This window comes from Gordoniibacillus kamchatkensis (genome assembly GCF_000829455.1).
In the GTDB taxonomy this organism is placed as follows: domain Bacteria; phylum Bacillota; class Bacilli; order Paenibacillales; family NBRC-103111; genus Gordoniibacillus; species Gordoniibacillus kamchatkensis.
The window spans coordinates 1-45,126 of record NZ_JXAK01000057.1 but is presented as its reverse complement, the minus strand read 5'-3'; the positions used below and the strand labels follow the sequence as shown (position 1 = coordinate 45,126).

Here is a 45,126-nt window from a genome sequence, read left to right as displayed (position 1 = left end):
CAACCTGTCGTTCTCCAGCTCTCGAAGATGCTGCGCCAGCATTTTCTGGGTGACCTCGGGTATCAGCTTTTCCAGCTCGCTGAACCTCTTGGCGGATTCCAATAAATGCCATATGATCAAAGGCTTCCATTTCCCGCCTACTACTTGAATCACCGTCTCGATAGGGCATTTCCTTTCCTCCCCGGCCTCCGCGCGGACAAACATGACATCCCTCCTTGCCCATACTTACTTTTAAGTGAGTACCCTACATGAAAGTGGGTTCTTAACAAGATTTTAGAGCGATGCTAAGCTTGAGTCAATCCACAGACGAAAATTTGGAGAACCATTTGGAGGGGAAAAGGACGATGAAAATCATTGTTTTCGGAGCAACGGGAAATACGGGAAGAAGAGTGCTGGCGCAAGGGGTTAAGATGGGACACGACATGACCGCATTTGTGCGAAATCCCGAGAAGCTTGATGAACAGCAAGGCGAGCATGCCGCACGGCATGTGAAGGTGGTCGCGCGGGACATCATGGACCCGGCAAGCGTCCGCGAGGCGCTCTCGCATCAAGACGCCGCTATTATTGCAGCCGGCCATGCGGGCCAGGGAGAAGAGTTCGTTCGTATCGTCGATAACATTGTAAGCCAATGTGAACTCCAACCCAGTTTCTCTGGGCGGGTATGGGTAATGGGAGGCGCCGGCCTGCTGGATATTCCATATACCGATCTTATCGGAAATAATTTGCCCGGCTTCCCGCCCATGTTTAAAACTCACAACCGGAATCTCGAACGTCTGCAGCAGACTCAGCTCGATTGGTCCATGATGTGCCCGGGAACGATGGTTGATTCGATAGAGCATCCGGCTCCGGTTCGTCTGCATGTGACAACGGAAACTTTGCCCGTGTCCATTCCGGAGACGATAAAGGAATTTTCCGAGGCCGATATAGCCGGTTACTTGTTCAGCCGGTTTCAAGAGCTAAATGTCGCTTATGAGGATGTGGCGAATTGTATGCTGAACCATATCGGGCTCGCAGGGCCGTTTCAAAGAAAAAGGGTCGGTCTCGCCTATCGAAGCGATATCTCGGAGAGCTGAGGAGGAAGAAGGAGATGATCGGTTTGTTTGGATTGCTGCTCGTTTTGCATATTTTGGCTACGATTGCCGTAATCGGTCCCGCTTTCGTGGTGCCCGTCATCCGAAGATCCGCCAGAACCTTCGGCCAACTGCGCTTTGCTTTCAGTATAACGACCAAGCTTGCCATTCTGCCTAAAATTGGCGGAGCCGTACTTATTGTTACCGGGATTTGGCTCATGATCATAACCAAGATGGGGCTATCCCAAATGTGGCTTAATCTATCCATCCTTTTATCGCTGCTGATGATCGTGACGATCGGCGGGTTGATCGAACCGCGTATGAAAAAGATCATGCAGATCGTATCTGAAAGTCAAGGCCAAGAGGATGAAGTTCCTGCCGAGTTCGCACGGGCGATGAAAAAGATCGCGCCGCTCGAGTCGGCGGCACAGCTGCTGATGCTTGCCATAACCGTGCTTATGGTCGTTAAGCCATTTTAAAGAAGCCATCAAGCCTTTCGACAACAGGTCACATCTCACCGCATGATGCGCTTGCCGCAAGCAAAATAACGCCAAGCCCGGCAAGGGGCTTGGCGTTATTGGGTAACGCGTCATCTCACGATCGTCAGGATGTCGTCCACTTCTTTGCGCGGCAAGCGGCCCGGGTGCTCGGCCGGGTAACCCAGCGCAATGACCATGTTGATCTGGCATTCCGGCGGAATGCTCAAATACTCGCGCAGCTGCTCGGAAGCGAGCAGCACGGGGCCGGTCATCGGGCACGTCGCCAGCCCTTTGGCGTGGGCGGCGAGCATCAGGTTTTGCGAGGCGAGGCATGAGCTTTTGATGCCTTCCTCGTCCCATACGGAATCCGGCACAAACCCGATCGGTCGAAAATTTTGTCGCGGAATTTCGACGCATACGGCGTCGCCAAACAGATGATGAGCGCCGGCGCGTCGGAGAAGGCGGTGGCGTACGGGCCGAACGATTTGACCAGCAGCCGGCCTTCGCGGCCTTTGCCTTCCGCCTCCGCTTTCTCGGCTATGCGGTGCAGCTGCTCCCAGGTCATCGCTTCGATCGCCTTGATTTTCTCCTTATTCATGACTGCGATAAATTGCCATGTTTGCGAATTCGTATCGCTCGGCGCATACCGCGCGCAATCGATCAGCTCGCGCACGTCTCCGCGGACACTTCCTGCTCGGTGAAGCTGCGGATGCTGCGGCGCTCCAGCATAATCGTCTTAAACTGCTCATACTGCATAAAATGCGTTCCCTGCTTTCCGTAAGTAATGAGTTGGTGTTAAGACCATATGCCAAGTATACCCGATCCTTTACTCCAACACCACCGTATCTCCCTCATTCAGACCGCCGGCGACCTCGGTTTTGTCCGCCGTCTCCACGCCGGCCGTGATCGGCCGCTTTTCCGCAGCGCCGGACGAGCCGAGCACCATGACGTACGCCTGATCCTTGTCATGCTGCACGGCGAAGGTAGGCACCGCCAGCACGCCCTGCTTGCGCTCGGTCTCAATCGTTCCGGTCAGGCTGAGGCCTGCGATCAGCTTCTCGTTCGGCTCGAGCGCGATGACGACTTCGAATTGGGCTGCGCCGCTCGCCGCCCCGTCCGTCCCCGGCTTCGCGAACTTGGAGACGCGCTCGATCGCGCCTTTCAGCTTGACGCCTTGCAGCGCATCGACCTTGACGTCGACCGGCATGCCGGGCCGAATCCGGAACACGTCGTATTCGCCGACGGTCGTGACCAGCTGCAGCTTCGTCAGATCGACGATTTTGCCGAGCTTGTCGCCCTCTTTGACGCGCTGCGGCTCCTTCGTATCGCTAAACAGAAAAATGCCCGAGTCCGGCGCCGCATAGTTCGCCTGCGCCAGCTTGGCCCGCTTCGCCTCAAGCTGCATATCGGCGGCAACGCCGCTTACCTCGCTCAGCTCCGTCTGCAGCTCGCGGCTTTGCTGCGCCGCGTAGCGCTGCTTCGCCCCCGCTTCGCTGACGGCCCCGTCGGCTTCGCCGCCCGCCGACGCCTGGAAGCGCGCCAGCGACGCTTCCAGCTCCCGCTTGCGTTTGCCGGCCTCCAGCTGCGCAATGTCCGCGCCCAGCTCGGCGCCGTCGAGCTCGAACAGCACGTCGCCCTTGCTCACTTGCGAGCCGTCGCCGATGCGCCATTTTTTGACGTTGGCTTCGAACGGAGCCGATATCCACGTTTCCTTCACGTAAGACGATTTGCCTTTAATTTCGATCGTACCGACGATATCTTCGCGGGTAACCGGAAATTTCAGCTGCATCCCTGCGGCCGCACCCGGTCCCGCCGTACCCGGACTCCGCTTGCCCGGCTTGCCTTGCGCGTATAGAAACGCTGATACGCCTACGATCGCTGCGGAAGCTATCGCAAACAACGCCAATGTTTTCATTTTCATCAATGCTATAATCTCCTATTCGCGTTTGATGGCGGTCAGCGCATCGGTACGCGACGCCTTGATCGCCGGATAAATGCCGGAGAGCACCCCGGTCAGCACGGCAAAGAACAAGCCGACAGGCAAAATCCAGAGCGAAATGAACAAAATTTCCGGATCGCTGCCGGGCGGTCCTTTGCTGAACCGGGTCACGATGCCGTTGATGCCCCACACGACCCAATACGAGAGCAGAATGCCGCACGCCCCGCCGATGACGCCAAGCAGGGCGGATTCGACGATAAAAAGGTTCCGGATCTGCCGTAAATTCGCTCCCAGCACCTTCATGATCCCGATTTGCCGGCGCCGCTGGTACGTCGACATCGTCATCGCGACGACGATCGAAATCGAAGCGACGAACAGGATGAACAGCCCGGCCCCGCCGAAAATGAGCCGGACGATGACGAACTCCTGGTTCATCCGGTCTTTCTGGTGCAAATTGTTTTGCGTGTTCAGCCGCAGCTTGCGGAGGAGCGCATCCACTTCCGCGACGTGCTCGGTGCTGTCCACCTTCACGACGACGCGGTTCGGGCGGTCGACGGACGGGAGCGCGGCGCTGCGGCCCGCTTCCGCCGCTTTGCGCTGCTCGAGCAGCCGCTCCGCAAGAGCGAAGGACATATACACCTGCTTGTTGTTCCATGTCATATAGTCCGGCGTTCCGTCCGGGCGCTTCAGCACGCCGCCGACGCGGACGGGGAATTCAGCCGTGCCGCTGGCGCCGGAACCGTCGGCGGCGGCACCGCCAGCAGCTTTGCCGCCGCCGGCCGCACCGATTCCGCCCGGACCGCCGCCGATTTTCAGCACGATCGTTTTGCGGTATACCGGGTACGGCAGATTGTCCATTTGCTGGATACGGTCCCGCACGGCGGGATCCCCGGCGTTTTGCCGCAGCTGCTGCTCGCGCACCTTTAACGCTTTCGCATCGAATATGCCGAGCGCCGCCCCGTAGCCGAGCACGACCGAGCCGCCGCCATCGCCCGTGCCGCCTTGCGCGAACGCGTTGCCGAAGGCCGGCAGCGCCTCGAGGTCGGTAGCTACGATCTGGACGCGGCCCTCTTTGTCGCCGTCGACGGTGAATGCCGCGTCGCCGAGCTCGAGGAAGCTGGCCACTGCTTTGACGTGCGGCAGCTTGCGGATCAGCTCGATTTTGGCCTTGGTGATGCCGTCCCCGGCGCCTGGAGCTGAGTTGCTGCGCGCCGTCTCGCCCCCGCTTGCCCCGGGAGCGCTGCCGCCGTCCATAATCGTAATTTCGTCCGTCTTCAAATAATAGCCCATTTGCTTTTCGCTGTAGTGGCTATCGATTCGCCGAAGGCGAGGGCGACGATGATCGACGCCGAGCCGATGGCGATCCCCATCGCGCACAGCGCGGTCACGACTTTGCGCCGCCGCAGCTGGTCCCAGCCGAGCTTGCCGTAATCGCTCAGCTTCATTCCTTTTCACCTGCCGTGCGGGGACGGCATCTTCCACGAGCCGCCCGTCGCGCAGCTGAATGACGCGCTGCGTCCGGCGCGCGACTTCCAGCTCGTGGGTGACGATGACGAACGTAATTCCGAGCGAACGGTTCAGATCGGTGAGCAGATCGATAATTTCCTGCTCCGTCTTCGTATCGAGGTTGCCGGTCGGCTCGTCCGCAAACACGATCGCCGGATGCGTCACGAGCGAGCGCGCGATCGAGACGCGCTGCTGCTGGCCGCCGGACAGCTGCGACGGGAACAGCTCCGTTTTGCCGCCGAGCCCGACTTGTCCAAGCAGCTGCATCGCTATGCCGCTGCGCTCTTTGCGGCCGATCGACTGAAACACGAGCGGCAGCTCGACATTTTCGCGGACGGTCAAGTGGGGGATGAGCTCGTACGATTGAAAAATAAAGCCGATATGCGTGCGGCGAAATTCGGCCAGACGGTTTTCCGACATCGTCTCGATCGCCTGACCATCGATCCGGATTTGTCCGGACGTCGGCTTCATGAGGCCGGCCATCAGGTTGAGCAGCGTCGATTTGCCGGAACCGGAGCTGCCGAGCAGTGCCACCATCTCGCCCCTTTGCACGGTGAAATCGATGTTTTGAAGCACTGGCGTCGTTTCGGCGCCATTTTTGAAGCTGTGGTGCAAATTATGTATGGTAAGCACGCGACCCCTCCCGATACAAGCGCATAACAAATCAGGCTAAGCGGTAAAGCTTGCCTGATTTGTTAACGATGCAGCTGCTCGTTTAGTTGCACGCCAGGTTCTTAAGTTTTTCTTAATTGCGAGGAGACGGCACCGGTTCGCCTCGCTCCTCTTTCATATGCATCAGGTAGAAGCCGAATGCGGCGATTAGCGCGAGCACTGCCGCGATCCGGTACAGCCATTCGCCGCCGAGGTGCTGAAACACCCAACCGCCGATGACGCCGCTGAGCAGACCGGCCAGCGACGACCACATGACGGCGAAAATGGCTTGCCCCGACGAACGGTATTCATCGGGCACCGCCTGCTGAAAATAGCGTAAGGCCGTGAACAGAAAAATGCCGAAGCTGACGCTGTGCAGCGCTTGAACGGCCACGACCCAAGCCGGATCGGCAATAAAGCTCAGCAGCGCGAAGCGCAGCACATAAAAGGCGGAGGCAATCGTAAGCAGCGCCAGCTCCTTAAATTTGTGCCCGAATTTGCTGAGCAGGAAAAAAACGGGGATTTCGCTCACCGCCGAAGTCGTCCACGCATAGCCAACGATGGCGTCGGAGGCGTGCAGCTGGCGCATATATAGCGCGAGGAAGCCGTCGTTCATCCGGTGCGCGATCGACAAGACGAGCAGCAGCGACAAAAAGCGCACAAATTTCGGAGCGCGGACGATTTGCACCATCGGCCCGAGTTCGAGCGGCTTGAAGCTTCCTCTGCGGCGGGCGTCGTGCAGCGCCAGCGCGATCAGCAGCGAGCAGGCGGCCGAAGCGTACACGAGGTACGGGGTGAAGCCGTGGCCGGCGCGGGCCAGAATGAGTCCGAAGCCTAGCGAGGCGGCGGCGAAGCCGATCGATCCGAACACGCGGAACGAGGCGTAGCTTTTGCCGGTTTTCGCCGCGAGCAGCAGCAGCTGGCTGTCGTTGATGGAAGACATCGGCTGCTGGAAAAAGAAGAAGAAGGCCATGCACAAATAGAGCAGCGCAAAGGAATGCGTATGGAAGGCGACCGGAGCCAAAGCCAGCTGGCCGAGCAGCAGCAGGAGCAGCACTTTGCGGGTCGTACCCCATTTGTCGCTCAGGTAGCCCCAAAGCAAGTTCGATACGAGGCCGATCATCGGTCCGATCGAGTACAGCATGCCGATTTGCACTTTGGAATAGCCGACCGCGTCGAAGTAGAGCGGAAAGCAAGAGGCGACAATGGCCATCATCGTATACATGGAGAACGTAAAACTTTTGGCCAGCGTTTGCTGGGCGCCGCTCGGCACGATGCATCACTCTTTTCGCGCGGTGAATTGCTAGGTTGATTTATAAAATACTAGTATAGCAGATTTACCGTCAGAGCGTGCAGGGAGTTTCGTCCGCCAGTAAACGCATTGCGGCCGGCGCGGGAAGATCGTTTTTTACCTTCTAACCTGATTTCTGACCGTTGTTCTGACAACGCCGATATCCGAAGCGTTAATCGCAATCGGGTTGCCTCCTTGCCCGGTCCTGGCCGAAGCGGTTTGTCTGACTTCGACGCTGATTCTTTTTGTTTTCATGCCTGTCCGTTTCTGCACTGCCATCTTCCTCACCTCCTTTCCATCCAAACAGGTTACCGGCGCGTCGTTTTTTTCGCAATTTTCACATTGACGGCGTTGCTGGCCAGCGCATTGCCTTGGCGAGTATGGGCAACGGCGGATTGAAAAATTTGCAAGACGAGATAGTGGTTTTTGCCGACACGATATTTATAGCTTTTCACACGAGTATGAATCATAGAACAACCCCACCCTTCTTCAATCTATGAAACTGAATCTACTAGCAGTTTGTTCTGATAGAGACGGGCGTCGCGGCGAATGATCCGGTACTTCGAAAATGAGGCTTCAATGCAGGAAGGATTGAGCTCACGGACTAACATACACACTGGAAACAGGGGAGGCTAACGTGGTACAGTATTGGGTAAGCAATAGATCCGGAAGGGTGGGCAGAAGCGAATGAAGTACGCATTCGTGCCTGACGTGCGGCTCGGGATTCCGCTGCCGGTGCTTGAAGTCGACTGGGAGGACCTCAGCGCTGCGGAGCAGGCGGACATTTTGCTGCAGTGGGAACATATCCGAGGCCGTATTCCGAACCGCATTTTTGAACTGGAACGGGTCATTATCGACAAGCAAAGCCGGCTCGACCGGGAGGACGATTTTCCGGCGTCATGCAGGCTGAACAGCGAAATTGCGGAGCTGGCCAGTACGATCAACGACTTGCATTTATGGTTCCGCGTCAATCAGGAGATGGAGCAGAAGCTTCATCGCTGAGGAGGGATCAACCGATGCTCTTGAACGATATACGGCATAAGCTGCTCGCGCACACACCCTCGCTCGCTCCCACGGAGATTTGGGACCGGGAGCTGGAGCGGCACATAGCCCGGCTCACCGTGCTTCCCGCCGCATCTTCCGGCAAACAGGGCGAACTGGCGGGATTGGCGCTGAAGGCCGGGCTGCATTTGTGGAACGGCAGCCTCGATGCGTCGCACCGTTTGTCGCAAGACGTGGAGACGCCGCTCGGCAGCTACTGGCACGGCATTATGCACCGTATGGAAGGCGACTACAGCAACGCGAACTATTGGTTTGCGCGTGCCGGAAGGCAGCCGATTCACGAGGCGCTTCAGGCGGCGGCCGCAGCGGCGCTTGCCCGGCGGGAGTCCGAGTGGCGGCATATGGAACAGATCGGGCTGCGCAGCAAGCTGGAGGCGATCCGCTGCGCTCCCGTATGGACGCCGGCTACGTTCACGGCCGCAGTCGAGCTGTGCGTGCGGAGCGGTCAATCGGCGGCACGGCCGGTGCTTGAGGAGATTCAGGCGGAGGAGCTGCGGCTGCTGGCGGATTACAGCTATGAACAAGGCGGAGGGTTGACCCTTGGCACGAGTTAGCAGCCCGGCGGATGTTCCGCACGGACCGATTCGGCTCATGAGCCGAGTGTACAAATATGTGCTGCCGGAAGTGCGCAGCCAGCTGCAAGGCTGGCGCGAGAAAGCCGGGCAGATCCCGGACCCGGAGCTGAGGAGGCAAGCGCTGGCCAGCATTGCCTCCAAGCAGTTTCACTGCGAGGGCGGAGCGGTGTATGCCGCCGCCAACTTGCCGCAGCGGCACATTCTCATTCCGCTCATCGTCGCTTTCCAGACGATCAGCGACTATCTCGACAATTTATGCGATCGGAGCACGTCGCTCGATCCGGAAGATTTTCGCCGGCTCCATCAATCGATGCTCGACGCTGTCAATCCGGAGGCGTCGCTGAACGATTACTACGAGTTCCGGTCGGAGCGGGAGGACGGCGATTACTTGCCCGAGCTCGTCAAAACGTGCCAGTCGTGCATTCTGCTCCTGCCGTCGTACGAACGGGTCAAAGCCCCGGTGGAGCGGCTCGTCACGCTGTATTGCGAGCTCCAGGTGTACAAGCATATTCGCCACGACCTGCGCGAGAGCGAGCTCGCGGCCTGGTGGAACCGCCATGCGGCCGCTTATCCGCAGCTGCAATGGAACGAATTTGCTGCGGCTACCGGCTCGACGCTCGGCGTCTTTATGCTGTTTTTGGCGGCGACGGACCCGAACTTGACGGACCGCACGGTGGCGAACATCGTGGCGGCATACTTTCCGTATGTGTGCGGGCTGCACATTTTGCTCGATTATTTGATCGATCAGGAAGAGGACCATGCCGGCGGCGATTTGAACTTTTGCTCGTATTACTGCGATTTGGAGCAGACGGTTCAGCGCATAGCGGGTATCGTGCAGGAGGCGCGCCGCAAAATTTTGCTCTTGGAACATGCGCCGTTTCATCGTATGATAATTGAAGGTTTGCTCGCGCTCTATTTGTCGGACCCGAAGGTGCGCTCGCAGCGCGAAGTGCGCAACGTGTCGCGGCAGCTGATGAAGAACAGCCCGATGACCCGGTTGTTTTTCTGGATGAACAGCGTCTGGATTCGTCGGACGTCTTAAATATATACAGAGCCAGCACAGTTCAGGAGGGAAATTCATCATGACAGCAGTAAAATCGATTGCCGTGCTTACGAGCGGCGGCGACTCGCAAGGTATGAATGCGGCGGTGCGCGCGGTCGTGCGCAGCGCATTGTTTCACGGACTCGAGGTTTATGCGGTGCAGCGGGGCTATTACGGCCTCATCCATGACGATATTCGGCAAATGGATTTGCGCAGCGTGGGCGACATTATTCAGCGCGGCGGCACCATATTGCAGACGGCCCGCTGCAAGGAGTTTTTGACGGAGGAAGGCCGCCAGGTGGCGGTTGAAAATTTGCGCCGGCGCGGCATCGACGGGCTCGTCGTCATCGGCGGCGACGGTTCGTACCAAGGCGCCAACAAGCTGAGCCAGCTCGGCATCAAAACGATGGGGCTGCCGGGAACGATCGACAACGACATTCCGTTCACCGATTTCACCATCGGCTTCGATACGGCCGTTTCCATCGTCGTCGACGCCATTAACAAGCTGCGCGATACGATGACGTCGCATGAGCGGTCGTCGGTCGTCGAGGTAATGGGCCGCCACTGCGGCGATATCGCCCTGTACGCCGGCCTCGCGAGCGGCGCGGAAGCGATTCTCGTGCCGGAAGTGCCGTTCAGCATCGACGATATCGCGGACCGGATGAAGGAGAACTTCCAGCACGGCAAACGGCACAGCATCATTATCGTCGCGGAGGGAGTCGGCCGCGGCGAGGACATCGCCTGCCAGATCACCGAGCGCAACGGCATCGAGCCGCGCGTTACCGTGCTCGGCCACATTCAGCGCGGCGGCACGCCGACGCACAACGACCGCATTCTCGCCTCGCGCCTCGGCGATTTCGCCGTACGCCAGCTCATGGCCGGCGACTCCGGCAAAGCGTGCGGCATCATTAACGGCGAATTGGTGGCGACGCCGATCGATCAAGTCGTCGCGACGAAAAAGACGTTCAACAAGGACTTGTACGATCTTGCGCTGCGTCTCTCCCAGTAGTATAATAAGCGATAATTTTATACAGTTGATTATGTCGATGACAAGCATCCAACTTTGAGGCGCTTTCGACCGGAGTCCACCTGATTGACGGACTCTCTAAGTAAGCCGGACCCGACCCGTTACCGCTCGGACCAAGAGGAGGAACGAAGCGCCTGCGCCGGTTTGCAGGCATTAGCGCAGCGTTCCTCAAGTTGGGTGGCACCGCGGGCAGAACGCTCCTCGTCCCAATCGGACAGGAGCGTTCTTTGTATTTTAAGGGAAAGGTTCGGTGAAGGTTCATGCTGGAAATGAAGTGGATTCGCGAAAATGCCGGCGAGCTGCGGCGCATGGCCGAGCTCAAAGGCATCAATTCCGAAGTGGAGCGGCTGCTGGCCGTAGACAAAGCGCGCCGCGAGCTGCGGCTGCAGGTGGAGGGCGCGCGGGCGCGGCGCAATGCGCTCGCGCAGCAGGTTGCGGCGCTGAAGCGGGGCGGCTTGGCGGAGGCGCAGCCGGTGCCACGGCCGGAGCGGGAGGAAGCGCAGCCGATACTGGAGGGGCAGCGGAGGCAGGAAGAAGAGCGGCAGTCGGGCACGGCTGCGCAGTGCCGGGATCCGGAGACACAGCATAGTGCGGCGGCACGGTTGCAGGCTCGGGTACAGCTGCTGCAGGAAGAGGGGCGCTCGCTTGCCGCGGCGGCGGAAGCGGCCGAGGCGGAGCTGCGCCGCGCCGAGGCAGAGTACGAGCAGCTCATGCTGCTGATGCCGAATCGGTATGCTGCGGATACGCCGATCGGCACATCGGACGCGCATAACGTGGAGCTGCGCCGGATCGGGGAACCGCCGGCATTCGAATTTGCGGCGCTCGACCATATGGAGCTGGCAGAGAAGCTGGGGCTCGTCGACGTAGGCCGGGGCGTTAAGGTGGCGGGCTCGAGAAGCTACGTATTGACCGGGAACGGCGTTTATTTGCACCGTGCGGTGCAGCAGCTGGCGCTCGACCTGCTTGCGGCGCGCGGTTTCACGCCGATGGAAGTGCCGGTCCTGGCGCGCGAGGAAGCGCTTGTCGGCACAGGCTTTTTCCCGCTCGGGCGGGAGCAGACGTATCGGCTTCCGGACGACGGGCAGTGGCTCGTCGGAACGGCGGAGGTGCCGCTTGTTTCGTACTATGCCGGGGAAATTGTGGAGCTAAGCGATCCGATTCTTCTCGCCGGCGTGTCAAGCTGTTTCCGCCGCGAGGCGGGATCGGCGGGGCGCGATGTGCGCGGCTTGTACCGGGTGCATCAGTTCGCCAAGGTCGAGCAGGTCGTGCTGTGCCGGGCTGATCTCGATGAAGCGGAAGCTTGGCTGGAGCGCATTACCGGCTATGCGGAGGAACTGCTCGCGCTGCTCGAGCTGCCGTACCGGGTCGTGCGCGTCTGTACCGGCGACCTCGGCTTCAAAAATTACAAGCAATACGACATCGAGACATGGATGCCAAGCCGCGGCGGTTACGGCGAGACGCATTCGTCGTCGCTGCTGCTCGACTTCCAGACCCGCCGCTCGAACATCCGTTACCGCGATGAGGACGGCAGCCTGAAGTACGCCTACACGCTAAACAACACGGCGGCAGCGTCGCCGCGCATCCTCATCCCGCTGCTGGAGGTGCATCAGCGCGAGGATGGAAGCGTGCATGTGCCGCCGGCTCTGCGCCCGTACATGCGCGGCTTGAGCGAGCTGCGGGCATAGGAGGCGGGATGATGCTCCGGGCTTATGTGCGGATCCGGCACGCAAGCCCGGGGCATTTTCGATTGATGGGGGGAGGGGACAATAAATTGAGGGGTACTTGAGTGCGGCAGGAGATTTGCAGAGGCTGGCGGGTAATCGAGCGTAGGAGGAGGTAGCATTGGCTGGTGGGTACTCGAGCGCAACAGGAGATTACAGTGGCTGGCGGGTACTCTAGCGTAGGAGGAGATTGCAGTGGCCGCCGGTTGCTCAAGCCTAAGGTGTGACAGCAGTTGGACAGGCTGCTCCTGAGCATATCTATGTTTGGCCATTGGAAAACGTACAATGTTTTGTCCGTGTCGCTTGCTGCAAAGTTCCCGCATTGTAAAACGTCCAATCAAATCGCCTGGATTGCCCTCGGAGAGGCGTTTCATGGGAGAATCTGTTGGACGAAATCCAATGGAAGGCTGATAAAGCTTAGTTTATGACCCAAAACATTGTATGAAATCCAGTGAATCTAGAAACAGTACATTCACTCTGCTCCCCCCAGCAAACAGCGACATTAAAACTACTACTTCTATACCGGAAATGCCGCTGCACTCACAGCACCCAACATGCCATCCTGCAGCAGTCGATGCGCTACCGCCCCTCAGCAGCGGCAGCACCATCCCCACTAAAGCCCCAGCAAATCTAAACACCGCTCTTTCAGCCTCCGCCAACAAGTTGCATCGCTAACGAAACGCATCCTTCCATTCCGTTACAACAACGTTTCCCACGACGTTTCTATTACCTCGTAATAGTGAATGTCGCCGCCCCGATCAATCGGTCGGAGCCACCCTTTGTCCGTTAAGCTTCGAAGCCACTTGCGAGCGGTGCGGAAATCCACTTGCATATAGTCGATGATATCTTTAGGCCGAATCCATCTCCCCAAGCTCCAGGCGAATCGAAGCACTTCTTTCTCCACCAACTCAGCATTGCGTACGGAAGGCGTGCGCATCGTATAAGGACTCATAACCAATTGCAGCAGCATGCGGCACACTTCCGGCCGATTCTGGACATCGTCGAAGGCGAAATGAAGCATTTTCCAACCCATGCCAGTTAGAAACGTATCGCGGTTCAAGGCATAGCTGAATTTCTCTCTGTCCATATCCTTCACGTGGCTTTGAAAACCGTCGATTTCCAGACCGAATCGGCCGAAAGGAGGGAGAAACGCAAAGTCGAGAAACTGCGACTTGCGGTTCCAGTCATACACTTCATATTCCGGATGCAAATTGGCCAAAGAGCCGAACAAGGGCCACCAGACACGTTCCAGAAATAGCTTCTCCGCGTAAATGTGTCCCCTTAGTAGCCGCCCCTTTCTTTCTCCGGACCTGCTAGCCAGGTGACTGTCGATAAACGCATTGTGCGCCGCTTCAAACGCTCCCATCATCAACCTCTCCCCAAAAAATAAATAAAGAACGCCCTCCGGCCACATGGCAAAAGGACGTTCTTCGTCTTGTCGTCATGGTAACATTTCGTGCGGCTAGATGTCCACAACAATCGTTCTGCATCGCCGCGGCAAATCGGCGGTCTAACCTTGCGGCTCGCCTAGCACTAAGCGGCACATTCAGCATCCCACACGCCGCAAAATTACTTAATTGATACGCCGGAAATCGACTATCGGGCGTTGTCCAACCCTGCTAAGCTACCGGCAAACTCATCCGTTCGCCTGCCAAGCTGTCTCAGCCGCTTCCAGAGCCGCCAATATTTCCGCCGTCGGCCGGTTGCCCTTGCGGGCGTAGGCGATGTTGCCGTCTTTGCCGATGACGAACACGATGCGCTGCTGGCCGAGGAACGAGAGCAGCTGCAGGCCTACGCCATATTGCTGCCGGATCGCTTCATCCCGGTCGGACACGAGCGGGAAGTCGTACAGATGCTTGCCCGCAAACCGCCGGTGCTCCTCCAGCGTCCCGGGGTTCACGCCAACTACGAGCGCATCGTACTTCGCATACTGCTGCTTGGAATCGCGGACAGCGCACAGCTGCTTCGTGCAAATCGGCGTCTCGTCCTTCGGATAAAAAATGAGCACGACCGGCCGTTTGCCGACAGCATCGGCGAGACGGACCGTTCCAGCCGTGCTCTCGGCCTCGAACAGAGGCGCTTTGGCTCCAATAGGCAGCATCTTCGGTTCCTCCTTTTTCCATAGGGCGGTTGTAATCTTATTGCAACTTCTGCTATGCTGACTAATATTCTATCAAAGATAAAAGGAGAGCGGGACTATGGAAAAACGCAAATTCGGCAGCACCGACATGGAAGTAAGCATTCTCGGCTTCGGCGGGGCGGAAATCGGCTACGAGGGCGCCGATGCGGCAACGGTGGAGCGGCTGCTCGGCAGCGCGCTCGACGCCGGGCTGAACGTGATCGATACGGCGGAATGCTACCGGAACTCGGAAGAACTGATCGGGCAAGCGGTATCTCACCGGCGCCAAGAGTTTTACCTGTTTACCAAATGCGGCCATGCCAGCGGCTTCGACGCCCCCGACTGGGACCCGGTCATGCTAGCGCAGCAAATCGACCGCAGTCTCAAACGCCTGAAGACGGACTACGTGGATCTCGTCCAGCTGCATAGCTGCTCGGAGGAGCTGCTGCGGCGCGGCGAAGTGATCGAAGTGCTGCAAAAAGCCCGGGACGCCGGCAAAACGCGCTACATCGGCTACAGCGGCGACGCCGGAGACGCGCTGTACGCGGTGCAATGCGGTGCGTTCGATACGCTCCAGACGTCGCTCAATATCGCCGACCAGCAGGCAATCGACCTGACGGTGCCGGAAGCGCGCAAGCGGGGGATGGGCGTCATCGCCAAGCGGCCGATCGCGAACGCGGCGTGGAAGACGGGACAGAAGCCGGTGGACAGCTACCATCATACGTACTGGGAACGTCTGCAGCAGCTCGATTACCCCGAGCTCAAAGGCAGCCTGGACGAAACGATCGGCACGGCGCTGCGCTTTACGCTGTCCACGCCCGGAGTCCATACCGCCATCGTCGGCACGAAAAATCCCGGCCGCTGGCAGCAAAACGCCGACCTGCTGAAGGCAGGACCGTTGCCGCAGAGCGTATATGACGCGATCCGCGCGCGGTTCCGGGACGTCTCGAAAGGACAGTGGGCAGGCCAGCGCTAAGCGGCTCCATAACAGCCCAAATAGAAAGCCGCCTCTCCCGAAGCTCGGATCCGAGCGGGGAGGGGCGGCTTTTGCTTGCTGCGTCGAAAAGTATATGCTGCGCCTATTCTCGGCTGATTCGTCTACGGTAAACGCGCCAGTCCGTATGGACGCCGCAAGTGTATATCCTTAATTGTAATTGACGCCCGGCGTGTACGAGTTGCCTGCATTCCAAAGCAGGAATTCGTCGATGCCGTTGTCTTTCAACGCGCGAATTTGTTCTTCGACGGCGTGAGCATCGTATTTAATATGTCCCGGCACCCACGTTGCGGTGAAATCCTGGATCCACGGGCGCACGACCGGCTTCAGCTGCGTGCCGAGCGGGTCGAGCTTCTTCTTCGTATCGACCATCGCGCCGTTGATCGTCACGTACGGAGCGGCGTCGGGCACCTTGGAGCCGAACCAGCCGGTCGTATAATGGCTCGGATACACCATCGGGCAAATGACGTCGACGTTTTCGGATATTTTCTGAAAATCTTGCCCGATCCCTTCGGCGGCAGGCACGCTGGCAGCATAGCCGAAAATGTCCACCGAGACGCGCACGCCAAGCGGCGACAGCTGCTCGCGGGCGTATTTGACGAACTCCGCCACCGCGTCGATGCGGGACCGGTCGTCCTTCGTATATTTCATAATGTCGGCGCGCTTCTCGAAGCCTTCCGGGAAGCGTACGTAGTCGAACTGGATCTCTTTAAAACCGGCTTTGGCCGCTTCCTTCGCGACGTTGACGTTGTATTCCCACACTTCCTTGCTGTACGGGTTGACGAAGCTGTCCTTGTTCCCGTTGCTCCACAGCGAGCCGTCCGGATTGACAAAGGACAAGTCCGGGCGCTTCTTCGCCAGCACGGTATCCTTGAACACGACGATGCGCGCGATCGGGTAAATTTTATGTTCGTTTAACGTGTCGATGACCTTTTTGACGTCCATAAATTTTTGCTGCGAGCCCATTTTCTCGATGTCGGGATTGCCGGTTTCGAACGTCACCCAGCCGCTGTCGTCCTTGACGTCAATAACCATCGCGTTGAGCTCGGTATCGTCCATCAGCTTGACGAGCGAGTCGAACCGTCCGCCGCCGGCGCTGTAAGCGGTCGAATAAATGCCCTTCACCTTCGGCGCGTCCTTTTGCGGATCTTGCTTGTTCGTCGGCGTTAAATAATCGATCTTGAAGCCGTCCGCGGAGCCGTTCGAAGCGACGGCCGTTTGCGGCTGCACTACCGGCGGCTTTTGCGCGTCGATCGACGCCTGCACCACTTTCTCGAACGTGACATCCGAGTTTGCGGAGGTTACACTCCCCCATACCAACATAAGCGAAGCCAGCAGCACATCCATACTCTCTTACTCTCCCATTCTAGCAGTCTACATTCTATTATATGTAAAACAGTCCAACACGCACATAGGTAATTTGTAGGACGGTGCCGCTCCATGTCGAATGTGCCGCCGGCGTTCAAAGCAGACTGCATTCCATACATTATATTTCGCGGAAAAACGGCCATGACACAAAGAAACCCACCTCATGCCGTAAGGTGGGTTTCTTCACTAGCCGGTTCCGCTACGGTAAACGCGCTCGTCCTGAAGGACGGAGTAAGCCGTTTATTTTTGGGCCATGGCCATTATGCAACTAATGCTTCTGTTCCGAAGGCTGCTGCGCGTTTTGCCGCGGTTCCGCTTGTGCCGCGGTCGCTTGCGCCGGTTCCGCCGGGTTAATTTCCTTGCGCGGCTCGGGAGCGGCTTGAAGCTCGTCCTGCGTGCCGTGATTGCCGGTCGTAGCCTCTTTGAACTCGCGGAACATTTTACCGAAGCCTCTGCCGAGCTCCGGCAGCTTGTTCGGCCCGAACAGCAGCAGCGCGACGACCGCGACGAGAATAATATGCCAAGGGGACAGTCCGCCCATAAGACACCTCCAGTTATGTTGCTTCCATTGTACCACTGGCGCTGCGTTTAACGTAACCCTCAATTATTACAAAAGAATAACATTTTCCCGGGCAAAATAAAAGAAGACGCCTATCTCATTGGAGATAGGCGTCGCGGTTATGCTCCGAAATGCTGAATTGCACAATTTCCATCACATCTTCCGCCTCGAGCGCATCGAGTCCGTCCATGAGGACGATGTCGGAATCGAGCTCTTGCTTTTTCAGAAAAGGGACCAGCTCGGGCGACAATTTCATTACGATCCTGGACAACTTCACCGTTTCCACAAGCATCATCCTTTCCCATTCGTTGTCGAGACGAGAAAAAAGATCGATACGTGAAGCGCTTGACGATAGCCAAGTCGTTATGAAATTACATAATCAGTATATCATATTTTCAAAGCCGTTGTATGTACAGATTTTGTCTTGCATTCCTAGTCATCCCGAGCCGCTACTGTTTCGGCCGCCGGAACTCGCCCCACACCGCCACCGTCTCCACGATGTTGACGAACGCTTTCGAGTCCACGGCTCTTATTATTTTTTTCAGCTCGGCGAGTTCGTAGCGGGTCGTCACCGTCATGAGCATGTCGTGCTGGCTTTGCGTGAAGGCGCCTTCCGTCTTGATGACCGTGCAGCCGCGCGGAATGTGAAGCAGCCGTTCGGCCATTTCCGCCCGCTTCTTGGTGACGATGAACGCCGTCACTTTAATGTGCCGGATATGGATCGTGTCGACGACTTTGCTGCTGATGAATATGGCCAGCATCGAATAGAGCGCAAGGTCCCAGTTGCTTTTGAAATAGCCGAGCAGGACGATGACGATGCCGTTGAAGGCGAACAGCACGCTGCCGAGCGGAAAATCGCGCGTCCGCGTCAGAACCGAACCGACGATATCGAAGCCGCCGGTAGAGCCGCCGATGCGCAGCGTGATGCCGGCGCCGATTCCGACAAGCACGCCCCCGAACACAGAGCCGAGAATCGCATCTTTGACCGCCATGACGGTCGGCACCCATTGCATAAATATAAACGTGAGAAGAACCGATATGACGCTATAAAGAATGAATCGTTTGCCCATCGCGACGAGGCCCCAGATCATGATCGGCATGTTGAGGAGCAAATACATGAGCGAAATGTTCCAGCCGGTAAAATAGCCGACAATCATGGCGACGCCGGAAATGCCGCCGCTCAGCAGCTGGTGGGGAATAAGAAAAAGATTGAATCCGGCGGCGACGAGTAGGGCGCCGATTACGATCACCGCAACGTCGAACGCTCTTTTCAAGCCTATCACCTCTAAACAGTAGTATGCGGTTCACTGCCAGTATAATTCATCTGGCGGAAACTGCAAAGAAAAATAAACCTTTGGTCAATAGGCCTGCGCAAAATGGCAAAAAGCCTCTTGCATGCCCCGTCGGAGGCGGGACGCAAAAGGCTTTTTGCCGGAACATTATTTTCGTTTGCTGAACGAGCCCGAGCGCGTGCTCGTTTGCGGCTTGCTCGTGCTGAAGCCGGAGCCGGCGCCGTTCGAAACTTTTGGCACCGAGCCGTCGTTTTTGCGCACGCTGTCCGTACCGTTTTTGCCGGTGCTGAAGCTGCCGGAGCGCTGCGTCGTAGCCGGCGCTTGCTGCTTCGTATCGGAGCCGGCCGAGCGCGGATCGGTGCCGAAGCTTCCGCCGCCCGGTGGGACGCTCGTATATCCGCGGTATCCGGGATACGCCGGAGCCCGATTGAACCAGCCGCCGCCGAACAGCGATTGCAGCACGGTTGCCGTCAAATATCCTTGCAGGAACGACGAATCGTAATGCTCGCGCGCGTAGGCGATCGAGTCGATCTCGACGAGCGTATTCGCCGCGTTTTGCGGATCTTTTTGCAAATTGATAATTTTATCGTCGTAGACGAGGAACATCTGGTCCGTCGATTGCTTCGACGTCTCGCGCGGGTGTTCTTCGGCCGCAAGCTCTTTAGCTACGGTCGGAACGTCTTTGCCCTCGGCGCTATACACTTTGACCATCTGGCTGCCTTGCCCTTCGGCTTTGACGAGCGGATTACGGTCTTTCACATAGGCGCCCGCATCTGCGCAGCGGCGAGGAGAGCTATGGCCAACACGACGGCGACCCATGCCGTCCACCGCTTCATGTCCGTTCACCCGCTTTCTGCTTGTGATGTCAACGTCCGCTGGACGTCATAAATTTGATGTCGGCGGGAGGAATTTTTTCGCCTTCCATCGCGACGAATTTACCGTCTTGCCACTGCAAGAAGAAGTAGCGGTTCTCCGCTCCGAGATAACGCCAAAATAATACATCGTCCCCCGTTCGGAAATCGGTATTTCCTTCCGTCCGGGTCACGTCGCTGCGATGATGCTCGAGATTGTAAGACGTTTCGCCGTCGACGTCGAGCTGCGTCGGCACGTTGTTCGGGTCGTCGAGCGCCCCTTCCAGGAACGAGCACAGGAAGCACTCGTTCACTCGCCCCTTCTCCACGATGAGGCAGCGGATCTCTTTGCCGCTCCGGATATAGTAAGCAAAGCGGTGGGGCGCATAGCCGCGGTCGAAATAAGTCACTTTGCCGGAAATGACATACTGTTCGAGGTCGACCTCTACGATGTCGCCGGGCCGGGAATGCTCGAACGGGTCGAGCTGCGGCGCGGCCGGCGGCTCGGGACGATTGCTGCGGACAATATCGCCAATGCGTTTGAATATCGACATAACGGAATTTCGCTCCTCATCCTTCAGCGGTACGTTGCAATTATCAAGTAATACGTACGAAGGGAGCGAAGGTTTCGGACTTTTTTTAACTTCAGCGCGCTGTTGGCAAAGGATAACACGCCTGTGCTATAATAAACAAGATGTTCTTAAGTTCGGCTAATGCGAATGAATGGTCATGCGGATCAGCTTGGAATTCCTGAGGCGCAGCTATGGAATTCTAATGGCGCAGCTATGGAATACTGGAGCCATGAGGTGTCGACCTTAAGGATAAATACAGACAGAGGGGCAAAATACAGCCCCCTTTCACAAAGGAGATTGGATGGAGTTGAAAACATTTCAGGAATTCGGTCTGGAGCCGAAAGTGTTGCGGGCCATTACGGAGATGGGCTTTGAAGAGTCTACCCCGATTCAGGAAAAAACGATCCCGCTCGCCTTGGAGGGACGCGACCTGATCGGCCAAGCGCAGACGGGGACGGGGAAAACGGCCGCCTTCGGCGTGCCGCTCGTCAACAAGATCGATGTGAATGAAGACCGGATCGTAGCGCTCGTCATGTGTCCGACGCGCGAGCTGGCGATTCAAGTCGCAGAGGAGATCGGCAAGCTCGGCAGATTCAAAGGGATACGTTCCTTGCCGATTTATGGCGGACAAGATATCGTGAAGCAAATCCGCGCTCTGAAGAAGAAGCCGCAAATTATTATCGGCACGCCGGGCCGCTTGCTGGACCACATTAACCGCAAGACGATCAAGCTCGACGACGTGCAGACGGTCGTGCTCGACGAAGCGGACGAAATGCTGGACATGGGCTTCATGGACGATATTCAGTCGATTCTCGGACTCGTTCCGCAAAACCGCCATACGATGCTGTTCTCGGCAACGATGCCGCCGAACATCCAGAAGCTGGCGAACCAGTTCCTGACGAACCCGGAGCACGTGTCGGTCATTCCGAAGCAAGTGAGCGCACCGCTCATCGAGCAAGCCTACATCGAAGTGCACGAAAAGCAGAAGTTCGAAGCGCTGTCCCGCTTGATCGATATTGAAGCGCCGGAGCTGGCGATCGTGTTCGGCCGGACGAAGCGCCGCGTCGACGAGCTGACCGAAGCGCTGCAGAAGCGCGGCTATTCCGCCGAAGGGCTGCACGGCGACTTGTCGCAAAACCAGCGCGACAACGTGATGCGCAAGTTCCGCGACGGCACGATCGACGTTCTCGTCGCTACCGACGTTGCCGCCCGCGGATTGGACGTATCGGGCGTGACCCACGTCGTCAACTTCGACTTGCCGCAAGATCCGGAAAGCTATGTGCACCGGATCGGCCGTACGGGCCGGGCCGGCAAAGAAGGCACAGCGTGGACGTTCGTGACGCCGCGCGAAATCGACCACCTGCATTTTATCGAGAAGGTAACGCGCCATAGAATTCCGAAAAAGCCTTTGCCGAGCTTGGCCGAAGCGCTGGAAGGCAAGCAGAAGGTGACGGCGGAGCGCATTATCGACGTCATGGACAAAGAGATGCAAAACGAATTCAAAGGGATGGCGATTCAGCTTCTCGAGCAATACGACTCCGTCAATTTGCTGGCGGCGGCGCTCAAACTGCTGACCGGCGAGAAGAAGGAAGTCGAGATCGAGCTGACGCCGGAAGATCCGATCCGCGCCAAAAAGCGCCGTCCCGATATTCGCAACTCGGGCCGCAAAGTCGAAGGGCGCTACGGCTCCGGTTGGGGCGACCGTCGCCGCGACGGCGGTTACGGCGGCCGGGGCGGCGACCGTTATCCGCGCCGCGACGGCGACAATCGCGGCGGCTACTCGCGCGGCCGGGACGGGGGCCGCGACGGTGGTGGCCGTGACCGCGACCGCGATCGCGACCGCGCGCCGCGGAGCAACGAGGAAACGTTCGTATAAGCATTGCAACAAAAAAAGACGAGGCCCCGACACTGGCGGGCCTCGTCTTTTTTTGAAGCTCTGGGTCGGACATCTCAGTAGAACATAATTGTGCGGCTGATGATCACAAGCAGAATGAACAAAACGAGAATGGCGCTTGCTGACGTCAAGCCGTAACCGGCAACATGGGACATTAGCGGTCAACCTCCCATAAATTTATAGTATAGCCGCCCTCAGGCAATTTCATTTTATGTCGGGAAAGGACGATGTACGAGGGCGACTACCTACAATCCGGAAAATAGGCTATAATGGGTACAGCCAAGCCAGCGACAAGGGAGGACACTTGTTTTGGAAATGAAAGGGTTGATGGGCGGGTTTTACCGCATCTCCGAATGGATCATGCGCCTGTCCGTAACGAATTTGCTTTGGATTGTATGCTCGATTCCGTTTTTTTATTTGCTGCTTGTCGGCGTCATCAGCGGCGTCGAAGTGTTTCAGCAATCGCTTATTCTGATGGCGATTGTCGCACCGTTTACGCTGTTTCCGGCTACCGCGGCGCTGTTTACGGTTGCTCGCAAGTGGGTGACCGGCGAAGGCGACGTGCCGATGTTCAAAACATTTTTCCGCGGATACAAGGAAAATTATGTGCAAAGCATGGTCGGCGGCATTTTGTACGCCGTGATCGGCGTCATTTTGTTCGTGAATTACCGTTTCTATTTGACGCAAGCCGGCTCGCTCAAGCTGTTATCCGTGCTGTTCATTACGTTTGCCGTGATCTTGATTGCGTCTTTGTTCAACTTCTTCTCGATCATCGTGCACCTGCACATGAAAACGCTGCAAATTGTCAAAAACGCGCTGCTCATTACGATCGGCAATCCGATCGCTTCCGTATCGCTGGTCGTTTGCAACGGCATTATCGTTTGGGTTAGCACCGCCAAGTTTACGTTCCTTATTCCGTTCTTTATGGGCAGTCTGATGGCGGCGTTCTCGTTCTGGATTTTTCATCGCTCGTTCTCCCGGCTGCAGCAAAAGCAGCAAGAGCTGGCGGAGAAGGAGCAAGCCAAGCTGGAGGAAGACGCGGAAGCCGCCGAAGACAGCTCAGCCGCCCCGGAGGATGGAAAAAGGGAATAGAGCTTCCGGAAAATGGACACTATAGGTGAAAGAAAGGCACGGCGCCCAAGCTTCTCCGAGTTTACTTTCCCGCCGCTGCCGGATATAATAAGGTTACAAATCCTGCGATGTTCGTTTCGGTTTTATCGTGTTTGAAACCTTTGATTATGTTTCCAGGGAGTTCTACATTGCAGCGCGGCTGTCATGCCCTCGAAAAGGGACTTCAAAAGCGCTGCTGCGGACACCCACCTGCTATGCAGGTTTCGAAACATAAAGACCGGACGGCATAGGCGGGTTTTATTTTTTTACTTACAATCGGGGAGAGCCCCGATTTTTTTATTTTTGTTTCGTACATGCTAAAGTCAGCGGGCGTTTTGGCGTCGCTGTTGACTTCGGCGTGTACTTTTTTTACGATGAGGTCGGGAGAAAAAATATGGAAGCAGGGAGAGGCGCACATGAAACTGTTTATCGATACCGCAAACGTGGAAGAAATCCGCAAAGCGCATGAACTCGGCGTTATTGCCGGGGTTACGACGAATCCTTCGCTTATTGCGAAAGAAGGGCGCGATTTTTTCGAAACCGTTAAGGAAATCAGTGCGATCGTCGGCGATTTGCCGATCAGCGCCGAAGTGATTTCGCTGGACGCCGACGAAATGGTGGAGCAAGGCAAAAAGCTGGCTTCGCTCGGCCCGGGCATCGTCATTAAAGTGCCGATGACCGCCGATGGACTGAAGGCGACCAAGCGGTTTACCGAGATGGGCATCAAGACGAACGTTACGCTCATTTTCAGCTCGCCGCAGGCGCTGCTCGCGGCGCGGGCGGGAGCGACGTACGTGTCGCCGTTCATCGGGCGGCTCGACGACATCAATATGATCGGCATGAATCTGATCGAGGAGATCGTGCAAATTTTCCGCATGCACGACATCAAGTCCGAAATCATATCGGCGAGCGTGCGCCACTCAACCCACGTCATCGAAGCGGCGAAGCTCGGTGCGGATATCGCCACGGTGCCGTACAAGGTGATCGAGTCGATGATGAAGCACCCGCTAACCGACGCCGGCATTCAGCGCTTTCTCGCCGATTGGGAGGGCGCCGGGCAGAAGACGTTTTAACCTTAACGGCACGGCAAGCTTGAAAAAGAACCCGACAGACGGCATCGCGCCGAATGTCGGGTTCTTTTTGCGGCTGGAAAAGCGTCGGCTTACGCAATGGTCCATGCTATGTTGAAATGGACCAGATGGCAGATTATCTGCCAATTTGTAGGATTGGCGTGCAGGCTGGCCGGTGGAGCGGCGGGAAGGGTGGCTGGTGGATCGGCGGGCGGGTTTGCCGGTGAACAGGCGGGACGAGCAGTTTAAAGAACCGGTTCGTTATGCAGCGTCTTTGGGGACGCTATTAGGCGCCGATTTGACGGAATGAACGTACAAGGACCGATTGTTCTCAATATAGAGACGAAAATTCGCATGAAAAGCCCTTCGAGGCGCTGACGGCCGGTTAATCCATTTTGGCCCAAATTCAGCGTCCGTCGAGTCTCTTTTTAGCGACTATGGACTTTATTCCGCCATTCGGAGCTGTCTGATAGCTTTATACTTACCTGATTTCACAGCAGTGAACGCGGACGCCAGAAAGGACAGCGTAAGCTTCCACTTCAGTGAACGCGGACGCCAGAAAGGACGACGTAAGCTTCCACTGCAATGAACGCGGACGCCAGAAAGGACGACGTAAGAGTCCACCGCAGTGAACGCGGACGCCAGAAGGGACGACGTAAGCTTCCAACTGCAGTGAATGCAGGCGTCGTAAGCCGCCTATCCCTGCAACTCCGCTTACTGCCCTTGCTGCGCCAGCCCGCTCAGCGTATGCATCGCGGTTTGCAGCGCCGGATACAGGCTGCGGTACGTCTCGTAGTACGGCTCGTACGCGGCACTGTTCGCGGCGATCGGTTCCTCGCGGGTGACGACCCGAATCCAGGCCTCGCACAGCTCGGGAATGGAACGGCCGCTTGCGCCGGAGGCAGCCATCACGGCGGCGCCGTAAGCCGGGCCGTCCGTCGAGTTGACGGTCACGACCGGAATGCCGAATACGTCGGCAATCAGCTGCCGCCAGAACGGGCTGCGAGCGCCGCCGCCGTTCAGGCGAAGCTCGCTGACCGCGACGCCGGAAGCGCGAATGAGCTCGAGCGAATCGCGGAGCCCGAAGGTGATGCCTTCGATGACGGCTCTGGTCAAGTGCGCTTTCGTATGGCGCAGATTGAGGCCGATAAAGCCGCCTCGCGCCTCCGGGTCGGGATGCGGCGTCCGCTCTCCGGTCAAATAAGGCAAAAACAGCAAGCCTTCGCTGCCGAGCGGAGCGGCCGCGGCGGCCGAGGTGAGCAAGTCGTAAACGTCCCGTCCTTCCGCTGCGGCACGGGCCAGCTCTTCGTGGGCAAAATGGTTGCGCCACCATTGGAAGGAGCCGCCGGCGGCGAGCATGACGCCCATCCGGTGCCATTTGCCCGGCACGCCGTGGCAAAACGAATGGAGACGGTACGCGGCGTCGGCCGTATAGGCGTCGTCGTGGACGAAGACGACGCCCGACGTGCCGAGCGCGACGGAGGCGATGCCGCGGCGCACGACGCCGACGCCGACGGCGCCGCACGCTTGGTCGCCGCCTCCGGCGACAACCGGCGTGCCCGCGGCGAGGCCGGTGGCCGCTGCCGCTTTGGCAGTAATGCGGCCGGCTATGTCGCTGCTTTCATGCAGCGGCGGCAGCCACGAAAGCGGGATGCCGAGCAGCTCCGTCACCTCCTTCGACCAGCGCCTGCTTTCGACGTCGAGCAGCAGCGTGCCGCTGGCATCGGCTACGTCCATGCCGAGCTCGCCTGTCAATTGCAGTCTGACGTAGTCTTTAGGCAGCAGCAGATGGCGGACTCGAGCGTAATGGTGCGGTTCTTCGTCGCGCAGCCACAGCACCTTCGGCGCAGTAAATCCCGTCAGTGCGCGGTTGCCGGTCAATCGGCCGAGCCGGTCCGGGCCGATGACGCGCTCGATTTCCGCCGTCTGCGTGCCGGTGCGCTGATCGCACCAAAGCAGCGCGGGCCTGATGACCTGCAGCGCTTCGTCGAGAAACACCGAGCCGTGCATTTGGCCGGACAGGCCGACTGCGGCGATGTGTTCGCCGCTCAGCCCGGTTTTGGCCAGCAGCGCCGCGATACAGGCGGCCGAGCTATTCCACCACTGTTCGGGATGCTGCTCGGCCCAGCCCGGGTGCGGCTGCAGCAGCGGGTATTCGGCGCTGTGGCTACCTTTGACGGCGCCTTGCTCATCCACTACAATACATTTGACTGCAGATGTGCCGATATCGATGCCTACATAATGCTTCATGATTGGGCACGCTCCATTCGCTCTTTACTTTGTTTATTAAATATACAAAGATGATAATATACTTATTCCATAAGCATCGGCAAATTCCTTCCCGAACGGAGCTCGAACATGAAAAAGAACCGATGACCGGCGACAGCTCGCTGCTGAAAACGTTGAACAAATCTACGCTGCTGCGGCTCATCCGGCGACACGCGCCAATTTCGCGCGCCGATCTCGCAAAAAGGACGCATTTGACCCGGGCGACCGTCTCGGCGCTTGTAGAGGAGCTTATCGGCCAGCGGCTCGTGGCCGAAACCGGCATCGGCGCTTCCAGCGGCGGACGCAAGCCGGTGCTGCTGCAAATCGATGCCGAAGCGGGTTACGTGATCGGCCTCGATGTGCGCCGCAACGACTTGCTGGCCATTGTTGCCGACTTGCGCGGCAACGCCTTGCGCGAGCTGAGCCGCAAGCTGGACGCCCCGTCCGACCCGGAGCGGACGCTGTCGCAGCTCATCGCGCTCATGCGCGAGCTGCGCTCCGAGCTGCCGGACAGCCCGCTTGGCGTCGTCGGCGTCGGCGTCGGTATCGCCGGCCTCGTCGAACAGCCGAGCGGCCGCATTTTGTTCGTTCCGGCGCACGATTGGCGTCTGCTCGACTGGCGAGAGCGGCTTGCCGAGGCGCTGGGGGTGCCTGTCATCGTCGAGAACGAGGCGAACCTGGCGGCGTTGGCCGAGCATGACGTCGGCGCGGCGCAGCACGCTACCGAGCTGCTGTATGTCAGCGTCAGCGCCGGAATCGGTGCCGGTTATATCGTCGGAGGCGAGCTGTATCGCGGCGCCGGGGGCTATGCCGGCGAGGTGGGGCATACGACGATCGAGCTGAACGGCCGCCCCTGTTCGTGCGGCAACCGCGGCTGCTGGGAAACTTACGCCTCGGAGCAAGCTCTTGCCGAAGCGCTGGGCCTGGCTTACGACCCTCCGCTCGGGAGCGCCATAGCAGAGCGCGCTGCGAGCGGAGAAGCGTCGGCGCTTGCGGCTTTGGAGCGAACGGGCGTTTATCTCGGCATCGGCATCGGCAACATGATTCATACTCTCAACCCGCAAATGATCGTCGTCGGAGGCGCCATTTCCCGTTACCGCGACTGGCTGCTGCCGAAAATGGAAGCAACGATCCGGGCGCGGTTCCCGTACATTCCGGCGTTCGAGGTGCCGATCCGCTTTTCCGAGCTCGGCGAGACGGCGACAGCGCAAGGGGCGATCGCCTACGTGCTGCGCGAGCTGTTGGAGAAGCCGGGTGCATCGGCATCGGCCGCGGCGACCGGCGTATAAATCGTCATCACTGCAGGCGAAGCTAGAGCTTGAAAGTGCCGGCGGCAATGGCAACGAAGACAGGTTTGCTATTGCCCGGCCGGTCGCCGCGCTGCGAAGCAACAGCCTTGCATAATGAAAGTTTCCCCAGGGAAAAAGTATTGTGCAAAAATAATTTTGTTCCTCATGCACACAATTGTTGATGAAGTGCATATCGTAGTGTTATAATAGGGATAGAAAATGGTTCACGGCCGTTTAGTTACGTCAAAAAGTTGCCCTAGAGCAACACTATTGGACAAAAGAAAAGCTTGATACGTTTTAATTCCGCTTAAGAAAGAAGGGTGTGCGATGGAAGCAGCTGTTCAAGAACAAAAAGCCGCCGCGGGGCATGGCCCGGCATGGAGGCAAAATGCGGGAACGCTGAGCTTGCCGGAAGTGAACGGCTCGCTCGCGGTGCCGAAGAAAGGCAGCTTCCTGCGGAAGCTGCTCGCCTTCTTCGGTCCCGGCTATCTCGTCGCCGTCGGTTATATGGATCCCGGCAACTGGGCGACGGATTTGGCCGGCGGCTCTCAATTCGGTTATACGCTCTTATCCGTCATTCTCATTTCCAACTTGATGGCGATTTTGCTGCAGGCTTTGTCCAGCCGGCTCGGCATCGCAACGGGCCGTGATTTGGCGCAGGCGTGCCGCGATCATTACAGCAAGCCGGTGGCATTCGGGTTATGGATCATTTGCGAGCTGGCCATCGCCGCCTGCGATTTGGCCGAGGTGATCGGCTCGGCGATCGCGCTCAATTTGCTGTTCGGCTTGCCCATTACGTGGGGCATACTGCTCACGGCGTTCGACGTCCTGCTTATTTTGATGCTGCAGAAAAAAGGCTTCCGCTACATGGAAGCGTTCGTGATCAGTCTCATTACCGTCATCGGCGTCTGCTTCGCCATCGAGCTGATGATGTCGAAGCCGGAAATCGGGGCGGTCATGAAAGGCTTCGTGCCGTCGGCGCAAATCGTCACGAATCCGTCGATGCTGTACATCGCGCTAGGCATTCTCGGCGCGACGGTCATGCCGCACAACCTATACCTGCATTCTTCGATCGTGCAGACGCGGAACTATGAGCGCACATTGGAAGGAAAGCGCGCGGCGATCCGGTTTGCGACTATCGACTCTACGGTAGCGCTCATGATGGCCTTGTTCATTAACGCCGCCATCCTTATTTTGGCCGCTTCGGCGTTCCATACGCTCGGCCAGGAGGTCGGCGAAATCCAGGAAGCTTACCGCCTGCTCGGGACGACGCTGGGCACTGCCGGCGCCGGCATTTTGTTCGGCGTCGCGCTGCTCGCCTCCGGCCAAAACTCTACGCTGACAGGGACACTGGCCGGGCAAATCGTGATGGAAGGCTTCCTCAACATCCGCATGAAGCCGTGGCTGCGGCGCATGATTACGCGTCTCATCGCCATCGTGCCGGCCGTCGTCGTCTCGATCGTTTACGGGGAGAAGGGCACGACGAATCTGCTTATTCTCAGCCAAGTCATTTTGTCGCTGCAGCTGTCGTTCGCCGTCATCCCGCTCGTGAAATTCAGCTCCGACCGCCGTAAAATGGGAGAGCTCGTGGCGCCGCGCTGGATGGCAATTCTCGCCTGGATCGTCGCCGTGCTGATCGCGGTCTTGAACGCCTACTTGCTCTACTCCACCGTCAGCGATCTGCTGTAACGAAACGGAGCGCATGTTCCCCCTTTTGCTTGGGCACAAACAATGGTAATATTAAGAATAGTGCGTTAGATAGAGCGTGCTGCAAGTTCGCTAAGGGGGAAAAGCTTTTGCTCAAACGAACGCTTATCGGCATTGTGCGCAGCTCGAATCGACCGGTGAAAAAGCGCGAGACCCGGCGCTCAAAACGCGGCACTACAATTTGCCGAAAGAGAAGCTGTGGGACGAAACGATCACGCTGCTGAAAAAATTGCCCGGCTACAAGCTTCTGCACGAGGTAAAGAACGTCGGGGAAATCGTCGTCGAGAAACGGACGCTTTTCGGCCGTACCCAAGACGTAACCTTAACGTTGTTCGGCATCAATCCGATGCACAGCGCAATCGATGTGTACTCCGCGTCGCGCGGTTCGCTCGGCGATTTGGGCTCCAATTATAGAACCATTCTCGATATATACGGGGCGCTGGACAAAAAACTGGCCGCTCATAAAATCAGCAATTAAAAAAAACAGCGAGATTGATCTCGCTGTTTTTCTATCGCTCCATCAGAAAGTATAAGTTGTGCCTACACCTGGGCTGATTCCGCTACTAGGCGTTAAGCTGGAGTTGTAACGGTGAGCAGCGTGCAGGGCGTCTCACAGCCCAGCTTAACGCCGGTAAACGCGCGCGTCCCGAAGGACGGCGTAAGCCGTTTATCCTTGATATGCCGTTTACAGCAGCGCCTTTACAGCGGCGACTGCGGCTTCGTAGTTCGGGTGCTCGGTCATTTCCTTCAAATACTCGACATATGTAATTTTGTTATTGGCGTCGACTACGAAGATGGAGCGCATATCGAGCTGAAGCTCTTTGATCAGCACGCCGTATGCTTGGCCGAACGATTTCGTTTTGTAGTCGGACAGCGTGATGACTTTATCGATGCCTGCGGCGCCGCACCAGCGGGCTTGCGCGAACGGCAAATCGACGGAGATCGTCAGCACGACGACGTTATCGCCGAGCTTGGCTGCTTCTTCGTTGAAGCGGCGGGTTTGTGCGTCGCAAACGCCCGTGTCGAGAGACGGGACGACGGAGATGAGCTTCACTTTGCCGGCGTAATCGCCGAGCGAAACTTCAGTCATCAGGTCTTTGTTTACTTTGAAGTCCGGCGCTGCGTCACCAACTTTCAGTTCCGGGCCTACGAGCGTGATCGGATTGCCTTTCAGTGTGGCAACGCCTGTGCGTTCTTGTGCCATGGGAAAATCCTCCTTTAGATAACTATGGATTCGTGGTAAACCCTCCCCTCATTATAATCGCCCGCCTATTCCGTTGTCCAATCGGACAGAAAGGGCAATCTAATAAAAAAGTATCACGTGGAGGCCGCCGTGGAACTGCGACAACTGCAATATTTCGTGAAAGTGGCGCGCAAACAGCATATGACGCAAGCAGCCGAGGAGCTGCGGGTGGCGCAGTCGGCCGTCTCGCGGCAAATAAAGCTTCTGGAGGAAGAGCTCGGCGTCAACCTGTTCGTCCAGAAGGGGCGAAATCTTCACCTCACGAGCGTCGGCCACTTGTTTTTAAGCCGGACGGAACGCATATTGACGGATCTCGAGCGGGCGGTGAGCGAAATTCACGAATTTCTCGATCCGGAGGCGGGGGAAATTCGCATCGGCTTCCCGCACAGCGTCGTGCTGCATTTACTGCCGACGGCGGTAGCGGCGTTCCGCAAAGACCATCCGAACGTCAAGTTCAAGCTCCGGCAAGGGACTTACAACAGTCTGATCCGCGACGTGACGAAGGGCGAAATCGACCTTGCGTTCATTTCGCCGTTCCCGGAAAAGCACGAGCACGTCGCCGGCGATCTGCTGCTTACCGAAGAGCTGTACGCGATTTTGCCGCCGCATCACATATTGTCGGAATATCAATCAATCCGGCTTGAACAGCTGAAGGACGAGCTGTTCGTCATGTTCAGCGAGGAGTATTCGCTGCGCACCATCGTTCTGGAAGCTTGCCGACGCGCCGGATTCACGCCGCGCATCGGCTTTGAAGGCGAAGAGACGGACGCGATCCGCGGCCTTGTCGCTGCGGGCATGGGCGTCAGCCTGCTGCCGGAAATGGCGCTGGCCGACAACGGATTGATGCAGCCGACGAAAGTGCGCGTCACCGAGCCGCGCGTCACCCGCACCGTCGGGCTCATTCAGCGCGCCGGCGAGAGGCTTCCACCCGTCGCCGAGGTGTTCCGCCGCTTCCTTATCGAGTTCGTGCAAGGCGAGCTCAAACCATAGCCGAATAGTATGCAAAAAGGTTCCCTCGCCCAAGCGTGCGAGGGAACCTTTTTGCTTTAACGATTAATCGTCGTTGCGTTGATTGAAGATCATGATGTACTTCAGCAGCTGCAGCACGGAGATGAGCGCTGCGGCGACGTAGGTGAGCGCCGCTGCGTTAAGCACTTTGGCGACGCCGCGCTCCTCGTCGGAGGCGATGAACCCGTATTGGGCCATCAGCTTGCGGGCCCGGGAGCTCGCGTTGAATTCGACCGGCAGCGTGACGATCTGGAACGCGACCGCCCCGGCGAAAAACAAAATGCCGAGCAGCAGCAAGATCGGCAGCTGCTGGAAGATGAAGCCCGCCAGCAGCAAGAGCGGCGCTACGCCGGAGGCGAAATTGACCGCCGGGAACATGGCGTGGCGAAGGGCCAGCATCGGATAATGCGCTTTATGTTGAATAGCGTGGCCGACTTCGTGGCAAGCGACGGAAATCGCCGAAATCGAGCTGTCGTAGTATACGGGCTCGGACAGGCGCACCGTCCGGCTGGTCGGATCGTAATGGTCCGTCAGCGTCCCCTCCACCGGTTCTACTGCGACGTCGTACAGTCCGTTCGCATCCAGCATGCGGCGGGCCGCTTCGGCACCGGTCATATGGGAACGAGCTTGTACTTGCGCCCATGTGCCGAACGTGCCGCGCACGCGGAAAGACGCCCACATCGACACTGCGAAAGCGATCAGGATCAAAAAATCCATCGGGTGAAAAAACATGCGGTTCGGTTCCTCCTTAGCTTTGGCTGTTTCCCAGAAGCAGCAGGAGCGCCTCAATGCAGGCGGCGGTGGCGGGCGTCAACATTTTCAGCAGCTTTTTGTGCTGGTTCGGTCTCATCCGTTCGAGCATCGGACCGAGTTCCTTCGCTTCTTTCTGCAGCTGCTCCAGATGCAGATGAAGCGATGTCAGTTTATCTGTCACGCGCTCGCTGTGGCTGACGCGGCCCCACTCCCGCAGAGAGCTCTTGATTTCTTCCAGGGAGTATTTTTCCCGTTTCATGCTTTCAATACGTTTGAGCCGCAGCAAAGTTTCATCCGAATATAGACGGTAATTCGTGTCGGAGCGCTTCTCGGGCCCGATGAGTCCAAGCTTCGTATAGTAGTCGATCGTGCGCGAGCTGACGCCGGCCAGATGGGCAAGCTCTCCGATTTTATAAAGCTTCTTGTCTCCCATTGCCATCCCTCACTTCGCCAGAATTCGTTATTTTCATGATACTTGATTGCAAAGCGTACAGTCAAACGTTGCGCTTTGCCATTGCCGCCTAATTGCGGTTGAAAAAGGAGGGGAAGACCCTTATGTCAGGTTTTCATTATGAAACAGCGAAGGATTGCTTTGCATGGACAGGGGAATCCGAATTTCGCGAGATTCATGTTAGGTTATATTTCGTATTTTCATGAAAAAGTGGAGGAAAGTGTATTGTCAAAACGGAATATCCCCTATATAATGACACTAAGAATTTCACAATGTGTTATAAAATATTACATTAGACAAGGGAAGTGGTACTATGGTTAAGAAAGTTCTGCTTGCGGTTGGTGCTCTACTGCTGCTCATGCCGGCGGCTTTGGCGTTCGCTGACGATCCGAAGCCGCCGGAACCGGGACAGCTTCAGGCGGCGGTCGATGCCGTATGGGTCATGTTAGCGGCAATACTGGTCATTTTCATGCAAGCCGGTTTCGCCTTGCTGGAAGCAGGTTCGACGCGGATGAAAAATGCGGGCCACGTCGCCGGCAAAACGATTTTGACGTTCGGCATTTGCGCGCTGGCGTTCTGGGCGCTCGGCTTCGGCCTTGCCTTCGGCAACGGCAATCCGTTTTTCGGTACGACCGGGTTCGTGCTCACCGGGCTTGAAGACCAGGCAAAGGCGGCGTTCAGCTCGCTTGCCGGCTCCGACGTTCCGATCAGCATCAAGTTTTTGTTCCAGCTCGCGTTCGCCGGCGTCTCGCTTGCGATTGCGTGGGGCGGCTTCGCGGAACGCGGCAAGCTGCCGGTGTACTTCATTTTCGGCGTTCTGTTCACGGTGCTCATTTATCCGATCGTAGCTCACTGGGTATGGGGCGGCGGCTGGCTGGCACAGATCGGGATGCAGGATTTCGCCGGTTCGACGGTCGTTCACCTGCAGGGCGCTACCGCGGCTCTCGTCGCCACGCTGCTGCTGAAGCCGCGTATCGGCAAGTTCAACAAAGACGGCACGCCGAACCTCATACCCGGCCACAACCAGGTGCTGTCCGTACTCGGCGTCATCATTTTGTGGATCGGCTGGTTCGGGTTCAACCCCGGTTCTACGCTTAGCGCAATGAACGACGGCTTCTTCGGCTACATCGCGCTCACGACGAATATGGCTGCAGCGGCAGGCGGCGTGGCAGCCATGATCGTATCGTGGATGTACTTCGGCAAGGCGGATATTCCGAGCATGCTGAACGGCGTATTGGCGGCGCTCGTCGCCATTACGGCAGCTTGCGCGTTCGTCGAGCCTTGGGCCGCCATCGTTATCGGCGCGCTGGCCGGCATCATCACCTTCTTTACGGCGCAATGGTTTGAGAAATGGGGGCTCGACGATCCGGTTTATGCTTTCTCGGTACACGGCATCGCCGGCATTTGGGGAACGCTGTCCACAGGATTTTTCGCTACTTCGGAATTGGCCACAAGAGCCGGCGGCGGTACGCCGGTCGGCGGTGCGGGCCTGTTTTACGGCGGCGGCTTTCATCAGCTTGGCGTGCAAGCGCTCGGCGTCGCAGGCGCTTTCGTGTTCGTCTTCGTCTTGTCCTTTATCATTCTTGGCATTTTGAAGGCGACGATCGGCCTGCGGGTTACGGAAGAAGAGGAAATCGTCGGTCTCGACTTGTCCGAGCACGGCTCCTACGGCTATCCGGAACAAATGAAGAAGCTGCAAGGGCAAAGCAACGTGACGGCATAACGGTCGAGCGGCTACAATGGGGTAAAAGCAAAAACAGACGTGCGAAGGAGATGCATCATGGTACACCTCTCATGGGACCAGGTTCAGGAGCAAATCTCGCAGGCGAACGATTTGCCGTCGCTGCGGGCGATCCGGGAGCAGGCTCACGAGACGTACCGTGATCCGCTCCTTTTCGCCGATTTTATGGATTATCACGTCGGATTGAACCGGCTGCACGACGCGCTCATTCGCCGCACCGTGCAGCTCGCGGAGGCAGCTGCGGCGCAGCGCGGGCTTGCGGCGCCGCAGCCAGGCTATGCGTTCGTGCTGTACGGCAGCGGTGGACGCAGCGAGCAAACGCTGTGGAGCGACCAGGATAACGGGCTCGTCTATGACAATCCGAGCTGCGAGGAGGAAGCCGAGCACGCCGCTCGTTATTTCGAGCAGCTTGCCGGCGACATTCACGCTGGTCTGGAGCACCTCGGGTACGCTCCGTGCACGGGGCAGGTGCTGGCCGGAAATGCGCTGTGGAGGAAACCTTTGGCCGAGTACGCACGCATGGTGGAGAGCTGGATGGAGGAGCCGGTGTGGGAGAACATCCGCTACTTGCTCATTTTTTCGGACATTCGCTGCGTCTATGGCGATGAATCGCTTGTCGAGCGGCTCCGGCAGACACAACTCAATTTCGTCAAAAGCCATCCGGACGTGCTGCAGGCGATGCTTCGCAACACGCTCCATCATAAAGTGCAGTTGAACGTGTTCGGAGGGCTGATCACCGAACGGTACGGCGAAGATGCCGGCGGTATCGATATTAAATATGGCGTCTACATTCCGCTCGTTAACGGCATCCGGCTGCTTGCCGAATTGGCCGGAATCGGCGCCGCGTCGACGCTCGAAAGACTGGATGGACTCGAGCGCGCAGGGGCGATCGCGGCGCCGTTTGCCGGCGAATTGCGGCAGGCGATGAAGACGGTTTTGAAGCTGCGCGCCATGACGCCGTATCAAATGGAGGGGGAGCTGTATACGACCAGGGGCAAGCTGCAGCCCGAAGCGCTGACCAGGCAGGTGAGGCAGGAGCTGAAATTTTGCTTGCGCCTGGGGCGCAAATTGCAGCGCTATGTAACGCATGCTGTGAAGGGTGAACGACAATGAAACCTATGCATCCTGCAGGCCGCATGTGGCGGCTATACAAAATGGGAGGCATCACCCCGGCGCTCACTTCGATGTTCGATCCGCAAAGCGCCCAGCAAATGGCTTTTATCCGGCAAATGATGAAGGAGCAGCGCAAAGAGGCGCTGCACGACATTCCGCTGCAGGACATGGAAGCCGTCGTATTCGATTTGGAAACGACCGGCTTTGCCCCGTACAACGGGGACGAAATCATTTCGTTCGGAGGCGTTGCGACGGTCGGCGGCGAGATGGCACCGGAGAGTACGTTTTACAGCCTGGTCAATCCGAAGCGCGACATTCCGCCGCATATTTCGGAGCTGACGGGCATTACGAACGGGCAGGCTGGCGGGGCGCCGGAGCTGATGGACGTGCTGCAGCGTTTTTTGTCGTTCGTGCAGCAAAAGGCGCTGATTGCGCACGGCGCTGCGCACGACAAAGGCTTCCTCAATGCGGCTCTGTGGAAAACGTCCCGCGTCAGCTTGAACCACCGCGTCCTGGATACGATGATGATCGCCAAGTGGCTGCTGCCGCGGCGGCGCCATTACGACCTCGATACGCTGCTGCACGAATTCGGGATACCGGTTACGCAGCGCCATCATGCGCTTGAGGACGCGCTTATGACCGCCCGTCTGTGGACGGAGCTCATGGCCGAAATCAAGGCACGGCACATTGACACGCTAGGCGATTTGTATGAGCAACTGAGCCGTCATCACTAGGGACTAGGGAAGACCTTGCGTCACGCAAGGTCTTCTTTGCGCTGCCACGGGAGGGGGATCCGCTGCTTCGGTGTTATCCGACAGCAATTGCACAAGCGATTATGCGGTGGGGGAGCGAGGGGGGGGCTAGTGCAATTGCCTTCAAAGCAACTGGGGAAGCGGATTTGCGGGAGGATGCCTCTGTAGTTGCTCGTAAGGTAATTGCACAAGCGATTATCCGGTGGGGGAGCGAGGAGGGGGCTAGTCCAATTGCCTTTAGAGCAACTGCGGAAACGGACTTGCGGAATGAGGCCACTGCAGTTGATTGTAAAGCAATTGCAGAAGCGATTTTGCAGCAAGGGAACGCTGACACGCCATTGAATGCCTCAAGGCAATCCCATCACCAACACCGTATCATGCCGCTAACTAGACGGTCTCGCTGTTATCGTTGCCCCTGCCAACAAAAACGCACCAATCCGAGCGATGCGCGGGATCGGTGCGTTTTGCGGTTCCACCAACGTTATTTCTCACGACAGCATCATGCTCCCAATCCTGCCCCGCCATCCGGGGGCCTGACCGGCAGCAGCTTGGGCGCTAAAGTTCCGTCGCTTTGGCGAGCCAGACGGTAAACGGCGAGAGTCGGATGATCCGCATCTTGCAGCGATACGATCCAATAGCTTGGAAGCGAGTACCAGGAAGTTTGCAAATCTGCCGCGGACGGGATAGGCGCAGTGCGCGGGTGGCTATGAAAAATGCCGAGCAGCCGTTGGTACGGCTGCGAAGCAAGGAGCTTCGCCAGCTCGCTGCGGTTCATCTCGAAATGCCGTTCCGGCGACCCGGAATCGTTGCGTATGGGGATGAAGTCGTCCGCGATCAGCTCGTCCGTCTCCCGAATATAATCACCTGTCACGAACCCGCACGCTTCCAGCGGATATACGGACAGGCAATAATCGGAAAGGCGCTGCCTCAATTCTCTGCACATAGTGACCGGCATGGCCTGGCCGCCCCCTTTCGGCTTTCATTATAAAGGAGGCGTCAGGCGGATTCCAGCTTGCCTTTCGGCTTGATCAGGAAAAACACAAGCGCGAGCGCGATGACAGCCAGCGCGGTGACGACGATGAAGACGATCTCGTTCGATATTTTCATCAAATAGCCGAACAGCGGCGGTCCGAGCGCTACGCCGATGTACCGCAAGCTGTTGTAAATCGACGTAATCATGCCCCGCTGCTCTTTTTGCACGGAACCGGTGATCATCGTGTTGAGGCACGGCAAAATGAGGCCCGTCCCGATTGCGCCGATCGTCAGCAAGCCGATAAACAAATACAAGCTGGCGTAGAAAAAAATGCACAATGCGAGCGTCACGGACAGCAGCACAAAGCCGATATTGATGAGCCAGCGGATCAGCGTGCCGTTTTTCTTGATGAGCGCCCCCGTCGTATAAGAAGTGACGACCATGGCCAGAAGCGGAATCGCCAGCACGAGACCTTTGACGACGCCGTCAATGCTGTAAGGCGCTTCCTCCAGCGTATCCGACAAGTAAAACAAGACGCCAAACAAGTTGAACAGCGCCAGCGAGCCGGAAAAAAACGCCGGAATGAGCCAGCGCCCTTTCTTTTTGAGGATGGTCCCGATGTCCGCCATATATTTGCCGATTTGCGGCGGCTCCTTCGTCTTCTTCGGCTCCTTGATAATAAACATGACGCATAGCAGCGAAAGCAAGCAAAATACCGGAAACGCAAAAAAGGCGCAAACCAGACGATAAGAGCGAACAAGGAGCCGATGATCGGGCTGATCACTTTGCCGAAGCCGTTCGAGGCCTCGGTAATGCCGAGCACTTTGCTTTCCGTTCCGCCGTTATATAAATCGCCGACGAGCGCCATCGCGATCGACGACGTACCGGCAGCGCCGACGCCTTGCAGGGCTCTGCTGATAATGATGATTGTGTACGAATGCCAAATCGCGCCGAAGCCCGCCAGCACGCCCGCGGCGCCGTAAATGATAAGCGCCGGAATCATGACGGCTTTCCGCGAGTAACGGTCCGATAAAAAGCCGGCGAGAGGAATGAGAATTCCAGCCGTCAGCGAAAAGAGGGTAATGACGAGCGAGCTTTGGAAGCGGGTGATGCCCAGCTCGGTTTTCATTTGCGGCAAGATCGGGACCAGCATGGAATTGCCGAGCACGAGCACCATCGGGACGGAGGCGATGGCGACATACATCCAGAACCCGGTCTTGCCCTTGCTGTTGTCTTTGCTTTTGCCGCCGCCTTGTCGTTTGCGGGAAGGCGATGCGCTTTTCTCATGGTCACTCACGATGTCGCTGTCGAACCAAATCTGCAGCTTTCTCGATTTCGTTTTCTCCATAACGCTCTCCTTCTCTCAGCGAGTCTTTTGTTACTTTGTCCGAACGGGGATGGCGGCATTCCCTGCTCTTGCCGAGAGATGTTGGAATTTTGCGCGGATTGGAGATAATATGGAGAGAAGGAGTGAATCGAGAGTGAAGAGAAATGCCGCTGTACTCGCCGTGCTGGCGATTTTGATCGGATTCGCCATTTACCAAAATATAGCCGGCGCCCGGAAAGAGCCGGTGACCGCAGGGGAACAAGCTTCCAAAGCCAACTATTCCGCTCCGGCTTTCGCGCTCTCCGCCCTAGACGGCAACACGTATCAGGTCGGCGGCGCCCGCGACAAGCCGCTCGTGCTGAATTTCTGGGCGACGTGGTGTCCGCCTTGCAAACAGGAAGCGCCGGATTTGGCCGACCTGTACGACCGGTACAAAGACAGGGTCGATTTTTACGGGATCAATTTGACGCAAAGCGACAAGCTCGCCGACGTGCGCCAATTCGTAAGCGACTATCGCTTGACGTTCCCGATTTTGCTCGATAAAGACGGCGCAGTGGCGGACAAGTACAAATTCGTCTTCATCCCGACGAGCTATTTGATCGACCGGACCGGAACCGTGCGCGAAGTCGTCAACGTGCTTACGACGGCCGAGTGGGAGAAGAAGCTGAACGCTTTGCTGAAGCAAGGATAATCGGTTTAAGCCGCCTTGTGGACGAGCGCGTTTTCCGGCGTTAAGCTGGCTGTGGGACGCACGGTACATTGCTCGCCGTTATGCCTAGTAGCGGAGTCAGACGGGATAGGCGCAGCTTATACATTCTGAGGAGTGAAAAAAGCTTCCGGCCGACGATTTCGTCAGGCCGGAAGCTTTTTTGCCTCTTGTTTAATGGTTCACCAGTCCGAGCCGTTCCGGCTGCTGCTCCTTGTGTTCGACACGAGTACGGCCGATGAGCGCATATCGGATCGAATCGGCGAGCGCGTTCCAGCTCGCTTCGATAATGTTTTCCGAGACGCCGACGGTGTTCCACGAAGTTTCCAGGTCTGCCGTTTCGATCAGGACGCGCACTTTCGCCGCCGTTGTGTCTTTCTCGTCGAAGACGCGCACTTTGTAATCGGTCAGATGCACTTGCTGAATGTCCGGATAATAAGGCATGAGCGCTTTGCGCAGGGCGACGTCGAGGGCGTTGACGGGACCGTTGCCTTCGGCTGCGGTAAACATCGTCTCGCCGTGCACCTTGACTTTAACGATCGCCTCGGTGACGACGGCGCGTCCGGCCGATTTCTCGACGATGATTTTGAACGATTCGAGCGTAAACACTTCCTCCAGGCCTTCGAGCGCTTCGCGCAGCAGCAGTTCGAGCGAGGCGTCGGCGCCTTCGAACTGGTAGCCTTGATGCTCCAGCTCCTTGACGCGCTCGATGACCGACTTCACTTTCGGATTGTTTTTGTCGAAGTCGAGCTTGAGCTCTTCCGCCTTGACGATCAGGTTGCTTTGCCCGGCCAGCTCGGAGACGAGCACGCGCTGCTTGTTGCCGACGAGCTCCGGCGCGATGTGCTCGTACGTTTTCGGATGACGCAAAATCGCGGACACGTGAATGCCGCCTTTGTGGGCGAAAGCCGCGTTGCCGACAAAAGGCTGGCCGACAGGCATATGCATGTTGGCGATCTCGCTCACATAGCGGGCAACAGGCGTCAGAGCGGCAAGCTGCTCGTCGGCGATGCATGAGAATCCCATCTTCAGCTGCAGGTTCGGGATGACGGAGCACAGGTTGGCATTGCCGCAGCGCTCGCCGTAGCCGTTGATCGTGCCCTGGACTTGCCGCGCTCCCGCGGCGACCGCCGCGAGCGAGTTGGCGACGCCAAGCTCGCAGTCGTTATGCGCGTGAATGCCGATCGGGCGCGATACCTCCCGCACCACCTCGGCGACGATGTCGCCGATCTCGCCCGGCAGCGAGCCGCCGTTCGTATCGCACAGCACGATCCAGTCGGCGCCGGCCGCTTCCGCCTGGCGGATCGTTTGCAGTGCATAGTCGGGATTGTTTTTGTAGCCGTCGAAAAAATGCTCGGCGTCGTAAATGACCTCAAGGCCGCTGTTTTTCAAAAAACGGACGGAGTCGTAGATCATAGCCAAATTTTCTTCCAGCGTCGTCTGGATCGCCTTATGGACGTGGAAGTCCCACGACTTGCCGAAGATGGTGGCCACTTTGACTCCGGATTCCAATATTTTGTTTAAGTTCGGGTCGTCCTCGGCCTTCGTGTCCTTCCGCCGCGTAGAGCCGAAAGCCGTCACTTTGGCATGGGCCAGCTTGAGCTCCTTCACCCGGTGAAAAAATTCGATGTCCTTGCCGTTGCTGCCCGGCCAGCCGCCTTCAATATAATGAACGCCGAGGGCGTCGAGCTTCTGCGCGATTTTCAGCTTGTCCTCTACGGACAGGCTGACGCCTTCGCCCTGCGTACCGTCTCGAAGCGTGGTGTCGAATATTTTAACCGAGTTTGCCATCTTTCTTCGATCCTTTCGGAGTAAGTATATTTTCTGATTATAGCACAAATTTGGCGGCTGGAACGGTTTGTTTGCAAAAAATGCAGCTTGCTGCGCTTGACCGGATATGCGGCGTCTATTATGCTGATAGTGGTCTTTTCCTTGATCTTATTTGGAGGTGTCTGCTTGATGAGTACCAAACCGTCAAAAACGCTCGATCCGGTGCCGAACCCGCATCCGGACCGCGATTACGAAGTTGAAATCGAATGCCCGGAATTTACCGCGCTGTGCCCGGTGACCGGCCAGCCGGATTTTGCCACGATTACGTTCAAGTACGTTCCGGGACCTTATATTTGTGAGCTTAAATCGCTCAAGCTGTATTTGTGGAGCTTCCGCGACGAAGGCCATTTCCACGAAGACGTGACCAACCGCATTCTGAAAGATTTCGTGGCTTACATTCAGCCCCGCAAGCTTCAGGTAGTCGGCAAATTCAACGTGCGCGGCGGCATTTATACCACGGTTCGCGCCGAGTATGAAGCAGGTAAGTGACCAATATCCGAAAAACGGCAGGGTCATTCTGCACATTGACATGAACGCATTTTATTGCTCCGTGCACGAGGCTGTCGAGCCGGAAAAGTACAAGGGCAAGCCGATCGCCGTCGCCGGCAGCGTGGAGCTGCGGCGCGGCATCGTCGTCACTTCCTCGTATGCCGCAAGGGCGCGCGGGGTAAAGACCGGGATGCAGGTACGCGAGGCGCTGAAGCTGTGTCCCGAGCTGCAGCTCATCCGGCCGGATTTTGACTTGTATCGGACGTTCTCGCGGCGCTTCATGCAGATTGCGTACCAGTACTCGCCTCTCGTCGAGGCGGTTTCGATCGACGAATGCTACGTCGACATTACCGGTTCGAAGCAGTTCGGAACGCCGCTGGAGATCGCCGGCCTCATTCAGGAACGGATCCGCGTCGAGCTGGGGCTGCCGTGCTCGATCGGCGTCGCTCCGAACAAGCTGCTGGCCAAGGTCGCTTCCGATATGCGCAAGCCGGATGCGATCAACGTGCTGCGGCTGCGCGACGTGCCTGGCGTGCTGTGGCATCAGCCGTGCAACACGATGTTCGGCATCGGCAGGAAGACGGCGGAAAAGCTGCAGCGGCTGCAAATTTTTACGCTTGGCCAGCTGGCCGCAGCCGACGAGCGTCTGCTTACGGAGCGGTTCGGCGTGTACGGAGCGTGGCTGAAACGGGCGGCGAACGGTATCGACGACAGTCCGGTCAACCCGGAACAGGAGCGCAGCAAATCGATCGGGCATACGACGACGCTGCCTCGCGATTTTACGGACCGGGACGATATCCGCCGCGTCTTTTTGAATCTCGCCGACCAGACGTGCCGGCGGCTGCGCCGGCAAGGTCTCGTCGCGCGCGTCGTGCAAATCACCGTTCGCGAGCCGTCGATGAAGACGTACACGCGGTCGGCGACGCTGCCGCAGCCTACCGAAAGCCACGACGACGTGTACCGCGAGGCATGCCGCCTGTTTGACGCGCATTGGCCCGAAGCGAAGCCGGTGCGGCTGCTCGGCATTACGCTGCAAAATTTGCAGCCGAAGGCCGAGTCGGCGCTGCAGCTCGATCTGTTTACATTTGAGCGCGAGCCGAAGAAGGAACGGCTGAACGAAGCGATGGACCGTATCCGCGACAAGTTCGGGGAAAGCTCGATTGTGACGGCGGGCATGCTGACGGACGATCCGTCGGCGCTCATCCGCAATCATAAAGAGCGGGGGACGTCGCTGCAGATGGATCACCTCAAGGAGCGGGGATTGGAAGAAGGCGAGAGTTAGATGAAATCGCCGCCAGACCAATGGCAGCGCGCATTTGAGAACAATTCTCGATCGCCGTATTCATTGAAGTTTCAATTGATTTATATTATAGTTACGAATGAGGATAATCAGAGGAGGAGTATTCAAGATGGCCAAGTATACCTGGGTGGATAAAGAAACCTGCATCGCATGCGGCGCTTGCGGCGCTACGGCTCCCGACATTTACGACTACGACGACGAAGGCATTGCCGAAGTCATTTACGACGGCGACGGCAACCACGGCGTAACTGAAATTCCGGAAGACTTGTATGACGATCTGCAAGATGCGCAGGATGGCTGCCCGACCGATTCGATCAAAGTGGCGGACGCTCCGTTCAATAAATAATGATGGTAAGGCAAAAGGCCTGATTCGGCCGCCCTCGGGGCGCTCGGAGTCAGGCCTTTTTCGTCTATGTGTGGTGTAAATTGTAGAATTTTGGAGCAATCAACAATTGCCATACTCGCCGTGCCATTTTACAATGAAGCTAGTTCTTCAGGCAGGGAATGGCAAACGACGGCCGAAGTGTTTCCGGGCCTCGTCCGTCCGGCGGGCATTTAGAAGGACGGCGATTTGCGCCACGCTCTTTTGAACCGTTAAAGAAGCGAACAGAAAAACATTTTTTACGGCATGAAAAGCTTCCGCTAAACGCGGCCGCTCGTCATCGAAAAGGCTTCGAAAGAAGCTTTTCATACGGACCGGGCGGCTTGGCGCATGTTTCGGTGTGCTTGTTTGCCGAGGAAATCGGGCTTGACGTGCAATGGGCAAGCGATGCCCGGACTGTCGTCTTGCGGGCGAAGCAGCGGTTGCTGCCGGTCAGCACATCCGATTCAAACCTTGGGGACGGCTTCAAGGTTTCATACATACGGGGGAGTCATCATGTCTGAAGTGAACCGACTTAAGGAACAGATCCGCCATTTGGAGCAGCGCAACATCGAGCTGACGCTGCTGCTCGAATCGGCGCTGGAGCTGCAGTCCGACACCGGCTCCGGCAAGCTGCCGTTTACGATGACCGCCATCCAGACGCTGATCGTCGCGCTCGACTCGCGCGATCCGTACACCGCCGGACATTCTTCCCGGGTTGCTCTTTACTCGCTTTGGATCGCCCGCCAGCTGGGCGTGCCGGAAGTGCAGTGCAGGCAGTTTCATCACGCTGCGCTCATGCACGATATCGGCAAAATCGGCGTTCCCGACCGGGTGCTGCTGAAAGCCGACAGTCTCGATGACGAGGAATTCTCCGTCATGATATCGCATACGACGATCGGCGCGCGCATTTTATCCAAAATGGAAGCGGAGGGCGAGCACGTGTCGGCTTCGCTCGTCGCCAAGCACCATCATGAGAAAATGGACGGCTCCGGCTATCCGGACGGCCTAAAGGGCGAGGCGATACCTTTCTTCGCCCGAATTACGGCGGTCGCCGACGCTTTCGACGCGATGACGACCGACCGCCCGTATGCAAAAGGGCGGAGCTATTACGACGGCGTGCAGGAGCTGCTCCGCTGCCAGGACACCCATTTTGACCGGCAGGCGGTGCAGGCGTTTGCGGCGGTTATGGCAGAGCGGAACTACTTGCGGAGTCGGTCCGTGTTGGAGTATAAAGACGCGACGTAAACAAAGAACCCCGATCTGCCGATAACACCTTTGGAACGACGCGGAAGCGGGAAAGGGTGGACCGTGTGGAGCCGAAGCAGACGGAACGGCAGGTGAAGGAGTTTTTCAGCCGAAGTCCGATCGACGATCCCCTTTATTTGAAAAAATTTATACGCGAGCATCCGGACCAGAAAATGGCGTGGTACTTGCTCGGGCGCGAGTACGCGGCGCAAGGCAAGCACGGCAAAGCGGAGTACTGCTTCGCTCAGGCCGGCGAAGTATACGAGGCGTTCGAGAAGCGCAAGCCGAGCGTCGCCGCGGAGCAGCTGAAGCGGCCGGACGAGGCCGCTGACGCGCCGGCGCCCCGGCCGCGGCACAAGCGGCGCCGCCTGGCGC

The 45,126-nt window shown here is 57.7% G+C and carries 46 protein-coding genes, 1 other RNA gene and 4 pseudogenes; 25 read left to right on the top strand and 26 right to left on the bottom strand.

Features of this window, described 5'->3' with window-relative positions; all coding sequences use genetic code 11:
• The coding region (locus tag SD70_RS25650) for a winged helix-turn-helix transcriptional regulator (protein WP_041050935.1) at positions 1-204 on the bottom strand (204 nt) is incomplete at its 3' end.
• 140 nt (positions 205-344) lie between these two features.
• Between SD70_RS25650 and SD70_RS25645 the strand changes: the two genes are divergently transcribed.
• Positions 345-1,073, top strand: coding sequence for an NAD(P)-dependent oxidoreductase (locus SD70_RS25645; protein WP_041050933.1), 729 nt, complete (start codon positions 345-347; stop codon positions 1,071-1,073).
• A gap of 17 nt (positions 1,074-1,090) precedes the next feature.
• Positions 1,091-1,549 carry a DUF2269 family protein gene (locus SD70_RS25640; protein ID WP_394298016.1) on the top strand — a complete coding sequence of 153 codons (459 nt, stop codon included), beginning with the start codon at positions 1,091-1,093 and terminating at the stop codon, positions 1,547-1,549.
• A gap of 110 nt (positions 1,550-1,659) precedes the next feature.
• On the opposite strand, the gene SD70_RS39455 is transcribed toward SD70_RS25640, so the two are convergent.
• The 8 genes and pseudogenes from SD70_RS39455 to SD70_RS37180 form a co-directional block, all read right to left on the bottom strand.
• Positions 1,660-1,956 carry a nitroreductase family protein gene (locus SD70_RS39455; RefSeq protein WP_269432533.1) on the bottom strand — a complete coding sequence of 99 codons (297 nt, stop codon included), beginning with the start codon at positions 1,954-1,956 and terminating at the stop codon, positions 1,660-1,662.
• Positions 1,860-2,222 (bottom strand): nitroreductase family protein, encoded by a 363-nt coding sequence (locus tag SD70_RS39450; RefSeq protein ID WP_269432532.1) that lies wholly within the window; start codon positions 2,220-2,222, stop codon positions 1,860-1,862. The genes SD70_RS39455 and SD70_RS39450 overlap by 97 nt, the downstream gene beginning before the upstream one ends.
• Before the next feature lie 153 nt (positions 2,223-2,375).
• Positions 2,376-3,470 carry an efflux RND transporter periplasmic adaptor subunit gene (locus SD70_RS25630; protein ID WP_052487878.1) on the bottom strand — a complete coding sequence of 365 codons (1,095 nt, stop codon included), beginning with the start codon at positions 3,468-3,470 and terminating at the stop codon, positions 2,376-2,378.
• A gap of 15 nt (positions 3,471-3,485) precedes the next feature.
• Positions 3,486-3,827: an ABC transporter permease gene (locus tag SD70_RS39930; protein WP_331436839.1), complete on the bottom strand. Its 342-nt coding sequence runs from the start codon at positions 3,825-3,827 to the stop codon at positions 3,486-3,488.
• Between the two features lie 1,131 nt (positions 3,828-4,958).
• Positions 4,959-5,627 (bottom strand): annotated as a pseudogene (locus SD70_RS25620) (ABC transporter ATP-binding protein); the annotation flags it as partial.
• A gap of 112 nt (positions 5,628-5,739) precedes the next feature.
• Positions 5,740-6,918: an MFS transporter gene (locus tag SD70_RS25615; RefSeq protein ID WP_231571534.1), complete on the bottom strand. Its 1,179-nt coding sequence runs from the start codon at positions 6,916-6,918 to the stop codon at positions 5,740-5,742.
• Positions 6,919-7,053: 135 nt separating this feature from the next.
• Positions 7,054-7,215 (bottom strand): hypothetical protein, encoded by a 162-nt coding sequence (locus tag SD70_RS37185; protein ID WP_197081182.1) that lies wholly within the window; start codon positions 7,213-7,215, stop codon positions 7,054-7,056.
• A 29-nt stretch (positions 7,216-7,244) separates the two neighbouring features.
• Complete coding sequence (locus SD70_RS37180; protein WP_197081181.1) at positions 7,245-7,406, bottom strand: hypothetical protein; 162 nt, start codon at positions 7,404-7,406, stop codon at positions 7,245-7,247.
• Between the two features lie 217 nt (positions 7,407-7,623).
• On the opposite strand from SD70_RS37180, the gene SD70_RS25610 reads away from it, so the two are divergent.
• The 5 genes from SD70_RS25610 (at position 7,624) to serS (ending at position 12,327) form a co-directional block, all read left to right on the top strand.
• The gene (locus tag SD70_RS25610) at positions 7,624-7,938 is read left to right on the top strand and encodes a hypothetical protein (RefSeq protein ID WP_041050916.1); all 315 of its coding nucleotides are present in this window, start codon (positions 7,624-7,626) and stop codon (positions 7,936-7,938) included.
• Positions 7,939-7,952: 14 nt separating this feature from the next.
• Positions 7,953-8,552 (top strand): hypothetical protein, encoded by a 600-nt coding sequence (locus tag SD70_RS25605; protein WP_041050914.1) that lies wholly within the window; start codon positions 7,953-7,955, stop codon positions 8,550-8,552.
• A 37-nt stretch (positions 8,553-8,589) separates the two neighbouring features.
• Positions 8,590-9,615 carry a tetraprenyl-beta-curcumene synthase family protein gene (locus tag SD70_RS25600; RefSeq protein ID WP_052487880.1) on the top strand — a complete coding sequence of 342 codons (1,026 nt, stop codon included), beginning with the start codon at positions 8,590-8,592 and terminating at the stop codon, positions 9,613-9,615.
• Positions 9,616-9,655: 40 nt separating this feature from the next.
• Positions 9,656-10,624: a 6-phosphofructokinase gene (pfkA, locus tag SD70_RS25595; protein WP_041050912.1), complete on the top strand. Its 969-nt coding sequence runs from the start codon at positions 9,656-9,658 to the stop codon at positions 10,622-10,624.
• Positions 10,625-10,902: 278 nt separating this feature from the next.
• Complete coding sequence (gene serS / locus SD70_RS25590) at positions 10,903-12,327, top strand: serine--tRNA ligase (protein ID WP_041050911.1); 1,425 nt, start codon at positions 10,903-10,905, stop codon at positions 12,325-12,327.
• 733 nt (positions 12,328-13,060) lie between these two features.
• On the opposite strand, the gene SD70_RS25585 is transcribed toward serS, so the two are convergent.
• Positions 13,061-13,729 carry a hypothetical protein gene (locus tag SD70_RS25585; RefSeq protein ID WP_041050909.1) on the bottom strand — a complete coding sequence of 223 codons (669 nt, stop codon included), beginning with the start codon at positions 13,727-13,729 and terminating at the stop codon, positions 13,061-13,063.
• 270 nt (positions 13,730-13,999) lie between these two features.
• A complete protein-coding gene (locus SD70_RS25580; protein WP_041050907.1) occupies positions 14,000-14,464 on the bottom strand; it encodes a peroxiredoxin in 465 nt (154 codons plus the stop codon).
• A 97-nt stretch (positions 14,465-14,561) separates the two neighbouring features.
• Between SD70_RS25580 and SD70_RS25575 the strand changes: the two genes are divergently transcribed.
• The gene (locus tag SD70_RS25575) at positions 14,562-15,458 is read left to right on the top strand and encodes an aldo/keto reductase (protein ID WP_041050905.1); all 897 of its coding nucleotides are present in this window, start codon (positions 14,562-14,564) and stop codon (positions 15,456-15,458) included.
• Between the two features lie 168 nt (positions 15,459-15,626).
• Here SD70_RS25575 and SD70_RS25570 read toward each other — a convergent pair whose 3' ends face one another.
• The 6 genes from SD70_RS25570 to SD70_RS25545 all read right to left on the bottom strand — a co-directional run bounded on the left by SD70_RS25570 (position 15,627) and on the right by SD70_RS25545 (position 20,100).
• Positions 15,627-16,823 carry a putative glycoside hydrolase gene (locus SD70_RS25570; RefSeq protein ID WP_041050903.1) on the bottom strand — a complete coding sequence of 399 codons (1,197 nt, stop codon included), beginning with the start codon at positions 16,821-16,823 and terminating at the stop codon, positions 15,627-15,629.
• A gap of 289 nt (positions 16,824-17,112) precedes the next feature.
• A complete protein-coding gene (locus SD70_RS25565; RefSeq protein ID WP_041050902.1) occupies positions 17,113-17,385 on the bottom strand; it encodes a Sec-independent protein translocase subunit TatA/TatB in 273 nt (90 codons plus the stop codon).
• A gap of 115 nt (positions 17,386-17,500) precedes the next feature.
• Complete coding sequence (locus SD70_RS25560) at positions 17,501-17,695, bottom strand: hypothetical protein (protein WP_041050941.1); 195 nt, start codon at positions 17,693-17,695, stop codon at positions 17,501-17,503.
• Positions 17,696-17,852: 157 nt separating this feature from the next.
• Positions 17,853-18,677, bottom strand: a complete 825-nt coding sequence (locus SD70_RS25555) for a YitT family protein (protein ID WP_041050900.1) — start codon at positions 18,675-18,677, stop codon at positions 17,853-17,855.
• 165 nt (positions 18,678-18,842) lie between these two features.
• Positions 18,843-19,541 carry a DUF4247 domain-containing protein gene (locus SD70_RS25550; RefSeq protein WP_231571532.1) on the bottom strand — a complete coding sequence of 233 codons (699 nt, stop codon included), beginning with the start codon at positions 19,539-19,541 and terminating at the stop codon, positions 18,843-18,845.
• 19 nt (positions 19,542-19,560) lie between these two features.
• On the bottom strand, positions 19,561-20,100 hold the full coding sequence (locus tag SD70_RS25545; RefSeq protein ID WP_041050897.1) for a DUF4178 domain-containing protein: 540 nt from the start codon (positions 20,098-20,100) through the stop codon (positions 19,561-19,563).
• A 325-nt stretch (positions 20,101-20,425) separates the two neighbouring features.
• Between SD70_RS25545 and SD70_RS25540 the strand changes: the two genes are divergently transcribed.
• The gene (locus tag SD70_RS25540; protein WP_041050939.1) at positions 20,426-21,994 is read left to right on the top strand and encodes a DEAD/DEAH box helicase; all 1,569 of its coding nucleotides are present in this window, start codon (positions 20,426-20,428) and stop codon (positions 21,992-21,994) included.
• Between the two features lie 74 nt (positions 21,995-22,068).
• On the opposite strand, the gene SD70_RS37175 is transcribed toward SD70_RS25540, so the two are convergent.
• The gene (locus SD70_RS37175) at positions 22,069-22,167 is read right to left on the bottom strand and encodes a sporulation protein YjcZ (RefSeq protein WP_197081180.1); all 99 of its coding nucleotides are present in this window, start codon (positions 22,165-22,167) and stop codon (positions 22,069-22,071) included.
• A gap of 154 nt (positions 22,168-22,321) precedes the next feature.
• Here SD70_RS37175 and SD70_RS25535 point away from each other — a divergent pair, with 154 nt between their 5' ends.
• The 3 genes from SD70_RS25535 to fsa all read left to right on the top strand — a co-directional run bounded on the left by SD70_RS25535 (position 22,322) and on the right by fsa (position 24,195).
• Positions 22,322-23,104: a YesL family protein gene (locus tag SD70_RS25535; protein ID WP_041050895.1), complete on the top strand. Its 783-nt coding sequence runs from the start codon at positions 22,322-22,324 to the stop codon at positions 23,102-23,104.
• A 96-nt stretch (positions 23,105-23,200) separates the two neighbouring features.
• A non-coding RNA gene (gene ssrS / locus SD70_RS35315) (6S RNA) lies at positions 23,201-23,384 on the top strand.
• A 154-nt stretch (positions 23,385-23,538) separates the two neighbouring features.
• The gene (gene fsa, locus SD70_RS25530; RefSeq protein WP_041050893.1) at positions 23,539-24,195 is read left to right on the top strand and encodes a fructose-6-phosphate aldolase; all 657 of its coding nucleotides are present in this window, start codon (positions 23,539-23,541) and stop codon (positions 24,193-24,195) included.
• Between the two features lie 711 nt (positions 24,196-24,906).
• Here the strand turns inward: fsa and xylB are convergent.
• Positions 24,907-26,442 carry a xylulokinase gene (gene xylB / locus SD70_RS25525; RefSeq protein WP_041050892.1) on the bottom strand — a complete coding sequence of 512 codons (1,536 nt, stop codon included), beginning with the start codon at positions 26,440-26,442 and terminating at the stop codon, positions 24,907-24,909.
• Positions 26,443-26,564: 122 nt separating this feature from the next.
• Between xylB and SD70_RS25520 the strand changes: the two genes are divergently transcribed.
• The 3 genes and pseudogenes from SD70_RS25520 (at position 26,565) to SD70_RS25510 (ending at position 29,934) form a co-directional block, all read left to right on the top strand.
• Positions 26,565-27,749 (top strand): ROK family transcriptional regulator, encoded by a 1,185-nt coding sequence (locus SD70_RS25520; RefSeq protein ID WP_197081179.1) that lies wholly within the window; start codon positions 26,565-26,567, stop codon positions 27,747-27,749.
• Positions 27,750-28,076: 327 nt separating this feature from the next.
• Entirely contained in the window at positions 28,077-29,438 is a 1,362-nt protein-coding gene (locus SD70_RS25515) for an Nramp family divalent metal transporter (RefSeq protein ID WP_041050890.1), read from the top strand.
• 107 nt (positions 29,439-29,545) lie between these two features.
• Positions 29,546-29,934 (top strand): annotated as a pseudogene (locus SD70_RS25510) (DUF1499 domain-containing protein).
• Positions 29,935-30,141: 207 nt separating this feature from the next.
• Here the strand turns inward: SD70_RS25510 and tpx are convergent.
• Positions 30,142-30,660, bottom strand: coding sequence for a thiol peroxidase (gene tpx, locus SD70_RS25505; protein ID WP_041050889.1), 519 nt, complete (start codon positions 30,658-30,660; stop codon positions 30,142-30,144).
• 129 nt (positions 30,661-30,789) lie between these two features.
• Between tpx and SD70_RS25500 the strand changes: the two genes are divergently transcribed.
• On the top strand, positions 30,790-31,689 hold the full coding sequence (locus SD70_RS25500; protein ID WP_041050887.1) for a LysR family transcriptional regulator: 900 nt from the start codon (positions 30,790-30,792) through the stop codon (positions 31,687-31,689).
• A gap of 63 nt (positions 31,690-31,752) precedes the next feature.
• On the opposite strand, the gene SD70_RS25495 is transcribed toward SD70_RS25500, so the two are convergent.
• Positions 31,753-32,439, bottom strand: a complete 687-nt coding sequence (locus tag SD70_RS25495; RefSeq protein ID WP_041050885.1) for a zinc metallopeptidase — start codon at positions 32,437-32,439, stop codon at positions 31,753-31,755.
• Positions 32,440-32,455: 16 nt separating this feature from the next.
• On the bottom strand, positions 32,456-32,893 hold the full coding sequence (locus SD70_RS25490) for a MerR family transcriptional regulator (protein WP_041050883.1): 438 nt from the start codon (positions 32,891-32,893) through the stop codon (positions 32,456-32,458).
• Between the two features lie 331 nt (positions 32,894-33,224).
• On the opposite strand from SD70_RS25490, the gene SD70_RS25485 reads away from it, so the two are divergent.
• From SD70_RS25485 to SD70_RS25475, 3 genes are read left to right on the top strand one after another with little or no spacing between them, the layout of a single operon-like run.
• Positions 33,225-34,634: an ammonium transporter gene (locus tag SD70_RS25485; protein ID WP_041050881.1), complete on the top strand. Its 1,410-nt coding sequence runs from the start codon at positions 33,225-33,227 to the stop codon at positions 34,632-34,634.
• Between the two features lie 57 nt (positions 34,635-34,691).
• A complete protein-coding gene (locus tag SD70_RS25480; RefSeq protein WP_041050880.1) occupies positions 34,692-35,765 on the top strand; it encodes a DUF294 nucleotidyltransferase-like domain-containing protein in 1,074 nt (357 codons plus the stop codon).
• Positions 35,762-36,499, top strand: coding sequence for an exonuclease domain-containing protein (locus SD70_RS25475; RefSeq protein WP_041050878.1), 738 nt, complete (start codon positions 35,762-35,764; stop codon positions 36,497-36,499). Before SD70_RS25480 ends, SD70_RS25475 begins: the two co-directional genes overlap by 4 nt.
• 517 nt (positions 36,500-37,016) lie before the next feature.
• Here the strand turns inward: SD70_RS25475 and SD70_RS25470 are convergent.
• From SD70_RS25470 to SD70_RS40500, 3 genes and pseudogenes are all read right to left on the bottom strand, one after another.
• Positions 37,017-37,472 (bottom strand): Mov34/MPN/PAD-1 family protein, encoded by a 456-nt coding sequence (locus tag SD70_RS25470; RefSeq protein WP_041050876.1) that lies wholly within the window; start codon positions 37,470-37,472, stop codon positions 37,017-37,019.
• Positions 37,473-37,513: 41 nt separating this feature from the next.
• Positions 37,514-38,176, bottom strand: coding sequence for an MFS transporter (locus tag SD70_RS40505; RefSeq protein ID WP_394298015.1), 663 nt, complete (start codon positions 38,174-38,176; stop codon positions 37,514-37,516).
• Between the two features lie 5 nt (positions 38,177-38,181).
• Positions 38,182-38,619, bottom strand: a pseudogene (locus SD70_RS40500) (MFS transporter); the annotation flags it as partial.
• A gap of 352 nt (positions 38,620-38,971) precedes the next feature.
• Between SD70_RS40500 and SD70_RS25460 the strand changes: the two are divergent.
• The gene (locus SD70_RS25460) at positions 38,972-39,508 is read left to right on the top strand and encodes a redoxin domain-containing protein (RefSeq protein ID WP_041050874.1); all 537 of its coding nucleotides are present in this window, start codon (positions 38,972-38,974) and stop codon (positions 39,506-39,508) included.
• A 189-nt stretch (positions 39,509-39,697) separates the two neighbouring features.
• On the opposite strand, the gene cimA is transcribed toward SD70_RS25460, so the two are convergent.
• Positions 39,698-41,314, bottom strand: coding sequence for a citramalate synthase (gene cimA, locus SD70_RS25455; protein ID WP_041050872.1), 1,617 nt, complete (start codon positions 41,312-41,314; stop codon positions 39,698-39,700).
• A 168-nt stretch (positions 41,315-41,482) separates the two neighbouring features.
• On the opposite strand from cimA, the gene queF reads away from it, so the two are divergent.
• The 5 genes and pseudogenes from queF to SD70_RS25425 all read left to right on the top strand — a co-directional run.
• Positions 41,483-41,842 carry a preQ(1) synthase gene (queF, locus tag SD70_RS25450; protein WP_041050870.1) on the top strand — a complete coding sequence of 120 codons (360 nt, stop codon included), beginning with the start codon at positions 41,483-41,485 and terminating at the stop codon, positions 41,840-41,842.
• Positions 41,826-43,124: a DNA polymerase IV gene (locus SD70_RS25445; RefSeq protein ID WP_041050868.1), complete on the top strand. Its 1,299-nt coding sequence runs from the start codon at positions 41,826-41,828 to the stop codon at positions 43,122-43,124. The genes queF and SD70_RS25445 overlap by 17 nt, the downstream gene beginning before the upstream one ends.
• A gap of 127 nt (positions 43,125-43,251) precedes the next feature.
• Positions 43,252-43,488 carry a ferredoxin gene (locus SD70_RS25440; RefSeq protein WP_041050866.1) on the top strand — a complete coding sequence of 79 codons (237 nt, stop codon included), beginning with the start codon at positions 43,252-43,254 and terminating at the stop codon, positions 43,486-43,488.
• Between the two features lie 531 nt (positions 43,489-44,019).
• Positions 44,020-44,751 carry an HD-GYP domain-containing protein gene (locus tag SD70_RS25430; protein ID WP_052487876.1) on the top strand — a complete coding sequence of 244 codons (732 nt, stop codon included), beginning with the start codon at positions 44,020-44,022 and terminating at the stop codon, positions 44,749-44,751.
• Positions 44,752-44,870: 119 nt separating this feature from the next.
• Positions 44,871-45,126, top strand: a pseudogene (locus SD70_RS25425) (L,D-transpeptidase family protein); the annotation flags it as partial.

Excerpts from the sequence above, each read along its gene's own strand:
- SD70_RS25645 (WP_041050933.1), top strand. The coding sequence starts at position 345 with ATGAAAATCATTGTTTTCGGAGCAACGGGAAATACGGGAAGAAGAGTG.
- SD70_RS25630 (WP_052487878.1), bottom strand. The coding sequence starts at position 3,470 with ATGAAAATGAAAACATTGGCGTTGTTTGCGATAGCTTCCGCAGCGATC.
- SD70_RS39930 (WP_331436839.1), bottom strand. The coding sequence starts at position 3,827 with ATGTCGACGTACCAGCGGCGCCGGCAAATCGGGATCATGAAGGTGCTG.
- SD70_RS37185 (WP_197081182.1), bottom strand. The coding sequence starts at position 7,215 with ATGGCAGTGCAGAAACGGACAGGCATGAAAACAAAAAGAATCAGCGTC.
- SD70_RS37180 (WP_197081181.1), bottom strand. The coding sequence starts at position 7,406 with ATGATTCATACTCGTGTGAAAAGCTATAAATATCGTGTCGGCAAAAAC.
- SD70_RS25610 (WP_041050916.1), top strand. The coding sequence starts at position 7,624 with ATGAAGTACGCATTCGTGCCTGACGTGCGGCTCGGGATTCCGCTGCCG.
- SD70_RS25605 (WP_041050914.1), top strand. The coding sequence starts at position 7,953 with ATGCTCTTGAACGATATACGGCATAAGCTGCTCGCGCACACACCCTCG.
- SD70_RS25600 (WP_052487880.1), top strand. The coding sequence starts at position 8,590 with ATGAGCCGAGTGTACAAATATGTGCTGCCGGAAGTGCGCAGCCAGCTG.
- pfkA (WP_041050912.1), top strand. The coding sequence starts at position 9,656 with ATGACAGCAGTAAAATCGATTGCCGTGCTTACGAGCGGCGGCGACTCG.
- serS (WP_041050911.1), top strand. The coding sequence starts at position 10,903 with ATGCTGGAAATGAAGTGGATTCGCGAAAATGCCGGCGAGCTGCGGCGC.
- SD70_RS25585 (WP_041050909.1), bottom strand. The coding sequence starts at position 13,729 with ATGGGAGCGTTTGAAGCGGCGCACAATGCGTTTATCGACAGTCACCTG.
- SD70_RS25580 (WP_041050907.1), bottom strand. The coding sequence starts at position 14,464 with ATGCTGCCTATTGGAGCCAAAGCGCCTCTGTTCGAGGCCGAGAGCACG.
- SD70_RS25575 (WP_041050905.1), top strand. The coding sequence starts at position 14,562 with ATGGAAAAACGCAAATTCGGCAGCACCGACATGGAAGTAAGCATTCTC.
- SD70_RS25570 (WP_041050903.1), bottom strand. The coding sequence starts at position 16,823 with ATGGATGTGCTGCTGGCTTCGCTTATGTTGGTATGGGGGAGTGTAACC.
- SD70_RS25565 (WP_041050902.1), bottom strand. The coding sequence starts at position 17,385 with ATGGGCGGACTGTCCCCTTGGCATATTATTCTCGTCGCGGTCGTCGCG.
- SD70_RS25560 (WP_041050941.1), bottom strand. The coding sequence starts at position 17,695 with ATGCTTGTGGAAACGGTGAAGTTGTCCAGGATCGTAATGAAATTGTCG.
- SD70_RS25545 (WP_041050897.1), bottom strand. The coding sequence starts at position 20,100 with ATGTCGATATTCAAACGCATTGGCGATATTGTCCGCAGCAATCGTCCC.
- SD70_RS37175 (WP_197081180.1), bottom strand. The coding sequence starts at position 22,167 with ATGTCCCATGTTGCCGGTTACGGCTTGACGTCAGCAAGCGCCATTCTC.
- fsa (WP_041050893.1), top strand. The coding sequence starts at position 23,539 with ATGAAACTGTTTATCGATACCGCAAACGTGGAAGAAATCCGCAAAGCG.
- xylB (WP_041050892.1), bottom strand. The coding sequence starts at position 26,442 with ATGAAGCATTATGTAGGCATCGATATCGGCACATCTGCAGTCAAATGT.
- SD70_RS25520 (WP_197081179.1), top strand. The coding sequence starts at position 26,565 with ATGACCGGCGACAGCTCGCTGCTGAAAACGTTGAACAAATCTACGCTG.
- SD70_RS25515 (WP_041050890.1), top strand. The coding sequence starts at position 28,077 with ATGGAAGCAGCTGTTCAAGAACAAAAAGCCGCCGCGGGGCATGGCCCG.
- tpx (WP_041050889.1), bottom strand. The coding sequence starts at position 30,660 with ATGGCACAAGAACGCACAGGCGTTGCCACACTGAAAGGCAATCCGATC.
- SD70_RS25495 (WP_041050885.1), bottom strand. The coding sequence starts at position 32,439 with ATGTTTTTTCACCCGATGGATTTTTTGATCCTGATCGCTTTCGCAGTG.
- SD70_RS25490 (WP_041050883.1), bottom strand. The coding sequence starts at position 32,893 with ATGGGAGACAAGAAGCTTTATAAAATCGGAGAGCTTGCCCATCTGGCC.
- SD70_RS25485 (WP_041050881.1), top strand. The coding sequence starts at position 33,225 with ATGGTTAAGAAAGTTCTGCTTGCGGTTGGTGCTCTACTGCTGCTCATG.
- SD70_RS25480 (WP_041050880.1), top strand. The coding sequence starts at position 34,692 with ATGGTACACCTCTCATGGGACCAGGTTCAGGAGCAAATCTCGCAGGCG.
- SD70_RS25475 (WP_041050878.1), top strand. The coding sequence starts at position 35,762 with ATGAAACCTATGCATCCTGCAGGCCGCATGTGGCGGCTATACAAAATG.
- SD70_RS25470 (WP_041050876.1), bottom strand. The coding sequence starts at position 37,472 with ATGCCGGTCACTATGTGCAGAGAATTGAGGCAGCGCCTTTCCGATTAT.
- SD70_RS40505 (WP_394298015.1), bottom strand. The coding sequence starts at position 38,176 with ATGTTTATTATCAAGGAGCCGAAGAAGACGAAGGAGCCGCCGCAAATC.
- cimA (WP_041050872.1), bottom strand. The coding sequence starts at position 41,314 with ATGGCAAACTCGGTTAAAATATTCGACACCACGCTTCGAGACGGTACG.
- queF (WP_041050870.1), top strand. The coding sequence starts at position 41,483 with ATGAGTACCAAACCGTCAAAAACGCTCGATCCGGTGCCGAACCCGCAT.
- SD70_RS25445 (WP_041050868.1), top strand. The coding sequence starts at position 41,826 with ATGAAGCAGGTAAGTGACCAATATCCGAAAAACGGCAGGGTCATTCTG.
- SD70_RS25440 (WP_041050866.1), top strand. The coding sequence starts at position 43,252 with ATGGCCAAGTATACCTGGGTGGATAAAGAAACCTGCATCGCATGCGGC.
- SD70_RS25430 (WP_052487876.1), top strand. The coding sequence starts at position 44,020 with ATGTCTGAAGTGAACCGACTTAAGGAACAGATCCGCCATTTGGAGCAG.